This window comes from Streptococcus mitis (genome assembly GCF_001281025.1).
Lineage (GTDB): Bacteria > Bacillota > Bacilli > Lactobacillales > Streptococcaceae > Streptococcus > Streptococcus mitis_AK.
Genome location: NZ_CP012646.1, coordinates 1426100 through 1483770, shown reverse-complemented (window position 1 = coordinate 1483770; position 57671 = coordinate 1426100). Strand labels below are relative to the sequence as shown.

Below are 57671 nucleotides of genomic sequence, written 5' to 3'. Positions count from 1 at the left end.
ACGGTTCGTTTCACTCAAGAGAAAGATGAGTACCTTTATTATTCAGAGAACTTTGTCGATACCAGTGCTAGTTCACAGATGTTTAATGTGACAGACCGTGCTACCTTGAATGGTATTTTGGAGCGGACGGACGCCTATGCGACAGGTTCTGGATTTTTAGATAGTGACAGTGTTAATGGTATTACAGTTATTCGTCTCAAGGACGACCTGGATAATCACATGGTCTATGTTAAACGTGAAGAAGTGGAGCTTAGTCAGGCTGGAACTCTTTTCGTAGAAGTCATGCAAGAATATTTTGATCAGAAGAGGAAATCATGAAAAAAAGAGGAATAGTGGCAGTCATTGTACTGCTTTTGATTGGGCTGGATCAGTTGGTCAAATCCTATATCGTCCAGCAGATTCCACTGGGTGAAGTGCGCTCCTGGATTCCCAATTTCGTTAGCTTGACCTACCTGCAAAATCGAGGGGCAGCCTTTTCAATGCTACAAGACCAGCAGTGGTTATTTGCTATCATTACACTTGTCGTTATGGTAGGTGCCATTTGGTATCTACATAAGCACATGGAGGACTCACTCTGGATGGTCTTGGGTTTGACCTTGATTATCGCAGGTGGTCTTGGGAACTTTATTGACAGGATCAGTCAGGGCTTTGTTGTGGATATGTTTCACCTTGACTTTATCAACTTTGCAATTTTCAATGTGGCAGATAGCTATCTGACGGTTGGAGTGATTATTTTATTGATTGCAATGCTAAAAGAGGAAATAAATGGAAATTAAAATTGAAACTGGTGGCCTGCGTTTAGATAAGGCTTTGTCGGATTTGACAGAATTATCACGCAGTCTCGCGAATGAACAAATCAAATCAGGCCAGGTCTTGGTCAATGGCCAAGTCAAGAAAGCTAAATACACTGTCCAAGAGGGCGATATCGTCACTTACCATGTGCCAGAACCAGAGGTCTTAGAGTATGTGGCTGAGAATCTTCCACTAGAAATCATCTACCAAGATGAGGATGTGGCTGTCGTTAACAAACCTCAGGGGATGGTTGTGCATCCGAGTGCTGGTCATATTAGTGGAACTCTGGTAAATGCCCTTATGTATCATATTAAGGACTTGTCGGGTATCAATGGGGTTCTGCGTCCAGGCATTGTTCACCGTATTGATAAGGATACGTCAGGCCTTCTCATGATTGCTAAAAACGATGAGGCGCATCTAGCACTTGCCCAAGAACTCAAGGATAAAAAGTCTCTCCGCAAATATTGGGCGATTGTTCATGGAAATCTGCCTAATGATCGTGGTGTCATCGAAGCGCCGATTGGCCGGAGTGAAAAAGACCGTAAGAAACAGGCTGTGACTGCTAAAGGCAAGCCTGCAGTGACCCGTTTCCACGTCTTAGAACGCTTTGGTGATTATAGCTTAGTGGAGCTGCAGCTGGAAACAGGCCGCACCCATCAAATCCGTGTTCACATGGCTTATATCGGCCATCCAGTCGCTGGGGATGAGGTCTATGGTCCTCGCAAGACTTTGAAAGGACATGGACAATTTCTCCATGCCAAGACTCTAGGCTTTACCCATCCGAGAACAGGTGAGATTTTGGAATTTACAGCAGATATCCCAGAGATTTTTAAGAAAACATTGGAGAGATTGAGAAAGTAAGAATGAAAAAGAAATTAACTAGTTTAGCACTTGCAGGCGCTTTTTTAGGTTTGTCATGGTATGGAAATGTTCAAGCTCAAGAAAGTTCAGGAAATAAAATCCACTTTATAAATGTTCAAGAAGGTGGCAGTGATGCGATTATTCTTGAAAGCAATGGACATTTTGCCATGGTGGATACAGGAGAAGATTATGATTTCCCAGATGGAAGTGATTCTCGTTATCCATGGAGAGAAGGAATTGAAACGTCTTATAAGCATGTTCTGACAGACCGTGTCTTTCGTCGTTTGAAGGAATTGGGTGTCCAAAAACTTGATTTTATTTTAGTGACCCATACCCACAGTGATCATATTGGAAATGTTGATGAATTACTTTCTACCTACCCAGTTGACCGAGTCTATCTTAAAAAATATAGTGATAATCGTATTACTAATTCTGAACGTCTATGGGATAATCTGTATGGCTATGATAAGGTTTTACAGACTGCCGCTGAAAAAGGTGTTTCAGTTATTCAAAATATCACACAAGGGGATGCTCATTTTCAGTTTGGAGACATGGATATTCAACTCTATAACTATGAAAATGAAACTGATTCATCAGGTGAATTAAAGAAAATTTGGGATGACAATTCCAATTCCTTGATTAGCGTGGTGAAAGTCAATGGTAAGAAAATTTACCTTGGGGGCGACTTAGATAATGTTCATGGAGCAGAAGACAAGTATGGTCCTCTCATTGGAAAAGTTGATTTGATGAAGTTTAACCATCACCGTGATACCAATAAATCAAACACCAAGGATTTCATTAAACATTTGAGTCCGAGTTTGATTGTTCAAACCTCGGATAGTTTACCTTGGAAAAATGGTGTTGATAGTGAGTATGTTAATTGGCTCAAAGAACGAGGAATTGAGAGAATCAACGCAGCCAGCAAAGACTATGATGCAACAGTTTTTGATATTCGACAAGATGGTTTAGTAAACATTTCAACTTCCTACAAGCCGATTCCAAGTTTTCAAGATGGTTGGCATAAGAGTGCATATGGGAATTGGTGGTATCAAGCACCTGATTCTACAGGAGAGTATGCAGTAGGTTGGAATGAAATCGAAGGTGAATGGTATTACTTTAACCAAACGGGTATCTTGTTACAGAATCAATGGAAAAAATGGAACAATCATTGGTTCTATTTGACAGACTCTGGTGCTTCTGCTAAAAATTGGAAGAAAATTGATGGAATCTGGTATTATTTCAACAAAGAAAATCAGATGGAAATTGGTTGGGTAAATACTGGAAGTCAGAACTATTATTTATCAAACGATGGCTCTATGAAGACAGGTTGGCTTCAATATAAGGGGCAATGGTATTACTTTGCTCAATCAGGAGAAATGAAAACGGGTTGGGTAAAAGATAAAGAAACCTGGTACTATATGGATTCTACTGGTATCATGAAGACAGGCGAGATAGAAGTTGCTGGTCATCATTACTATCTAGAAGATTCAGGAGCTATGAAGCAAGGTTGGCTTAAAAAGGCAAATGCTTGGTATTTCTACAAGGAAGATGGTTCACGAGCTGTTGGTTGGATTAAAAACAAGGATAAATGGTACTTCTTGAAAGAAAATGGTCAATTGCTTGTGAACGGTAAGACACCAGAAGGCTATACTGTTGATTCAAGTGGTGCCTGGTTAGTGGATGTTCCGGTCGAGAAATCTGTTACAACTAAAGTCACAAGTCATTCAGAAATAAAAGAATCCAAAGAAGTAGTGAAAAAAGATCTTGAAAGTAAAGAAATTAGACAGAATGAAGGTGTTACAAGCGCTTCAACTAGTCAAGATTTGACTTCTTCAACTTCACAAAGCTCTGAGACGAGTACAAATAAATCGGAATCAGAACAGTAGTAAAAAAGAAGGTTTTAGGGCCTTCTTTTTCCTATCAACTCTTTTCTATTTTATGCTATTCATGTTATAATGGATAAATATGAAGAATCGGAGTGAGACTATGAAATACAAACGGATCGTCTTTAAGGTGGGGACTTCTTCTCTGACAAATGAGGATGGAAGTTTATCACGTAGTAAGGTAAAGGCTATTACCCAGCAGTTGGCTATGTTGCACGAGGCGGGTCATGAGTTGATTTTGGTGTCGTCGGGAGCCATTGCTGCCGGTTTTGGAGCCTTAGGATTTAAAAAGCGTCCGACTAAGATTGCTGATAAACAGGCTTCAGCAGCGGTAGGGCAAGGGCTTTTGTTGGAAGAATACACGACCAATCTTCTCTTGCGCCAAATCGTTTCTGCACAAATTTTGCTGACCCAGGATGACTTTGTGGATAAGCGCCGTTATAAAAATGCCCATCAGGCTTTGTCGGTTCTACTTAGCCGTGGAGCGATTCCTATCATAAACGAGAATGACAGTGTCGTCATTGATGAGCTCAAGGTCGGGGACAATGACACTCTAAGTGCCCAGGTAGCGGCCATGGTCCAAGCAGACCTTTTGGTCCTCTTGACAGATGTAGACGGTCTCTATACAGGAAATCCTAATTCAGATCCAACAGCCAAACGCTTGGAGAGAATTGAGACCATCAATCGTGAGATTATTGATATGGCCGGTGGAGCAGGTTCTTCAAACGGAACTGGGGGCATGTTAACCAAAATCAAAGCTGCAACTATCGCGACAGAATCAGGAGTTCCTGTTTATATCTGCTCATCCTTGAAGTCAGATGCCATGATTGAGGCAGCTGAGGAGACCAAGGATGGTTCCTACTTTGTTGCTCAAGAGAAGGGACTTCGTACCCAGAAACAATGGCTGGCCTTTTATGCTCAGAGTCAAGGTTCTATTTGGGTCGATAGAGGGGCTGCAGAAGCTCTCTCCCAACATGGAAAGAGTCTTCTTTTATCTGGTATTGTTGACGCAGAAGGAGCCTTTTCTTACGGTGATATCGTGACAGTATTTGACAAGGAAAGTGGAAAATCACTTGGAAAAGGACGCGTGCAATTTGGAGCATCTGCTTTGGAGGATATGTTGCGTTCTCAAAAAGCCAAGGGTATCTTGATTCACCGTGATGACTGGATTTCCATTACTCCTGAAATCCAACTACTCTTTACAGAATTTTAGAGGTAAACTATGGTAAGTACACAAGAACAATTTGAACAGGTACAGGCTGTTAAAAAATCAATCAACACAGCTAGTGAAGAGGTGAAAAACCAAGCCTTGCTAGCCATGGTTGATCACTTAGTGGCTGCTACAGAGGAAATTTTAGCAGCCAATGCCCTTGATATGGAAGCTGCTAAGGGTAAAATCTCAGATGTGATGCTGGATCGTCTTTATTTGGATGCAAGTCGTATAGAAGCGATGGCAACTGGGATTCGTGAAGTGGTTGCTTTACCAGATCCAATCGGTGAAGTCTTAGAAACCAATCAGCTTGAAAATGGTTTGGTTATCACAAAGAAACGTGTGGCTATGGGGGTTATTGGTATTATCTATGAAAGCCGTCCAAATGTGACGTCTGACGCGGCTGCTTTGGCTCTCAAGAGTGGGAATGCGGTTGTTCTTCGTAGTGGGAAGGATGCCTATCAAACAGCCCATGCTATTGTCACAGCCATCAAGAAGGGCTTGGAGACGACCACTATTCACCCAGATGTGATTCAACTGGTGGAAGATACCAGCCGTGAAAGCAGCTATGCTATGATGAAGGCCAAGGGCTATCTAGACCTTCTCATTCCTCGTGGAGGGGCTGGCTTGATTAATGCCGTGGTTGAAAATGCTATCGTACCTGTTATCGAGACAGGAACTGGGATTGTCCATGTCTATGTGGATAAGGATGCAGATGAAGACAAAGCTCTGTCTATCATCAACAATGCTAAAACCAGTCGTCCTTCTGTTTGTAATGCCATGGAGGTTCTGCTGGTTCATGAAGACAAGGTAGCAAGTTTCCTTCCTCGCTTGGAGCAAGTGCTGGTTGCGAATCGAAAAGAAGCTGGTCTGGAACCAATTCAATTCCGCTTGGATAGTAAAGCAAGTCAGTTTGTTTCAGGTCAAGTAGCTGAAGCTCAAGACTTTGACACCGAGTTTTTAGATTATGTCCTAGCTGTTAAGGTTGTGAGCAGTTTAGAAGAAGCGGTTGCCCATATTGAGGCTCACAGTACCCATCATTCGGATGCCATTGTGACGGAAAATGCTGAAGCAGCAGCTTACTTTACAGATCAAGTGGACTCTGCAGCGGTTTATGTCAATGCCTCAACTCGTTTCACAGATGGTGGCCAATTTGGTCTGGGTTGTGAAATGGGAATTTCTACTCAGAAATTGCACGCGCGTGGTCCAATGGGCTTGAAAGAGTTGACCAGCTACAAGTATGTGGTTGCTGGTGATGGGCAGATAAGGGAGTAAGAGATGAAGATTGGATTTATCGGTTTGGGGAATATGGGGGCTAGTCTGGCTAAGGCTGTTTTGCAGGCAAAGACGGGTGATGACCTTCTCCTTGCCAATCGTAGTCAAGGCAAGGTAGATGCTTTCATTGCAGACTTTGGCGGTCAGGCTTCTAGTAATGAAGAAATATTCGCAGAAGCAGATGTGATTTTTCTAGGTGTTAAGCCAGCTCAGTTTTCTGAACTGCTTTCTCAATACCAGACCATACTTGAAAAACGAGCAAGTCTTCTTTTGATTTCGATGGCAGCTGGATTGACTTTAGAAAAACTAGCAAGTCTTATCCCAAGTCAACACCGAATTATTCGTATGATGCCAAATACCCCTGCTTCTATTGGTCAAGGAGTGATTAGTTATGCCTTGTCTTCTAATTGCAGGGCTGAGGACAGTGAACTCTTTTGTCAGCTTTTAGCCAAGGCTGGTCTCTTGGTTGAACTAGGAGAAGGTTTAATAGACGCAGCGACAGGTCTTGCAGGCTGTGGACCGGCCTTTGTCTATCTCTTTATCGAAGCCTTGGCAGATGCAGGGGTTCAGACGGGATTGCCACGAGAAACGGCATTGAAAATGGCGGCTCAAACTGTGGTAGGTGCTGGACAATTGGTTCTAGAAGGCCAAGAGCATCCTGGGGTCTTGAAAGACCAAGTTTGTAGCCCGGGCGGTTCGACTATAGCTGGTGTAGCAAGCCTAGAAGCGCATGCTTTTCGAGGAACGGTCATGGATGCAGTTCATAAAGCCTACAAACGAACACAAGAATTAGGTAAATAAGAGGTGGCTTTGACTGCCTCTTTTATGGTGGTTGAAATGAGAAGACAAAAAGATTGTCACAAACCCCTATTTTTTTGATAGAATAGAAGTAGTAAAAAAGAAATGAGTTAGACATGTCAAAAGGATTTTTAGTCTCTCTTGAGGGACCAGAGGGAGCAGGAAAGACCAGTGTTTTAGAGGCTCTGCTACCAATTTTAGAGGAAAAAGGGGTAGAGGTGCTGACGACCCGTGAACCAGGAGGTGTCTTGATAGGAGAGAAGATTCGGGAAGTGATTTTGGACCCAAGTTATACTCAGATGGATGCGAAGACAGAGTTACTTCTTTATATTGCCAGTCGCAGACAGCATTTGGTGGAAAAAGTTCTTCCAGCCCTTGAAGCTGGTAAGTTGGTCATTATGGACCGTTTCATCGATAGTTCTCTTGCCTATCAGGGATTTGGTCGTGGCTTGGACATTGAAGCCATTGACTGGCTTAACCAGTTTGCGACAGATGGCCTCAAACCCGATTTGACACTCTATTTTGACATCGAGGTGGAAGAAGGGCTGGCTCGTATTGCTGCTAATAGCAATCGCGAGGTCAATCGTTTGGACTTAGAAGGGTTGGACTTGCACAAAAAAGTTCGTCAAGGTTACCTTTCTCTTCTGGACAAAGAAGGAAGTCGTATTGTTAAGATTGATGCTAGTTTTCCTTTGGAGCAAGTTTTGGAAACTACCAAGGCTGTCTTGTTTGATAGAATGGGATTAGCTAAATGAAACAAGATCAACTAAAGGCTTGGCAGCCAGATCAGTTTGACCGCTTTGTCCGTATCCTAGAACAAGACCAGCTCAATCATGCCTACCTCTTTTCAGGTTTCTTTGGAAGCTTGGAAATGGCGCAATTTTTAGCTAAGGGCCTCTTTTGTACAGATAAAGTAGGTGTTTTACCATGTGAGAAATGCCGAAATTGTAAGCTGATTGAGCAGGGAGAATTTCCCGATGTCACTTTGATTAAGCCAGTAAATCAGGTCATCAAGACAGAACGCATTCGAGAATTGGTGGGTCAGTTTTCCCAAGCAGGGATTGAAAGCCAGCAACAGGTTTTTATTATCGAGCAAGCGGAAAAGATGCATCCCAATGCAGCCAATTCTCTGCTCAAGGTCATCGAAGAACCCCAGAGTGAGGTTTACATTTTCTTCTTGACCAGCGATGAGGAGAAGATTTTACCTACAATCCGAAGTCGGACGCAAATTTTTCACTTTAAAAAGCAAGAAGAGAAGCTGATCTTGCTCTTAGAACAAATGGGACTGGTTAAGAAAAAAGCGACTCTCCTAGCTCAGTTTAGTCAATCGCGAGCTGAAGCAGAAAAGTTGGCTAATCAGGCAAGTTTTTGGACTTTGGTCGATGAAAGTGAACGCCTGCTGACTTGGTTAGTAGCTAAGAAAAAAGAAAGTTATCTGCAGGTTGCTAAATTAGCCAACTTGGCAGATGACAAGGAAAAACAAGATCAGGTTTTACGGATTCTTGAAGTTCTATGTGGACAAGATATCCTACAAGCAAGAGTTAGAGTGATTCTACAAGATTTGCTAGAAGCTAGAAAAATGTGGCAAGCTAATGTCAGCTTTCAAAATGCCATGGAATATTTGATCTTGAAAGAAATATAAACTCAAAAATGAATGATAAAGAAAGGAAAGGGCTGTTTTATGGACAAAAAAGAATTATTTGACGCGCTAGATGATTTTTCCCAACAGTTATTGGTAACCTTGGCCGATGTGGAAGCCATCAAGAAAAATCTCAAGAGCCTAGTAGAAGAAAATACAGCTCTTCGCTTGGAAAATAGTAAGTTGCGCGAACGCTTGGGTGAGGTGGAAGCAGACGCTCCCGTCAAGGCTAAACATGTTCGCGAAAGTGTCCGTCGCATTTACCGTGATGGATTTCACGTATGTAATGATTTTTATGGACAACGTCGAGAGCAGGACGAGGAATGTATGTTCTGTGATGAGTTGTTATACAGGGAGTAGGCATGCAAATTCAAAAAAGTTTTAAGGGGCAGTCTCCCTACGGCAAGCTGTACCTAGTGGCAACGCCGATTGGCAATCTAGATGATATGACCTTTCGAGCTATTCAGACCTTGAAAGAGGTGGCCTGGATTGCTGCTGAGGACACGCGTAATACAGGACTTCTGCTCAAGCATTTTGACATTTCTACAAAGCAGATCAGTTTTCATGAGCACAATGCCAAGGAAAAGATTCCTGATTTGATTAGTTTCCTGAAAGCAGGGCAAAGTATTGCTCAGGTATCGGATGCAGGTTTGCCAAGCATCTCAGACCCTGGTCATGATTTGGTTAAGGCAGCTATTGAGGAAGATATTGCTGTTGTCACAGTTCCAGGTGCCTCTGCAGGAATTTCTGCCTTGATCGCTAGTGGTTTAGCGCCACAGCCACATATCTTTTACGGCTTTTTACCGAGAAAATCAGGTCAGCAGAAGCAATTTTTTGACTCGAAAAAAGACTATCCAGAAACCCAGATTTTCTATGAATCGCCTCATCGTGTGGCAGATACGTTAGAAAATATGCTAGAAGTCTACGGTGATCGCTCGGTCGTCTTGGTTAGGGAATTGACCAAAATCTATGAAGAATACCAAAGAGGTACCATTTCTGAATTGCTGGAAAGCATTACTGAAACGCCACTCAAGGGAGAATGCCTTCTCATCGTTGAAGGTGCCAGTCAGGATGTGGAAGAAAAAGACGAGGAGGACTTGTTTTCAGAAATACAAGTACGCATCCAGCAAGGCATGAAGAAAAATCAAGCTATCAAGGAAGTCGCTAAGATTTACCAGTGGAATAAAAGCCAGCTCTACGCTGCTTACCACGACTGGGAAGAAAATCAAGAAAATGACTAAACAGGGAAGTTTGCCTTCTTCCCTTTTTTTGTTATACTAGTAGAAGAAAAAATAGAAAGATTTGTGGGAGTGAAAAAGTCCTGTGGACTTTTTCAGCCTGAGCCAGGAAATTCGAAAGCGAAGTAAGTCCTGTGGACTTTTTCAGCCTGAGCCAGGAAATTCGAAAGCGAAGTAAGTCCTGTGGACTTTTTCAGCCTGAGCCAAGAAACTCGAAAACTCTTAAGTTTGATTGGCTTTTTCAATGTGAACCTTGTCTTCACACTCCCAAAGAGGTATTAGTGTCGTGTCTCAATCTTATATCAATGTTATCGGTGCTGGTTTGGCAGGGTCAGAAGCAGCCTACCAAATCGCAGAGCGTGGTATTCCAGTTAAACTTTATGAAATGCGTGGTGTCAAGTCAACACCTCAACACAAAACAGATAATTTTGCTGAATTGGTTTGTTCCAATTCCTTACGTGGGGATGCCTTGACAAATGCAGTGGGTCTCCTCAAGGAAGAAATGCGTCGCTTGGGTTCTGTTATTTTGGAATCTGCTGAGGCTACACGTGTTCCAGCAGGAGGGGCGCTTGCGGTGGACCGTGATGGTTTCTCTCAGATGGTAACTGAGAAAGTAGCCAACCACCCCTTGATTGAAGTAGTGCGTGATGAAATTACAGAATTGCCGACAGATGTTATTACGGTTGTCGCTACTGGTCCTTTGACAAGCGATGCCTTGGCTGAAAAGATTCATGCCCTTAATGACGGCGATGGTTTCTATTTCTACGATGCGGCAGCGCCTATTATCGATGTCAACACCATCGATATGAGCAAGGTCTATCTCAAGTCTCGTTATGATAAGGGGGAAGCGGCCTACCTCAACGCTCCCATGACCAAACAAGAATTTATGAATTTCCACGAAGCCTTGGTCAATGCGGAAGAAGCGCCGCTGAATTCTTTTGAAAAAGAAAAGTATTTTGAGGGCTGTATGCCTATCGAAGTCATGGCCAAACGTGGTATTAAAACCATGCTTTATGGTCCGATGAAACCAGTTGGCCTTGAGTATCCGGACGACTACACAGGACCTCGTGATGGAGAATTTAAAACACCTTATGCGGTGGTTCAGCTGCGTCAGGACAATGCGGCTGGTAGCCTCTACAATATCGTTGGTTTCCAGACTCACCTCAAATGGGGAGAACAAAAGCGAGTCTTCCAAATGATTCCAGGTCTTGAAAATGCTGAGTTTGTTCGTTATGGTGTTATGCACCGCAATTCTTACATGGATTCACCGAATCTTCTTGAGCAGACCTACCGGTCTAAGAAACAACCAAATCTCTTCTTTGCTGGTCAGATGACGGGTGTGGAAGGCTATGTTGAGTCAGCGGCTTCAGGCTTGGTTGCGGGAATTAACGCGGCTCGTCTCTTCAAGGGAGAAAGTGAGGCTATTTTCCCAGAGACGACAGCGATTGGAAGTCTGGCTCATTACATCACTCATGCCGACAGCAAACATTTCCAACCAATGAATGTCAATTTTGGAATCATCAAGGAGTTGGAAGGCGAACGTATCCGTGATAAGAAGGCTCGTTATGAAAAAATTGCAGAGCGTGCTCTTAACGATTTAGAGGAATTTTTAACGGTCTAATTTTTTTGAAAGAATTGCTCATGATACTATAAAAATCTTAGAAATTGTGATAAAATAGGTAGGATAAAAGAAGGAGAGTGAAAATGGCGAATCCCAAGTATAAACGTATTTTAATCAAGTTATCAGGTGAAGCCCTTGCCGGTGAACGTGGCGTAGGGATTGATATCCAAACAGTTCAAACAATCGCAAAAGAGATTCAAGAAGTTCATAGCTTAGGTATCGAAATTGCCCTTGTTATTGGTGGAGGAAATCTCTGGCGTGGAGAACCTGCAGCAGAAGCAGGTATGGACCGCGTTCAGGCAGATTACACAGGAATGCTTGGGACTGTTATGAATGCTCTTGTGATGGCAGATTCATTGCAACAAGTTGGGGTTGATACACGTGTGCAAACAGCTATTGCTATGCAACAAGTGGCAGAGCCTTACGTACGTGGACGTGCCCTTCGTCATCTTGAAAAAGGCCGTATCGTTATCTTTGGTGCCGGAATTGGTTCACCTTACTTCTCAACAGATACAACAGCGGCCCTTCGTGCAGCTGAAATCGAAGCAGATGCTATTCTTATGGCTAAAAACGGTGTCGATGGTGTTTACAATGCCGATCCTAAGAAAGACAAGACAGCCGTTAAGTTTGAAGAATTGACCCACCGTGACGTTATCAATAAAGGTCTTCGTATCATGGACTCAACAGCTTCAACCCTCTCAATGGATAATGACATTGACTTGGTTGTCTTCAACATGAACCAATCAGGTAACATCAAACGTGTCGTATTTGGTGAAAATATCGGAACTACAGTTTCAAATAATATCGAAGAAAAGGAATAAGAAAGATTATGGCGAACGCAATTATTGAAAAAGCTAAAGAGAGAATGACCCAGTCTCACCAATCACTTGCTCGTGAATTTGGTGGTATCCGTGCCGGTCGTGCTAATGCAAGCTTGCTTGACCGTGTACATGTAGAATACTATGGAGTAGAAACACCTCTTAACCAAATCGCTTCAATTACCATTCCAGAAGCGCGTGTTTTGTTGGTAACACCATTTGACAAGTCTTCATTGAAAGACATCGAACGTGCTTTGAACGCTTCTGATCTTGGAATCACACCAGCTAACGACGGTTCTGTGATTCGCTTGGTTATCCCTGCTCTTACAGAAGAAACTCGTCGTGACCTTGCTAAAGAAGTGAAGAAGGTCGGAGAAAATGCTAAAGTGGCTGTCCGCAATATCCGTCGCGATGCTATGGATGAAGCTAAGAAACAAGAAAAAGCAAAAGAAATCACTGAAGACGAATTGAAGACTCTTGAAAAAGACATTCAAAAAGTAACAGACGATGCTGTTAAACACATTGACGACATGACTGCCAACAAAGAGAAAGAACTAGTGGAAGTCTAAAAATAAACAGAAAAACTCAGTTGGCATTGCTGGCTGAGTTTTATTCGAAAGAAGGAAATATGAATACAAATCTTGCAAGTTTTATCGTTGGACTGATCATCGATGAAAATGACCGTTTTTACTTTGTGCAAAAGGATGGTCAAACCTATGCTCTTGCTAAGGAAGAAGGTCAGCATACAGTAGGGGATACGGTTAAAGGTTTCGCCTATACAGATATGAAGCAAAAGCTCCGCTTGACCACTTTAGAAGTGATTGCCACACAGGATCAATTTGGTTGGGGAACTGTAACGGAAGTTCGTAAAGACTTGGGTGTCTTTGTGGATACAGGTCTGCCCGATAAGGAAGTCGTAGTATCGCTTGATATTCTCCCTGAGCTCAAGGAACTCTGGCCTAAGAAGGGTGACCAACTCTACATCCGTCTTGAAGTGGACAAGAAAGACCGTATCTGGGGACTCTTGGCTTATCAAGAAGACTTCCAACGTCTGGCTCGTCCTGCCTACAACAACATGCAGAACCAAAACTGGCCAGCCATTGTTTACCGCCTCAAGCTGTCAGGAACTTTTGTTTACCTACCAGAAAATAACATGCTTGGTTTTATCCATCCTAGCGAGCGTTACGCAGAGCCACGTTTGGGGCAAGTATTAGATGCGCGCGTTATTGGTTTCCGTGAAGTGGACCGTACCTTGAACCTCTCCCTCAAACCACGTTCCTTTGAAATGTTGGAAAATGATGCTCAGATGATTTTGACTTACTTGGAAAGCAATGGCGGTTTCATGACCTTAAATGATAAGTCATCTCCAGACGACATCAAAGCAACCTTTGGCATTTCTAAAGGTCAGTTCAAGAAAGCACTCGGTGGCTTGATGAAGGCTGGCAAAATCAAGCAGGACCAGTTTGGGACAGAGTTGATTTAGGTCTTATAGACATGAAAAAGAAACTTGAAGAAATGAGTTTAGAGGAACTCTGGCAACTTTTTCCTATTTTTCTAGTAGAGCACAAGTCAGAGTGGAAAGACTGGTATGAATCGGAAAAAACAAGTCTGAAAAAAATATTGGGTGCAAATGTTATTAAAAGAATAGAACATATCGGTAGCACTGCTATCCCTAATATTTGGGCCAAAAATATCGTTGATATTCTGCTAGAAGTAGGTAGAATAGAGGATTTGGCAAGAGTTAGGGATTTATTGGTGAAGAATGGTTGGCTAGTGATGTCAGAGAGTCCTAACAGGATTTCGCTAAATAAAGGATATACAGAGCAGGGATTTGCTGAGAAAGTTTTTCATTTACATTTGCGAATGACGGGAGATCATGACGAGATTTATTTTAGAGATTATCTCTGCCAGCATCCAGATATTGCCCAAGCGTATCAGGAATTAAAACTCAGTTTGTGGAAACAATTTGAACACAATCGAGACGCCTATACTGATGCGAAAACGGATTTTATAAATCACTATGTGTCAGAGGCTAAGTCCAGTAATTTTTAAAAATCAGAAAAGTTTCATCAAAAAAAGTCTTGATAGGAGAAAGAATTGAGAAAATCATTTTACACTTGGCTCATGACCGAGCGCAATCCTAAAAGTAACAGTCCCAAAGCTATCTTGGCAGACCTCGCTTTTGAAGAGTCAGCCTTTCCAAAACACACAGATGATTTTGATGAGGTGAGTCGCTTTTTGGAAGAACATGCCAGTTTCTCTTTCAACCTAGGAGACTTTGACGCCATCTGGCAAGAATACTTAGAACACTAGAGACAATGAGATGAGGCTAGTATTTTATTGTTCTCTTTGCTATAATAAAAAGAAATAAAAGGATTAGAGAGGTTCTTTATTTGAAGGAACATTCAATTGACATTCAACTGAGTCACCCAGATGACCTGTTTCATCTTTTTGGTTCCAATGAACGCCATCTTCGTTTGATGGAAGAAGAGCTTGATGTCGTGATTCATGCTCGTACGGAGATTGTCCAAGTTTTGGGAGAAGAGACTGCCTGTGAGGAAGCTCGTCAGGTTATTCAGGCTTTGATGGTCTTGGTAAATCGTGGGATGACCGTTGGTACGCCAGATGTGGTGACTGCGATTAGCATGGTCAAAAACGATGAAATCGACAAGTTTGTTGCCCTTTACGAAGAAGAAATCATCAAGGATAATACTGGGAAGCCTATTCGTGTCAAAACTCTAGGTCAAAAACTTTATGTTGACAGTGTCAAACAGCATGATGTGACCTTTGGAATTGGGCCAGCAGGGACAGGGAAGACCTTCTTGGCAGTGACCTTGGCAGTGACTGCCCTTAAACGTGGGCAAGTCAAGAGGATTATCCTGACTCGCCCAGCAGTGGAAGCAGGTGAGAGTCTTGGATTTCTTCCGGGCGACCTCAAGGAAAAGGTCGATCCTTACCTTCGTCCTGTTTATGATGCCTTGTATCAGATTTTGGGCAAAGACCAAACGACTCGACTCATGGAGCGTGAAATTATCGAGATTGCGCCCCTTGCCTATATGCGTGGACGAACCTTGGATGATGCCTTTGTCATTCTCGATGAGGCGCAAAATACGACCATCATGCAGATGAAGATGTTTTTGACTCGTTTAGGTTTTAATTCTAAGATGATTGTCAATGGAGATATCAGTCAGATTGACCTTCCGCGTAACGTCAAGTCCGGTTTGATTGATGCCCAAGAAAAGCTCAAGAGCATTCACCAGATTGACTTTGTTCATTTTTCAGCCAAGGATGTGGTTCGCCATCCAGTTGTCGCTCAGATTATCCGAGCTTATGAACCAGCTCCAATTAAAAATGAAGAGCATGAAGAATTAGAGTCTCAACCTCTGTCTGAAGGATAGTTCTTTTGTACTTAAAATTATCTCAATACCAAGTATAAGTTTGCTTTTTACATGTTTCATTCAATATCCTTATATTAGTTAGAAACTTTTCAAGTGGTGGAATCCTATGGAATCAATCTTTTTAAAACTATCTCAGTATCCCATAGTCGAGACTGAGCGTTTATTGCTTAGACCTGTAACCTTGGATGATTCAGAAGCAATGTTTGAGTATGCCTCGGATAAGGATAATACACGTTACACTTTTCTAACCAATCGAAATTTAGAAGAAACCAAAAATAATATTGCTCAGTTCTACTTGGCTAATCCCTTGGGACGTTGGGGAATAGAACTAAAAAGCAATGGCAAATTTATCGGAACCATTGATTTGCACAAGATTGATCCTGCTCTTAAGAAGGCGGCTATTGGCTACATTATCAATAAAAAGTATTGGAGTCAAGGATTGACGACAGAAGCCAATCGTGCCGTAATTGAGCTAGCTTTTGAGAAGATAGGAATGAATAAGTTAGTTGCTTTACACGATAAGGCTAATCCCGCGTCAGGAAAGGTCATGGAGAAATCAGGCATGCATTTTTCACATGCAGAACCATATGCTTGTATGGACCAGCATGAAGAAGGCCGAATCGTTACAAGAGTTCATTATGTCTTGACCAAGGAAGACTATTTTGCAAATAAATAAGCAGTTGAGAAGAAATTTTCAACTGTTTTTTCTTTCTCTTACGAATAATCTAAGAGAGGAGAAAATATGGAAGCAATTATCGAGAAAATCAAAGAGTATAAAATCATCGTCATCTGTACTGGTCTGGGCTTGCTTGTAGGAGGATTTTTCCTGCTAAAACCAGCTCCACAAACACCTGTAAAAGAAACAAATTTACAGGCAGAAGTTGCAGCTGTTTCCAAGGATTCATCGACCGAAAAGGAAGTGAAGGAAGAACCGGTTGAACAAGATCTAATCACAGTAGATGTCAAAGGTGCTGTAAAATCACCAGGGATTTATGATTTGTCTGTAGGTAGTCGGGTCAATGACGCTGTTCAAAAGGCGGGTGGCTTGACAGAGCAAGCAGACAGCAAGTCGCTCAATCTAGCTCAGAAAGTTAGTGATGAAGCTCTGGTTTACGTTCCCACTAAGGGAGAAGAATCAGCTAGTCAACATACTGGTTCTGGAGCGCCTTCTTCAACAAGCAAGGACAAGAAGATCAATCTCAACAAAGCCAGTCTGGAAGAACTCAAGCAGGTCAAAGGACTGGGTGGCAAACGAGCTCAGGACATTATCGATCATCGTGAGGCGAATGGGAAGTTCAAGTCGGTCGATGAACTCAAGAAGGTCTCTGGCATTGGCGCCAAAACGATAGAAAAGTTAAAAGACTATGTTACAGTGGACTAAGAATTTCCCCATTCCCCTAATTTACCTGAGTTTTCTATTACTTTGGCTTTACTACGCTATTTTCTCAGTATCCTATCTTGCTTTGTTGGGCTTTGTTTTTCTGCTAGTCTGTCTCTTTATCCAATTTCTTTGGAAATCTGCTGGAAAAGTTCTAGTAATTTGTGGAATCTTTGGATTTTGGTTTGTTTTTCAAAATTGGCAACAGAGTCAAGCGAGTCAAAATCTGTCAGATTCTGTTGAAATTGTACGGATTTTACCTGACACTATTAAGGTTAATGGTAATAGTCTATCCTTTCGGGGCAAGGCCGATGGCCGCATTTTTCAAGTCTATTATAAACTCCAGTCCGAGGAGGAGAAAGAAGTCTTTCAAGCTTTAACCGACCTTCATGAGATAGGACTAGAAGGGAAGCTTTCGGAGCCAGAAGGGCAGAGAAATTTTGGTGGCTTTGACTACCAAGCCTATCTGAAGACTCAGGGAATTTACCAGATTCTTAATATTAAAAGAATCCAGTCACTTCAAAAGGTTGGCAGTTGGGATATAGGAGAAAATCTATCCAGTTTACGCCGAAAGGCTGTGGTTTGGATAAAGACACATTTTCCAGACCCTATGCGCAATTACATGACAGGGCTCTTGCTAGGACATCTGGACACGGACTTTGAGGAGATGAATGAGCTTTATTCTAGTTTAGGAATTATCCACCTTTTTGCCTTGTCGGGGATGCAGGTAGGCTTTTTTATGGATGGCTTTAAGAAACTTCTCTTGCGATTAGGCTTGACCCAAGAAAAGTTGAAATGGCTGACTTATCCCTTTTCCCTTATCTATGCAGGGCTGACAGGATTTTCAGCTTCGGTCATTCGCAGTCTTTTGCAAAAGTTACTGGCTCAACATGGTGTTAAGGTCTTGGATAATTTTGCCTTGACGGTCCTTGTCCTCTTTATCGTCATGCCCAACTTTTTCCTGACTGCAGGAGGAGTTTTGTCCTGCGCTTATGCTTTTATCTTGACCATGACCAGCAAAGAAGAGGAGGGGCTCAAGGCTGTTGCTAGAGAAAGTCTAGTCATTTCTTTGGGAATATTGCCCATTCTATCCTTCTATTTTGCGGAATTTCAACCTTGGTCCATCCTTTTGACCTTTGTCTTTTCCTTTCTTTTTGACTTGGTCTTCTTACCGCTCTTGTCTATCTTATTTGCCCTTTCCTTTCTCTATCCAGTCATTCAGCTTAATTTTATTTTTGAATGGTTGGAGGGCATTATTCGCTTGGTCTCACAGGTGGCAAGTAGACCTCTAGTCTTTGGACAACCCAATGCATGGCTTTTAATCTTATTGTTAATTTCCTTGGCTTTTGTCTATGATTTGAGGAAAAATATCAAAAGAGTAGCTGGCTTCAGCTTACTTATTGTGGGTCTCTTTTTCCTGACCAAGTATCCACTGGAAAATGAAATTACCATGCTGGATGTGGGGCAAGGAGAAAGTATTTTCCTACGGGATGTAAATGGGAAGACCATTCTCATAGATGTGGGCGGTAAGGCAAAATCTGATAAGAAAATCGAAAAATGGCAAGAAAAGGCGACGACCAGCAATGCCCAGCGAACCTTGATTCCCTATCTCAAAAGTCGAGGAGTAGATAAGATTGACCAGCTAATTTTGACAAATACGGACAAGGAACGTGTTGGTGATTTGTTGGAGGTGACCAAGGCTTTCCATGTAGGGGAGATTTTAGTGTCAAAAGGCCGTCTGAAACAGAAGGAATTTGTGGCAGAACTAGAGGCAACTCAAACCAAGGTGCGCAGTGTGACAGCAGGAGAGAACTTGCCAATTTTTGGAAGTCAGTTAGAAGTCCTAGCTCCAAGGAAAATAGGAGATGGAGGTTATGATGATTCCCTGGTTCTGTATGGAAAACTTTTGGATAAGTACTTTCTCTTCACAGGAAATTTGGAGGAAAAAGGAGAGAAGGAATTGCTGAAGCACTATCCAGACTTGAAAGTGGATGTTTTAAAAGCTGGCCAACATGGCTCTAAAAAATCATCAAGTTCAGCATTTCTAGAACAGCTCAAGCCAGAGTTTACTCTCATTTCAGTTGGAAAGAGCAATCGAACGAAATTGCCACATCAAGAAACCTTGACTCGACTGGAAGGTATCAATAGTAAAGTTTACCGAACTGACCAGCAGGGAGCTATATGCTTTAAAGGGTGGAATAGTTGGAAAATCGAAAGCGTTCGATAGGAAGGATAAATACTATATATTAGTAAAATAAACTAAAAATCTGTTGCATAATAATGATAAAAACGATATAATGAAAGCGTCTTCAATATTGATGATATAAAATCATTAAAAATTAGTAAAAATCGTTTAATTAGTTAGTTTATGATTATTGGTCTTTTTCAGTCCAGTATATCTGCTGTGAGCGTTCTTAAAACTTATAGGTATGATTGGAATACCTACTATAAGTCTAGTATGAATTGCTAGAGATATAACTATATTAATCCCCTGTTATGGTATCGTTATGACAGCTATTCTGAATATAAAATTGGTTCTGGTTGGAATTACAATCGTTATGAGGTAATAAACTACTCCAGCGGATGCTATTAATCCTTAAAGAGTGATAAAAAGGAGGGCTAGATATGTTGCATCTTACTCATGTGACCTTAAAAACGCGACAAGTCATCTTACAAGATGTTGATTTTACATTTGAAAAGGGTAGGATTTATGGTATTCTTGCTATCAATGGCTCTGGAAAGACGACACTGTTCCGCGCCATTAGCAATTTAATTCCTATAAGTAGTGGAAATATTGTAGCCCCTCCTTCTTTATTTTATTATGAAAGCATTGAATGGCTGGATGGAAACTTAAGTGGGATGGACTATCTTCGCCTGATCAAGAACATCTGGAAGTCAGGGCTGAACTTGGGGGATGAAATTACCTATTGGGAAATGTCTGACTATATCAGCCTTCCCATTCGCAAGTATTCCTTAGGCATGAAGCAACGCTTGGTTATTGCCATGTATTTCCTCAGTCAGGCGAAATGCTGGCTTATGGATGAAATTACAAATGGCTTAGATGAGTATTATCGACAGAAGTTTTTTGATAGGCTGGCACAAATCGATAGACAAGAACAGCTGGTTCTTTTAAGTTCCCACTATAAGGAAGAGTTGCTTGATGTCTGCGATAGAGTAGTAACCATTCATCAGGGGCAAATAGAAGAGGTTTAGTTTATGAAAGATGTTAGTCTATTTTTATTGAAAAAAGTTTTCAAAAGTCGCTTAAACTGGATTATCTTAGCTTTATTTGTATCTGGACTCGGTGTTACCTTTTATTTAAATAGTCGGACTGCAAACTCACACAGCTTGGAGAGCGAGTTGGAAACCAGTCTTGTAAAAGATGAGAGAATCATCAATGAATATGAAGAGAAACTCTCCCAAATATCTGATACCAGCTCGGAGGAATACCAGATTGCTAAAAATACTTTAGACGGGCAAAAAAATCTTTCGACTCAAAAGACAGAAATTCTGACTTTATTAAAAGAAGGGCGATGGAAAGAAGCCTACTATTTGCAGTGGCAAGATGAAGAGAAGAATTATGAAATGATATCAAATAACCCGACTATTAGCTCTGACTTTAAAATGGCGGTTGACCGCCAACGAAAGATTTACCAAGCCCTGTATCCCTTGAACATAAAAGCACATACTTTGGAGTTTCCGACCCACGGGATTGATCAGATTATCTGGATTTTAGAGGCTATCATCCCAACCTTGTTTGTGATTGCTATTATTTTTATGCTAACGCAACTATTTGCAGAAAGATATCAAAATCATCTGGACACAGCTCAGTTATATCCTTTTTCAAAAGTGGCATTTGCCATGTCCTCCCTTGGAGTTGGAGTGGGCTATGTAACTGTGCTGTTTATCGGAATCAGCGGATTTTCTTTTCTAGTGGGAAGTCTGATAAGTGGTTTTGGACAGTTAGATTATCCCTACCCGATTTATAGCTTAGTGAATCAAGAGGTAACTATTGGAAAGATACAAGATATGTTATTTCCTGGCTTGTTATTAGCTTTCTTAGCCTTTATCGTCATTGTGGAAGTAGTGTACTTGATTGCTTACTTTTTCAAGCAAAAAATGCCTGTCCTCTTTCTTTCACTCATTGGAATTGTTGGCTTATTGTTTGGCATCCAAACAATTCAGCCTCTTCAAAGGATTGCACATCTGATTCCCTTTACTTACTTGCGTTCAGTAGATATTTTGTCTGGAAGATTACCTAAGCAGATTGATAATGTCAATCTGAATTGGGGTATGGGGCTAGTCTTACTTCCTTGCCTGATTATCCTTTTGTTAGTGGGGATTCTATTTATCGAAAGATGGGGAAGTTCACGTAAAAAGGAAGTTTTTAATAGGTTTTAGCATTCCCATAGGGAAGGTGTGGAAAAACTAATACAGAGAGGGAATCAACTTGATTCTCTCTTTTTGATTCGAAAACCAAGTCAAAATATAAACACAAACTTTTCAAAAAATTAACTTTTTTTCTTGACAAGGGCTAGAAAACTTGGTATCATATAAAAGTTGAGAAAAGCAGAAGTGAGAGCTTCTCGCCTTGTGACATTGAGTTGCCTGGCCCTACGGATGAAAAGTTTCTAAGAAACGCTATCATAACGTGCGGGCTTGTATATTTACGAGTCCGCTATTGTTTTTCTCTAATAAAACAAAAGAGGTGAAAACCATAGCAAAGCAAGACTTATTCATCAATGATGAGATTCGTGTACGTGAAGTTCGCTTGATTGGTCTTGAAGGAGAACAGCTAGGCATCAAGCCACTCAGTGAAGCGCAAGCTTTAGCTGATAACGCTAATGTTGACCTAGTATTGATTCAACCCCAAGCCAAACCGCCTGTTGCAAAAATTATGGACTACGGTAAGTTCAAATTTGAGTACCAGAAGAAGCAAAAAGAACAACGTAAAAAACAAAGTGTTGTTACTGTGAAAGAAGTTCGTCTAAGTCCAACTATTGACAAAGGTGACTTTGATACAAAACTTCGCAATGCACGCAAATTCCTTGAAAAAGGAAATAAAGTTAAGGTATCTATTCGCTTTAAGGGTCGTATGATTACCCATAAAGAGATTGGTGCAAAAGTTTTAGCCGAGTTTGCTGAAGCAACTCAAGATATTGCCATCATCGAACAACGTGCTAAAATGGATGGACGTCAAATGTTCATGCAATTGGCGCCAGCGACTGACAAAAAATAATTGTCAGAAAGTTAAATAAAGGAGAAAAAATCATGCCAAAACAAAAAACACACCGCGCATCAGCTAAACGTTTCAAACGTACAGGTTCTGGTGGACTTAAACGTTTCCGTGCTTACACTTCTCACCGTTTCCACGGAAAAACTAAGAAACAACGTCGTCATCTTCGTAAAGCATCTATGGTGCATTCAGGAGATTACAAACGTATCAAAGCAATGCTTACTCGCTTGAAATAATAGCTTGACTGTAAGTAAACAATTCTAGGAAATATTTGGAGGAAATAAAACATGGCACGTGTTAAAGGTGGCGTTGTATCACGCAAACGTCGTAAACGTATTCTTAAATTAGCAAAAGGTTACTATGGAGCTAAACACATCTTGTTCCGTACTGCAAAAGAACAAGTAATGAACTCTTACTACTATGCATACCGTGACCGTCGTCAGAAAAAACGTGACTTCCGCAAATTGTGGATCACTCGTATCAACGCGGCAGCTCGTATGAACGGACTTTCATACTCACAATTGATGCATGGTTTGAAATTGGCTGAGATCGAAGTTAACCGTAAAATGCTTGCTGACTTGGCTGTTAACGATGCAGCAGCTTTCACAGCTCTTGCAGATGCAGCTAAAGCAAAACTTGGTAAATAATAACAGATAAGACTGGAACAGGATTGTCCCAGTCTTTTTAAAAATAAAGGAGAAAAATATGGCTTCAAAAATGCTACATACTTGCTTGCGAGTAGAAAATCTTGAAAAATCAATCGCATTTTATCAAGATGCTTTTGGATTTAAAGAATTGCGTCGCAGAGATTTTCCAGACCATGCCTTCACGATTGTCTATCTAGGTCTTGAGGGTGATGACTATGAGTTGGAGTTGACTTATAACTACGATCATGGTCCTTATGTGGTTGGAGATGGATTTGCCCATATCGCCCTAAGTACACCTGATCTTGAGGCGCTTCATCAAGAGCACAGTGCCAAAGGTTATGAAGTTACTGAGCCAAATGGCCTACCAGGAACTGCGCCTAACTATTACTTTGTCAAAGACCCTGATGGCTACAAGGTCGAAGTCATTCGTGAAAAATAATCTCGTGAGGTTAAGTAGAATGTTCGTTTTCTACTTGACTTTTTTTAGCTGAAAGAGTATACTAGTAAAAATTTAACCTTTAAGGGGAGTCCAGAGAGACTCACAAGGTGTCAGATAAAAGAATAGTACAATTTTCTAGAGGAGACTTTTTGAGTGTGCTCTCTTCTGTTGTACAATTTTAACTGAGGCCTTGCACTAGCAAGGTCTTTTCTTTATCTGGTCCCCTTAAAATTTAAGGAGGAGAAGTCATGAATCCCACATGTAAGAAACGTTTGGGTGCAATTCGTTTGGAAACCATGAAGGTGGTAGCACAGGAGGAAATCGCGCCAGCAATCTTTGAATTAGTCCTAGAAGGGGAAATGGTTGAAGCTATGCGAGCAGGCCAATTCCTTCATCTGCGTGTGCCTGATGATGCCCATCTTTTGCGTCGTCCTATTTCAATTTCGTCTATTGATAAGGCAAATAAGCAGTGTCATCTTATTTATCGGATTGAGGGAACTGGGACAGCTATTTTTTCAACCTTAAGTCAGGGAGATACTCTTGATGTGATGGGTCCTCAGGGAAATGGTTTTGACTTGTCTGACCTAGATGAGCAGAGCCAGGTTCTCTTAGTTGGAGGTGGGATTGGTGTACCTCCTTTGCTTGAGGTGGCCAAGGAATTACATGCGCGTGGTGTGAAAGTAGTGACAGTCCTTGGTTTTGCTAACAAGGATGCTGTTATCCTTGAAAAGGAATTGGCCCAATATGGTCAGGTTTTTGTAACGACAGATGATGGTTCATATGGCATTAAAGGAAATGTGTCTGTTGTCATCAATGACTTAGACAGTCAGTTTGATGCTGTTTATTCATGTGGGGCGCCTGGCATGATGAAGTATATCAATCAAAACTTTTATGACCACCCAAGAGCCTATCTATCTCTGGAATCTCGTATGGCTTGTGGGATGGGGGCTTGCTATGCCTGTGTCCTAAAAGTGCCAGAAAGCGAGACGGTCAGCCAACGCGTCTGTGAAGATGGTCCTGTTTTCCGAACAGGAACTGTTGTATTATAAGGAGAAAATCATGACTACAAATCGTTTACAAGTTTCTCTACCTGGTTTGGATTTGAAAAATCCGATCATTCCAGCATCAGGCTGTTTTGGTTTTGGACAAGAGTATGCCAAGTACTATGATTTAGACCTTTTAGGTTCTATTATGATCAAGGCGACAACACTTGAACCACGTTTTGGCAATCCAACTCCAAGGGTGGCAGAAACTCCCGCTGGTATGCTCAATGCAATCGGTTTGCAAAATCCGGGTTTGGAAGTTGTTTTGGCCGAAAAGCTAACTTGGCTGGAAAGAGAATATCCAAATCTTCCTATTATTGCCAATGTAGCTGGTTTTTCAAAACAAGAGTATGCTGCTGTTTCTCGAGGAATTTCCAAGGCAGCTAATGTAAAGGCTATTGAGCTCAATATTTCTTGCCCCAATGTTGACCACTGTAATCACGGTCTTTTGATTGGTCAAGATCCAGATTTAGCTTATGATGTGGTGAAAGCGGCTGTGGAAGCCTCTGATGTGCCAGTTTATGTCAAACTGACTCCTAGTGTGACGGATATTGTCACAGTCGCAAAAGCTGCAGAAGATGCGGGGGCAAGTGGCTTGACCATGATCAATACTCTAGTTGGTATGCGCTTTGACCTAAAAACCAGAAAACCAATCTTGGCCAATGGAACAGGTGGAATGTCTGGTCCAGCAGTCTTTCCAGTAGCCCTCAAACTCATCCGCCAAGTAGCCCAAACAACAGACCTGCCTATTATTGGAATGGGAGGAGTGGATTCGGCAGAAACTGCCCTAGAAATGTACCTGGCTGGAGCCTCTGCTATCGGAGTTGGAACAGCCAACTTTACCAATCCTTATGCCTGTCCTGATATCATCGAAAATCTACCAAAGGTTATGGACAAATACGGCATTAGTAGTCTGGAAAATCTCCGCAAGGAAGTAAAAGAGTCTCTGAGATAAACTGCAATCAATCTGTTCTTGATTTTTCATCAGTTTGTAATATTGATTATAGAGAATTTTGATACAATAAAATGGAAAGAACAGAGGAAGAAAGTTTATGAAGAAATTGAGATTTGTTTTTTTAGCTTTGCTATTTTTCTTAGCCAGACCAGAAGGTGCAATGGCAAGCGATGGTACTTGGCAAGGAAAACAATACCTGAAAGCAGATGGCAGTCCAGCAGCGAATGAGTGGGTTTTTGATGCTCACTATCAATCTTGGTTTTATATAAAAGAAGATGCCAACTATTCTGAAAATGAATGGCTGAAACAAGGTGACGACTATTTTTACCTCAAATCTGGTGGCTATATGGCCCAGTCAGAATGGGTAGAAGATAAGGGAGCCTTCTATTATCTTGATCAAAATGGAAAGATGAAAAGAAATGCTTGGGTAGGTACTTCCTATGTCGGTTCATCAGGTGCCAAAGTAATAGAAGACTGGGTATTTGATTCTCAATACGACGCTTGGTTTTATATCAAAGCAGATGGACAACACACAGAGAAAGAATGGCTCCAAATTAAGGGTAAGGACTATTATTTTAAATCTGGTGGTTATTTACTGACAAGTCAGTGGATTGACCAGGCTTATGTGAATGCCAGTGGCGCTAAAGTACAGCAAGGTTGGCTTTATGACAAACAATACCAATCTTGGTTTTACATCAAAGCAAATGGAAATCATGCTGATAAAGAATGGATTTTCGAAAATGGTCACTATTATTATCTAAAATCCGGTGGCTATATGGCAGTTAATGAATGGATTTTGGATAAGGAGTCATGGTTTTATCTCAAGTCTGATGGCAAAATGGCTGAGAAAGAATGGGTATACGATTCTAAAAGTCAAGCCTGGTACTACTTCAAATCCGGTGGCTACATGGCAAAAAATGAGACTATTGATGGTCATCAGCTAGGAAACGATGGAAAGTGGCATAAGGAATCCAAGACTAGCTCTGATTATTATCAGGTTCTTCCAGTTACTGCAAATATCTATAATGCAGATGGTGAAAAACTGTCCTATATATCGCAAGGTAGTGTTGTTTGGCTGGATAAGGATAGAAAAAGTGATGACAAGCGCCTGGCTATTACTATTTCTGGCTTGTCAGGTTATATGAAAACAGAAGATTTACAAGCACTAGATGCCAGCAAGGATTTTATCCCTTATTATGAGAGTGATGGACACCGTTTTTATCACTATGTGGCTCAGAATGCTAGTATCCCAGTAGCTGCTCATCTTTCTGATATGGAAGTAGGCAAGAAATATTATTCGGCAGATGGCCTGCATTTTGATGGTTTTAACCTTGAAAATCCCTTCCTTTTCAAAGATTTGACAGAGGCTACAAACTACAGTGCTGAAGACTTGGATAAGGTATTTAGTTTGTTAAATATTAATAATAGCCTCTTAGAATATAAGGGAGCTACCTTTAAGGAAGCCGAAGAACATTACCATATCAATGCCCTCTATCTCCTTGCCCATAGTGCCTTAGAAAGCGACTGGGGACGTAGCAAGATTGCCAAAGATAAGAATAATTTCTTTGGAATTACAGCCTATGATACGACCCCTTACCTTTCTGCCAAGACATTTGATGATGTGGATAAGGGAATTTTAGGTGCAAGCAAGTGGATTAAGGAAAATTATATCGATAGGGGTAGAACTTTCCTTGGAAACAAGGCATCTGGTATGAATGTAGAATATGCCTCAGACCCTTATTGGGGCGAAAAAATTGCTAGTGTGATGATGAAAATCAATGAGAAACTAGGTGGTAAAGATTAGTCCTATAATTGGATATGATTTGAGTGAATAGTATGTTAAAAATCCTGATTTCAAGTAAAATCAGGATTTTTTCATGGATGTGATTTTTTCGGGGTCTGGTGTAACTCGGAGGGTCTTTTGTCCTGTGTAGGTTACAAAGCCAGGTTTTCCACCAGTTGGTTTGTTGAGTTTCTTGACTTCAATCATATCTACCTGCACCAAATTTGACAAGCGACCTTGAGAGAAGTAGGCGGCCAGCTCTGCTGCGTCTGTTTTGACTTCATCGGATGGGTCAAGATTGCCTGATATGACGACGTGGCTTCCAGGAATATCCTTGGCATGGAACCAAAGTTCCTCCTTGCGGGCCATTTTAAAGGTTAGTTCCTCGTTTTGTAGGTTGTTTCGGCCGACATAGATGATGGTTTTGCCATCGCTTGCCAGATATTGTTCTGGCTTTTTGCGTTTCTGGATTTTCTCCCGTTGTCTTCTACGGATAAAGCCAGTTTGAATCAATTCTTCACGAATTTCAGCGATTTCTTCCAGCCCAGCTTGGTTGAGAACAGTTTCCACACTTTCCAGATAGAGAATGGTTGCCTTTGTTTCTTCAATCAGATCAGTCAAGTATTTGACAGCTTCTTTGAGTTTCTGATACCGTTTAAAATAGCGTTGGGCATTCTGGTTGGGAGTCAAGGCCTTATCAAGCGCAATCGTGATAGGTAGGTTGGTATAGTAGTTGTCTAGGATAACCTTGTCTTGGTCGTTAGGCACTTGATGGAGGAAGGTTGTTAGCAATTCCCCTTTTTGGCGAAATTCTTCAGCATTGTCTGTCGCTAGTAACTCTTTTTCTTGTTTTTTTAGCTTATGTCGATTTTTCTGAAGTTCATTTTCAACACGACGAATCAGTTCGCTGGCTTGCTGTTTGACACGGTCGCGCTCAGCCTTGTCCTTATAGTAGGTGTCCAACAAATCCGAAAGGTTGGCAAAAGGCTCTTCCACTTGATTTGCAAAAGGAACTGGACTGAAGGAAGTCTCAGTCAAGAATGGCTTGGTTTCTTGATGGAAAAAGTTTCGGAAAGTGGCTAGTTTATCACTAACCAGAATCTTTTCCAATTCATTTGCCGTATCACGTCCCAGACCTTGAAAGAGGCTTTGAAGATTTTTAGCTGTCGTTTCCTGTGTTTGCAGGATTTCAAAGAGTTTCTCGTCCTTGATTGTAAAAGGATTGAGAGATTCCGTACTTGGCGGAGCGATATAGGTCGATCCAGGAAGTAAGGTACGGTAGCTATTTTGTGAAAAGCCGACGTGTTTGATAACTTCGAGGATTTTATGACTGCTTTTATCAACCAGTAGAATATTACTGTGTTTCCCCATAATTTCGATAATCAAGGTAGCCTGGATATGGTCTCCAATCTCGTTTTTATTGGAAACTGTCATTTCCACAATACGGTCATTTTCCACTTGCTCAATCGACTCAATTAGGGCGCCCTGCAAATACTTTCTCAAAACCATGATAAAGGTAGAAGGTTGGGCTGGATTTTCAAAAGTCGTTTGGGTCAGCTGAATGCGTCCAAAAACTGGATGGGCTGAAAGGAGCAGGCGATGACTTTGGCGATTGCTGCGGATTTGCAAGATTAACTCTTGTTCAAAAGGCTGATTGATTTTCTGGATGCGACCGTTCACTAACTCTCTTCGCAATTCCTCAACCATGTGGTGTAAAAAAAATCCGTCAAATGACATCGTTCTCTCCTTGTGATTGTATTCCATAGTATTATATCAAAAAGGTAGAATAAAATCATGGAAATGTGGTATAATAAAGCCAAGTAAAGAGAAACGAGAAGCACATGTATATTGAAATGGTAGATGAAACTGGTCAAGTTTCAAAAGAAATGTTGCAACAAACCCAAGAAATTTTGGAATTTGCAGCCCAAAAATTAGGCAAAGAAGACAAAGAGATGGCAGTTACCTTTGTGACTAATGAACGTAGTCATGAACTCAATCTGGAGTACCGTGACACAGACCGTCCGACAGATGTTATCAGCCTTGAATATAAGCCAGAGTTGGAAATTGCCTTTGACGAGGAAGATTTGCTTGAAAATCCGGAATTGGCAGAGATGATGTCTGAGTTTGATGCCTATATTGGGGAACTGTTCATCTCTATTGATAAGGCTCATGAGCAGGCCGAGGAATATGGCCACAGCTTTGAGCGTGAGATGGGCTTCTTGGCAGTACACGGCTTTTTACATATCAACGGCTATGATCACTACACTCCGGAAGAAGAAGCGGAGATGTTCGGTTTACAAGAAGAAATTTTGACAGCCTATGGACTCACAAGACAATAAACGAAAATGGAAAAATCGTGACCTGATATCCAGTTTAGAATTTGCTCTCACAGGAATTTTTACTGCCATCAAGGAAGAACGCAATATGCGAAAACATGCAGTGACGGCTCTTGTAGTCATTCTTGCAGGTTTTGTTTTTCAGGTGTCACGAATCGAATGGCTCTTTCTCCTATTGAGCATTTTCTTGGTAGTAGCTTTTGAAATTATCAATTCTGCTATTGAAAATGTAGTGGATTTGGCCAGTCACTATCACTTTTCCATGCTGGCAAAAAATGCCAAGGATATGGCGGCTGGCGCGGTATTAGTAGCTTCTCTTTTTGCAGCCTTAACAGGCGCATTGATTTTTCTCCCACGAATCTGGGATTTATTATTTTAAACAGTAAGAGGAAATTATGACTTTTAAATCAGGCTTTGTAGCCATTTTAGGACGTCCCAATGTTGGGAAGTCAACCTTTTTAAATCACGTTATGGGGCAAAAGATTGCCATCATGAGTGACAAGGCGCAGACAACGCGCAACAAAATCATGGGAATTTACACGACCGATAAGGAGCAAATTGTCTTTATCGACACACCAGGGATTCATAAGCCTAAAACGGCCCTTGGAGATTTCATGGTGGAGTCTGCCTACAGTACCCTTCGTGAAGTGGACACCGTTCTTTTTATGGTACCTGCTGATGAAGCGCGTGGTAAGGGGGACGATATGATTATCGAGCGTCTCAAGGCTGCCAAGGTCCCTGTGATTTTGGTGGTGAACAAGATCGATAAGGTTCACCCAGACCAGCTTTTGTCTCAGATTGATGATTTCCGTAATCAGATGGACTTTAAGGAAATTGTACCCATTTCAGCCCTTCAGGGAAATAACGTCTCTCGTCTAGTGGATATTTTGAGTGAAAATTTGGACGAAGGGTTCCAGTATTTCCCGTCTGATCAAATCACAGACCATCCAGAACGTTTCTTGGTTTCAGAAATGGTTCGCGAGAAAGTCTTGCATCTAACTCGTGAAGAGATTCCGCATTCGGTAGCAGTAGTTGTGGATTCTATGAAACGAGACGAAGAGACAGACAAGGTGCACATCCGTGCAACCATCATGGTGGAGCGCGATAGTCAGAAAGGGATTATCATCGGTAAAGGTGGCGCTATGCTTAAGAAAATTGGTAGCATGGCCCGTCGTGATATCGAGCTCATGCTAGGAGACAAGGTCTTCCTAGAAACTTGGGTCAAGGTTAAGAAAAACTGGCGTGATAAAAAACTAGATTTGGCTGACTTTGGCTATAATGAAAAAGAATACTAAGTAGAGGTGGGCTCATGCCTGCTTCTTGTTTTTACAGAAGGAGGACTTATGCCTGAATTACCAGAGGTTGAAACTGTTCGCCGTGGCTTAGAAAAATTGATTTTGGGTAAGAAGATTTCGAGTATGGAAATTCGTTATCCCAAGATGATTAAGACGGATTTGGACGAGTTTCAAAAGGAAGTGCCTGGTCAGATTGTTGAGTCAATGGGACGTCGTGGTAAATATTTGCTTTTCTACCTGACAGACAAGATCTTGATTTCCCATTTGCGGATGGAGGGCAAGTATTTTTACTATCCAGACCAAGTGCCTGAACGCAAGCATGCTCATATTTTCTTCCAGTTTGCGGATGGTGGCACGCTTGTTTATGAGGATGTTCGCAAGTTTGGTACTATGGAACTCTTGGCGCCTGACCTTTTGGAAGTCTACTTTCTTTCTAAAAAACTAGGACCTGAACCAAGCGAACAAGACTTTGATTTGCAGGTCTTTCAAACTGCCCTAGCTAAGTCCAAAAAACCTATCAAATCCCATCTTCTAGACCAGACCTTGGTAGCTGGACTTGGCAATATCTATGTGGATGAGGTTCTTTGGCGAGCTCAGGTTCATCCAGCTAGACCTTCCCAGACTCTGACAGCAGAAGAAGCGACTGCCATTCATGACCAGACCATCGCTGTTTTGGGACAGGCTGTTGAAAAAGGTGGTTCTACCATTCGGACCTATACCAATGCCTTTGGGGAAGATGGAACCATGCAGGATTTTCATCAAGTCTATGACAAGGCTGGTCAAGAATGTTCACGTTGTGGTACTATCATTGAGAAAATCCAACTAGGCGGACGAGGAACTCACTTTTGTCCTCAGTGCCAAAGGAGGGGCTGATGGGAAAAATCATCGGAATCACTGGGGGAATTGCCTCTGGTAAGTCAACCGTGACAAATTTTCTAAGAAAGCAAGGCTTTCAAGTGGTGGATGCTGATGCAGTCGTCCACCAACTACAGGAACCTAGTGGTCGTCTGTTTGAAGCTCTAGTCCAGCACTTTGGTCAAGAAATTGTATTAGAAAATGGAGAACTCAATCGCCCTCTCCTAGCTAGTCTTATCTTTTCAAATCCTGAAGAACGAGAATGGTCTAAGCAAATCCAAGGAGAGATTATCCGTGAGGAACTAGCTACGTTGAGAGACCAGTTGGCTCAGACAGAAGAGATTTTCTTCATGGATATTCCCCTACTTTTTGAGCAGGCCTACAGCGCTTGGTTTGATGAGACTTGGTTGGTCTATGTGGACCGAGATGTCCAAGTAGAACGCTTAATGAAAAGGGACCAGTTGTCTAAAGATGAAGCTGAATCTCGTCTGGCAGCCCAGTGGCCTTTAGAGAAAAAGAAAGATTTGGCCAGCCATGTTCTAGACAACAATGGAAATCAGGACCAGCTTCTTACTCAGGTGTTCTCCCTGCTTGAGGGAGGTAAGCAAGATGACAGAGATTAACTGGAAGGATAATCTGCGCATTGCCTGGTTTGGTAATTTTCTGACAGGAGCCAGTATTTCTTTGGTTGTGCCTTTTATGCCCATCTTTGTGGAAAATCTAGGTGTAGGGAGTGAGCAAGTCGCTTTTTATGCAGGCTTAGCTATTTCTGTCTCTGCTATTTCCGCAGCACTCTTTTCTCCTATCTGGGGTATCCTTGCTGATAAATACGGTCGAAAACCCATGATGGTTCGAGCCGGGATGGCCATGACCATTACTATGGGAGGCTTGGCCTTTGTGCCAAATATCTATTGGTTAATCTTTCTTCGTTTACTGAATGGTGTATTTGCGGGTTTTGTTCCCAATGCAACGGCCTTGATAGCCAGTCAGGTTCCAAAGGAGAAATCAGGAACTGCCTTAGGTACTTTGTCTACAGGCGTAGTTGCAGGTACTCTAACGGGTCCCTTTATTGGTGGCTTTATCGCAGAATTATTTGGCATTCGTACTGTTTTCTTACTGGTTGGTAGTTTTCTATTCTTAGCTGCTGTTTTAACTATTTGCTTTATCAAGGAAGATTTTCAACCAGTAGCCAAGGAAAAGGCTATTCCAACAAAGGAATTGTTTACATCAGTTAAATATCCCTATCTTTTGGTCAACCTCTTTCTGACCAGTTTTGTCATCCAATTTTCAGCCCAATCAATCGGCCCTATCTTAGCTCTTTATGTACGCGACTTAGGCCAGACAGAGAATCTTCTTTTTGTCTCTGGTTTGATTGTATCCAGTATGGGCTTTTCCAGTATGATGAGTGCAGGAGTTATGGGAAAGCTAGGTGACAAGGTGGGCAACCATCGCCTCTTGGTTGTCGCCCAGTTTTATTCAGTCATCATCTATCTCCTCTGTGCCAATGCCTCTAGCCCCCTTCAACTAGGACTTTATCGTTTCCTCTTTGGACTTGGAACCGGTGCCTTGATTCCCGGGGTTAATGCCCTACTCAGCAAAATGACTCCCAAAGCCGGCATTTCGAGGGTCTTTGCCTTCAATCAGGTATTCTTTTATCTGGGAGGTGTCGTTGGTCCCATGGCAGGTTCTGCAGTAGCAGGTCAATTTGGCTACCATGCAGTCTTTTATGCGACAAGCCTTTGTGTTGCCTTTAGTTGTCTCTTTAACCTGCTTCAATTTCGAACATTATTAAAAGTAAAGGAAATCTAGTGCGAGTAAAAATTAATCTCAAATGCTCCTCTTGTGGCAGTATCAATTACCTAACCAGTAAAAATTCAAAAACCCATCCAGACAAGATCGAGGTTTTAAAGTATTGTCCCAAGGAAAGAAAAGTAACCCTACATCTTGAATCTAAGTAGATTTTATGGTAAAATAATAAGGATTTTAAGGAGTTTGATATGTATAACCTATTATTAACCATTTTATTAGTATTATCTGTTGTGATTGTGATTGCGATTTTCATGCAACCAACTAAAAACCAATCCAGCAATGTATTTGATGCCAGCTCAGGTGATTTGTTTGAACGCAGTAAAGCACGCGGTTTTGAAGCTGTAATGCAGCGTTTGACAGGGATTTTAGTCTTTTTCTGGCTAGCCATTGCCTTAGCATTGACGGTATTATCAAGTAGATAAGAAAATAATGGGCAGGACTAGGTCTTTGCCTCTTTTTATTTTTAAAAGATATGTTAGAAGGTTTTACAGTAAAAGAAAATAAAAAATCTAGAAAGAAAATATGAAAGATAGAATAAAAGAATATTTACAAGACAAGGGAAAGGTGACTGTCAATGACTTGGCTCAGGCTTTGGGAAAAGACGGGTCCAAGGATTTTCGTGAGTTGATTAAAACCTTGTCCCTAATGGAAAGAAAGCACCAGATTCGCTTTGAAGAAGATGGAAGTCTGACCTTGGAAGTCAAGAAAAAACATGAGATTACTCTCAAGGGGATTTTTCATGCTCATAAAAATGGATTTGGCTTTGTTAGTCTGGAAGGCGAGGAGGACGACCTTTTTGTAGGAAAAAACGATGTCAATTATGCTATTGATGGTGATACCGTTGAGGTCGTGATTAAGAAAGTAGCTGACCGCAATAAGGGAACAGCAGCAGAAGCCAAAATTATTGATATATTAGAACACAGCTTGACAACAGTTGTCGGCCAAATCGTTCTCGATCAGGAAAAACCTAAGTATGCTGGTTACATCCGTTCGAAAAATCAGAAAATCAGTCAACCCATCTATGTTAAGAAACCAGCTCTTAAACTCGAGGGAACCGAAGTTCTTAAGGTCTTTATCGACAAATACCCAAGCAAGAAACATGATTTCTTTGTCGCTAGTGTCCTCGATGTGGTGGGACATTCAACGGATGTCGGAATTGATGTCCTTGAGGTTTTGGAATCAATGGACATTGTCTCAGAATTTCCAGAAGCCGTTGTCAAGGAAGCAGAAAAAGTACCGGATGCTCCATCTGAAAAAGATATGGAAGGTCGTCTTGATCTACGAGATGAGATTATCTTTACCATTGATGGTGCAGATGCTAAGGATTTGGATGACGCAGTTCATATTAAACCATTGAAAAATGGAAATATCGAACTTGGAGTTCACATCGCAGACGTTTCTTACTATGTGACGGAAGGCTCTGCCCTTGATAAAGAAGCCCTTAACCGTGCGACTTCTGTCTATGTGACGGACCGTGTGGTCCCAATGCTTCCAGAACGCCTATCAAATGGAATTTGCTCACTTAACCCGCAAGTGGACCGCTTGACCCAATCTGCTATTATGGAGATTGATAAACATGGTCGTGTAGTCAACTACACTATCACACAAACGGTTATCAAGACAAGTTTCCGTATGACTTATAGTGATGTCAATGATATCTTAGCTGGAGACAAGGAAAAGAGACAAGAATATCAGAAAATTGTCCCTAGTATCGAACTCATGGCCAAGCTTCATGAAACTTTAGAAAATATGCGTGTGAAACGTGGAGCCCTCAATTTTGATACCAATGAAGCTAAGATTTTAGTGGATAAACAAGGTAAGCCTGTTGATATCGTTCTTCGTCAGCGTGGTGTTGCCGAGCGCATGATTGAGTCCTTCATGTTGATGGCCAATGAAACAGTTGCCGAACATTTCAGCAAGTTGGATTTGCCTTTTATCTATCGAATTCACGAGGAGCCTAAGGCAGAAAAAGTTCAGAAGTTTATTGATTATGCTTCAAGCTTTGGCTTGCGCATTTATGGGACTGCTAGTGAGATTAGCCAGGAGGCTCTCCAAGACATCATGAGTGCTGTTGAGGGAGAACCTTATGCAGATGTATTATCCATGATGCTTCTCCGTTCCATGCAGCAGGCTCGCTATTCGGAGCACAATCACGGCCACTATGGATTAGCAGCTGACTATTACACTCACTTTACCAGTCCGATTCGTCGTTATCCAGACCTTCTTGTTCATCGTATGATTCGTGATTACGGCCGTTCTAAGGAAATAGCAGAGCATTTTGAACAAGTGATTCCAGAGATTGCGACCCAGTCTTCCAACCGTGAGCGTCGAGCTATCGAGGCCGAGCGTGAAGTCGAAGCCATGAAAAAGGCTGAGTACATGGAAGAATACGTGGGTGAAGAGTACGATGCGGTTGTGTCCAGCATTGTCAAGTTTGGTCTCTTTGTCGAATTGCCAAACACAGTTGAAGGCTTGATTCACATCACTAATTTACCTGAATTTTATCATTTCAACGAACGTGATTTGACTCTTCGTGGAGAAAAATCAGGAACAACCTTCCGTGTAGGGCAACAGATTCGTATCCGAGTTGAAAGAGCCGACAAGATGACGGGTGAAATTGACTTCTCATATATCCCAAGTGAGTTTGATGTGATTGAAAAAGGCTTAAAACAGTCTAATCGCAGTGACAGGGGGCGTGGTTCAAGTCGTCGTTCAGATAAGAAGGAAGATAAGAGAAAATCAGGACGCTCAAATGATAAGCGCAAGCATTCACAAAAAGACAAGAAGAAAAAAGGAAAGAATCCTTTTTATAAGGAAGTAGCTAAGAAAGGAGCTAAGCATGGCAAAGGGCGAGGGAAAGGTCGTCGCACAAAATAAAAAGGCGCGCCACGACTATACAATCGTAGATACGCTAGAGGCAGGGATGGTCCTGACAGGAACTGAAATCAAGAGTGTACGAGCTGCTCGAATCAATCTCAAGGATGGCTTTGCCCAAGTAAAAAATGGGGAGGTCTGGTTGAGCAATGTTCATATTGCTCCTTACGAAGAGGGCAATATCTGGAACCAAGAACCAGAACGTCGTCGTAAACTCCTGCTCCATAAGAAACAAATCCAAAAATTAGAACAAGAGACTAAAGGAACAGGAATGACCCTGGTTCCCCTTAAGGTCTATATCAAAGATGGTTACGCTAAACTCCTTTTAGGTTTAGCTAAAGGGAAGCATGACTATGATAAACGGGAGTCTATCAAACGACGTGAGCAAAACCGCGACATCGCGCGTGTTATGAAAGCTGTTAATCAGCGATAAAAAGAGGAAATGAAGATGGAAAAACTAGTTGCCTATAAACGTATGCCTTTGTGGACTAAAGAAACCATGCCAGAGGCTGTTCAGCAGAAACACAATACCAAGGTTGGGACTTGGGGGAAAATTACTGTTTTGAAGGGAACTCTCAAGTTTATTGAATTGACAGAATATGGTGAGGTTTTAGCTGAGCACCTCTTTGAAGCAGGGGCTGAGAATCCCATGGCACAACCACAAGCCTGGCACCGAGTGGAGGCTGTAACAGACGATGTGGAATGGTATTTGGAATTTTATTGTAAACCTGAGGATTATTTCCCTAAAAAATACAATACCAATCGGGTTCATTCAGAGGTCTTAGAGGCTATGCAGACAGTAAAACCAGGGAAAGCCTTAGATTTGGGCTGTGGTCAAGGCCGTAATGCACTCTTTCTAGCCCAGCAAGGTTTTGATGTGACAGCTGTAGATCAAAATGAATTATCTCTTGAAATCTTGCAAAGCATTGTGGAGCAAGAAGATTTGGACATGCCTGTTGGTCTCTACGATATCAATTCAGCCAGCATTGGGCAAGAATATGATTTTATCGTATCAACTGTTGTTCTCATGTTTCTACAAGCGGACCGCATTCCAGCTATTATTCAAAATATGCAGGAGAAAACCAGTGTTGGTGGTTACAATCTTATCGTTTGTGCTATGGACACGGAGGATTATCCTTGCTCTGTGAACTTCCCATTCACCTTTAAAGAAGGAGAATTGGCAAACTATTACAAGGACTGGGAATTGGTTAAGTACAATGAAAATCCTGGCCATCTTCACCGTCGCGATGAGAATGGCAATCGTATTCAACTACGCTTTGCGACCATGCTAGCTAAGAAAATCAAATAAACATGAATGAAGATTAGGAAATTTCCTGGTCTTTTTTCTTTTTTACGAATAGTATAGAAAAGGAGGGAAATCATGTTTGTTGCGAGAGATTCTAGGGGAGAATTGGTAAATGTGTTAGAGGATAAACTTGAGAAGCAAGCATACACCTGCCCAGCTTGTGGATGTCAGCTCCGTTTGCGTCAAGGACCAAGTGTCCGGACTCATTTTGCCCACAAAACCTTAAAAGACTGTGATTTTTCCTCTGAAAATGAAAGTCCAGAACACCTAGAAAATAAAAAATCACTTTATCACTGGTTGAAAAAAGATGCAGAGGTGCAATTAGAATACCCTCTTCCAGAGCTTAAACAGATTGCGGATGTATTTGTAAATGGCAATCTAGCTTTAGAGGTTCAATGTAGTCCCTTGCCTCAAAAAGTTCTTAAAGAGCGTAGTGAGGGCTATCGTGGTCAGGGTTACCAAGTACTGTGGTTGTTGGGAGAAAAACTGTGGCTCAAGGAGCGTTTGACTCGTCTGCAAGAAGGTTTTCTCTATTTCAGTCAAAACATGGGCTTTTATGTTTGGGAAGTAGACAAGGAAAAACAGGTTTTAAGACTCAAATACCTGATTCACCAGGATCTCCGACGTAAACTCCATTATCAAATCAAGGAATTTCCTTATGGACAAGATAGTCTACTGGAGATATTACGTCTTCCCTATAAGAAACAAAAAATATCTAGTTTTAGTGTTTCTCAGGATAAGGACATCTGTCGTTATATCCGGCAACAACTCTATTATCAAAATCCTATTTGGATGAAAGAACAAGCAGAAGCCTATAAAAAGGGAGAAAATCTCCTGACTTATGGACTAAAAGAATGGTATCCACAAATTCGACCTCTAGTAGGTGAGTTTTGCCAAATTGAGCAAGATTTGACTCGCTATTATCAGTATTTTCAAACCTATTACCAAGAAAATTCTCAAAATGGTTGGCAAAAGCTCTATCCACCAGCCTTTTATCAGCAATATTTCTTGAAAAATATGGTAGAATAGAAAGGATGGAGGAATCTAATGGTATTACAAAGACATGAAATAAATGAAAAAGATACATGGGATCTATCAACGATCTACCCAACTGACCAGGCTTGGGAAGAAGCCTTAAAAGATTTAACAGAACAATTGGAGACAGTAGCCCAGTATGAAGGCCATCTCCTGGATAGTGCGGATAGCCTACTCGAAATTACTGAATTTTCTCTTGAAATGGAACGCCAAATGGAAAAGCTTTACGTTTATGCTCATATGAAGAATGACCAAGACACACGTGAAGCCAAGTACCAAGAGTACTATGCCAAGGCCATGACTCTCTATAGCCAGCTAGACCAAGCCTTTTCATTCTATGAACCTGAATTTATGGAAATCAGTGAAAAGCAGTATGCTGACTTTTTAGAAGCTCAGCCAAAATTGCAGGTTTATCAACACTATTTTGACAAGTTATTGCAAGGCAAGGACCACGTTCTTTCACAACGCGAAGAAGAGCTATTGGCTGGAGCTGGAGAAATCTTTGGTTCGGCAAGTGAAACCTTCGCTATCTTGGACAATGCGGATATTGTTTTCCCTTATGTTCTTGACGATGATGGTAAGGAAGTTCAGCTATCTCATGGAACTTACACACGTTTGATGGAGTCTAAAAATCGTGAGGTGCGTCGTGGTGCTTATCAAGCTCTTTATGCGACTTATCAACAATTCCAACATACCTATGCCAAAACCTTGCAAACCAATGTTAAGGTTCAAAACTACCGTGCCAAAGTTCGCAACTACAAGAGTGCTCGTCATGCAGCCCTAGCGGCTAATTTTGTTCCAGAAAGTGTTTATGACAATTTGGTAGCAGCAGTTCGCAAGCATTTGCCACTCTTGCATCGTTACCTTGAACTTCGTTCAAAAATCTTGGGGATTTCAGACCTTAAGATGTACGATGTCTACACACCGCTTTCATCTGTTGAATATAGTTTTACCTACAAAGAAGCCTTGAAAAAGGCAGAAGATGCCTTGGCAGTCTTGGGTGAGGATTACTTGAGCCGTGTTAAACGTGCCTTCAGTGATCGTTGGATTGATGTTTACGAAAATCAAGGCAAGCGTTCAGGGGCTTACTCTGGTGGTTCTTACGATACAAATGCCTTTATGCTTCTTAACTGGCAGGACAATCTAGACAATCTCTTTACCCTTGTTCATGAAACAGGTCACAGTATGCATTCAAGCTATACTCGTGAAACGCAGCCTTATGTTTACGGAGATTATTCTATCTTCTTGGCTGAGATTGCATCAACTACCAATGAAAATATCTTGACGGAGAAATTATTGGAAGAAGTGGAAGATGATGCAACGCGCTTTGCTATTCTCAATAACTTCCTAGATGGTTTCCGTGGGACAGTTTTCCGTCAAACTCAATTTGCTGAGTTTGAACACGCTATCCACCAAGCGGACCAAAATGGAGAAGTCTTGACAAGTGATTTCCTAAATAAACTCTACGCAGACTTGAACCAAGAGTATTATGGTTTGAGTAAGGAAGACAATCCTGAAATCCAATACGAGTGGGCTCGCATTCCACACTTCTACTATAACTACTATGTATACCAATATTCAACTGGCTTTGCAGCAGCCTCAGCCTTGGCTGAAAAGATTGTCCATGGTAATCAAGAAGACCGTGACCGCTATATCGACTATCTCAAGGCAGGTAAGTCTGACTATCCACTTAATGTCATGAGAAAAGCTGGAGTTGATATGGAGAAGGAAGACTACCTCAACGATGCCTTTGCAGTCTTTGAACGTCGTTTAAATGAGTTTGAAGCACTTGTTGAAAAATTGGGAATGGCATAAGATGGTTGAATCATATAGTAAAAATGCCAACCATAACATGCGTCGCCCTGTCGTCAAGGAAGAAATTGTAGACTTGATGCGTCAGCGCCAAAAGCAGGTCACAGGATCTTTGAAAGAATTGGAAGACTTTGCCCGCAAGGAAAATATTCCCATTATTCCCCATGAAACGGTTGCTTATTTCCGTTTTCTCATGGAAACCATACAACCTAAAAACATTCTGGAAATTGGGACGGCTATCGGTTTTTCAGCCCTCTTGATGGCGGAACATGCGCCAAAGGCCAAGATTACAACCATTGACCGCAATCCAGAAATGATTGGTTTTGCCAAGGAAAATTTTGCCCAGTTTGACAGTCGCAAGCAAATCACGCTCCTAGAAGGAGATGCGGTAGATATCTTATCTACCTTGACAGAGTCCTATGATTTCGTCTTTATGGATTCAGCCAAGTCTAAATACATCGTCTTTTTGCCAGAAATCCTCAAACATTTGGAAATTGGTGGTGTGGTTGTCTTGGATGATATTTTCCAAGGTGGTGATGTTGCTAAGGATATTATGGAAGTCCGTCGTGGCCAGCGAACTATATACAGAGGACTTCAAAGACTATTTGATGCAACCTTAGACAATCCAGGGCTTACTGCAACATTAGTACCTCTGGGGGACGGTATTCTCATGCTTCGTAAAAATGTAGCAGATGTTCAATTGCCTGACAGCGAATGATTTTCAGAAAAATTTAAGAAAATATAGTAAAATAGATAGGGTAACACTTATCTCAAAGGAGTAGACATGAAGAAAAAATTATTGGCAGGTGCCATTACATTATTATCAGTAGCAACTTTAGCAGCTTGTTCGAAAGGTTCAGAAGGAGCAGATCTTATCAGCATGAAAGGAGATGTTATCACAGAACATCAATTTTATGAGCAAGTGAAAAGCAATCCTTCAGCCCAACAAGTGTTGTTGAACTTGACTATCCAAAAAGTATTTGAGAAACAATACGGTTCAGAAGTAGATGACAAAGAAGTCAACGACACTATTGCCGAAGAAGAAAAACAATATGGTGAAAACTACCAACGTGTCTTGTCACAAGCAGGAATGACTCTTGAAACACGTAAAGCTCAAATTCGTACAAGTAAATTGGTTGAGTTGGCAGTTAAGAAAGCAGCAGAAGCTGAATTGACAGATGATGCTTACAAGAAGGCCTTTGACGAATACACTCCTGATGTGACTGCTCAAATTATCCGTTTGGACAATGAAGACAAAGCTAAAGAAATTCTTGAAAAAGCTAAAGCTAGTGATGCAGACTTTGCTCAATTAGCCAAAGATAATTCAACAGATGAGAAAACTAAAGCGAATGGTGGAGAAATCACTTTTGATTCTGCTTCAACAGAAGTACCAGAACAAGTTAAAAAAGCTGCTTTTGCTTTAGATGTAAACGGTGTTTCTGATGTGATTAGCGTTACTGGAACACAAGCCTACAGCAGTCAATATTACATTGTTAAACTGATTAAGAAAACAGAAAAATCATCTAATATTGACGATTACAAAGAAAAATTAAAAACTGTTATCTTAACTCAAAAACAAAACGACGCATCATTTGTTCAAAGTATTATCGGAAAAGAATTGCAAGCAGCCAATATCAAGGTTAAAGATCAAGCCTTCCAAAATATCTTCACTCAATACATCGGTGGTGGAGATTCAAGCTCAAGCAGTTCTTCAAAAGAATAAAACAGAAAAGAGCCAAGTGCTCTTTTTCTTATGAGAAAATCTTCTATCTTAAGGGTAAGAGTTTTTTTCTTTCGGAAAAAATGGTATAATAGCAATCAAAACTAGAAAATAAACGGAATTTGGGAATAATTTCTTTTGTTCTCATTAGATTGGTGATACTATGAAGATTAGTAAGAGGCACCTGTTAAACTATTCTATTCTAGTTCCTTACTTACTTTTATCTATTTTGGGTTTGATTGTAGTCTATTCTACAACCAGTGCCATTCTTATCGAAGAAGGTAAAAGTGCCCTCCAATTGGTTCGAAGTCAGGGAATGTTTTGGATATTTAGTTTAATATTGATTGTCTTGATATATAAGCTGAAACTGAATTTTTTAAGAAAAGAACGACTTTTATTTATTGTTATGTTTGTTGAGCTGATTCTCTTAGCTCTGGCTCGCTTAATTGGTACGCCAGTCAATGGAGCCTATGGTTGGATTTCAGTAGGACCTTTGACCATTCAGCCAGCGGAGTATTTGAAGATTATCATCGTCTGGTACTTGGCCCAACGTTTTTCAAAACAACAGGATGAAATTGGTATTTACGATTTTCAAGTTTTAACTCAAAATCAATGGATTCCTCGAGCTTTTAATGATTGGCGTTTTGTCCTCTTGGTAATGATAGGAAGTTTGGCTATTTTCCCAGATTTGGGGAATGCTACAATCCTAGCGCTGGTCGCCTTGATTATGTATACAGTTAGTGGGATTGCTCATCGTTGGTTTATAGTCTTTATCGGTGTATTGTTTGGAGTTTCAGCCCTATCTCTATCAGCTATTTCTGTAATTGGGGTTGATAAGTTTTCAAAAGTTCCAGTATTTGGTTACGTGGCCAAGCGTTTCAGTGCCTACTTTAATCCCTTTGCTGATTTGGCAGGAGCTGGTCACCAACTTGCAAATTCCTACTTTGCTATGGTAAATGGTGGATGGTTTGGTTTAGGCTTAGGAAATTCAATAGAAAAACGTGGTTATTTACCAGAGGCCCATACAGACTTTGTATTTTCAATTGTCATTGAAGAGTTTGGATTTGTGGGAGCCAGTTTGATTTTGGCACTTGTCTTTTTCCTGATTTTGCGAATTATCCTAGTAGGAATTCGTGCTAAGAATCCCTTTAATTCTATGATGGCGATTGGGGTTGGGGGGATGATGTTGGTACAGGTCTTTGTCAATATCGGTGGAATTTCTGGTATTATTCCCTCGACAGGAGTAACCTTCCCCTTCTTATCGCAAGGAGGGAACAGTCTCCTAGTCTTGTCTGTAGCCATCGCCTTTGTCTTAAATATTGATGCAAGTGAAAAACGTGCCCAATTATATGAGGAGTTAGAAGCTCACTCATCAAACTATATGTAGAGCTGAGAGTGGAAAGGATTACCTATGTCTCTTCAAAAATTAGAAAACTATAGTAATAAAGCTGTTATACAAGAAGAAGTATTGATTTTAACAGAATTGTTAGAAGATATTACTAAAAACATGCTTGCCCCAGAGACTTTTGAAAAAATCATACAGTTGAAGGAATTGTCAACTCAAGAAGATTATCAAGGTTTGAATCAATTAGTTACCAGTTTGACAAATGATGAAATGGCTTATATTTCACGCTATTTCTCTATCTTGCCTCTTTTGATTAATATTTCAGAAGACGTGGATTTGGCCTATGAAATCAACCATCAAAATAATATCGATCAAGATTATCTTGGTAAATTATCAGCAACGATCAAAATGGTTGCAGAAAAAGAAAATGCGGTTGAAATTCTAGAACACTTGAATGTTGTCCCTGTTTTGACAGCCCATCCAACACAAGTGCAACGTAAGAGTATGTTGGATTTGACTAACCATATCCATACCCTCTTGCGTAAGTACCGTGATGTGAAATTAGGTTTGATTAATAAGGAAAAATGGCATAATGATCTCCGTCGTTACATTGAGATTATCATGCAGACAGATATGATTCGTGAAAAGAAATTGAAAGTAACCAATGAAATCACGAATGTCATGGAATACTACAATAGTTCATTTCTGAAGGCAGTTCCTCATTTGACTGCTGAGTACAAGCGTCTGGCTAAAAAACATGGACTGGAGTTGAAACATCCTAAACCAATTACCATGGGAATGTGGATTGGTGGAGACCGTGATGGTAATCCTTTTGTTACAGCAGATACCTTGAAACAATCTGCTATGACTCAGTGTGAAGTCATCATGAACTACTATGATGAAAAAATTTACCAACTTTATCGTGAATTCTCCCTCTCAACTAGTATTGTCAATGTCAGCAAGCAAGTCAGAGAAATGGCTCGTCAATCCAAGGATAACTCGATTTATCGTGAAAAAGAACTTTACCGCCGTGCCTTATTTGATATTCAATCAAAAATCCAAGCAACAAAAACCTATCTGATTGAGGATAAGGAAGTTGGGGCTCGCTATGAAACGGCCAATGATTTTTATAAGGACTTAATTACCATCTGTGATTCCCTCTTGGAAAACAAGGGTGAAGCACTGATTTCTGGTGATTTTGTTGAATTGATTCAAGCAGTTGAAATTTTTGGTTTCTATTTGGCATCTATTGACATGCGTCAAGATTCTAGTGTTCATGAAGCTTGTGTAGCCGAACTCTTGAAATCAGCAGGTATTCATTCTCATTATAGTGAATTAAGTGAAGAAGAAAAATGCCAGCTTCTCTTGAAAGAATTGGAAGAAGATCCACGCATTCTTTCTGCCACTCATGTTGAAAAATCAGAGTTACTTGAAAAAGAATTAGCAATCTTTAAGGCTGCTCGTAAGTTGAAAGATAAGTTGGGAGATGATGTCATTCGTCAGACCATCATTTCACATGCAACCAGCGTATCAGACATGCTGGAATTGGCTATCTTGCTAAAAGAAGTAGGGTTAGTTGATAAAGAAAGAGCCCGTGTCCAAATCGTTCCTCTCTTTGAAACAATCGAGGACTTGGACCACTCAGAAGAAACTATGAGAGAATACCTTTCTCTTCCTCTTGCTAAGAAATGGATTGCTTCGCGTAATAACTACCAAGAAATCATGCTTGGTTACTCTGATAGTAATAAAGATGGTGGCTACCTATCATCATGTTGGACTCTCTACAAGGCCCAACAACAACTGACTGCCATTGGAGATGAATTTGGTGTTAAGGTTACCTTCTTCCACGGCCGTGGTGGGACTGTTGGTCGTGGTGGTGGACCAACCTATGAAGCTATTACCTCCCAACCGCTCAAGTCTATCAAGGATCGTATCCGCTTGACGGAGCAGGGTGAAGTAATTGGCAATAAATATGGTAACAAAGATGCTGCCTATTATAACCTTGAAATGTTAGTATCTGCAGCCATTAACCGTATGATTACGCAGAAGAAGAGCGATACCAATACATCCAATCGTTATGAAGCTATTATGGACCAAGTAGTGGACCGTAGTTACGATATCTACCGTGATTTGGTCTTTGGTAATGATCATTTCTATGATTATTTCTTCGAGTCAAGTCCAATCAAGGCTATTTCAAGCTTTAACATTGGTTCTCGTCCAGCCGCTCGTAAGACTATTACTGAAATCGGTGGTTTGAGAGCCATCCCTTGGGTCTTCTCATGGTCGCAAAGTCGCGTCATGTTCCCTGGCTGGTATGGGGTTGGTTCAAGCTTCAAGGAATTTATCGATAAAAATCCAGAGAATATCGCTATCCTACGAGATATGTATCAAAATTGGCCTTTCTTCCAATCGCTTCTTTCAAATGTCGACATGGTCTTGTCAAAATCAAATATGAACATTGCTTTTGAATATGCCAAACTGTGTGAGGATGAAGAAGTAAAAGCAATCTATGAGACTATTCTAAATGAATGGCAAGTTACCAAGGAAGTCATCTTGGCTATTGAAGGTTATGATGAACTTTTGGCTGAGAATCCATATCTAAAAGCAAGTTTGGATTACCGTATGCCTTACTTTAATATTCTTAACTATATCCAGTTGGAGTTGATTAAACGTCAACGTCGTGGAGAATTATCAAGCGATCAAGAAAAATTAATCCATACAACCATCAACGGAATTGCGACAGGATTGCGTAATTCAGGCTGATACCTTTCAAACTTCCTCTTTTCAATAGGGGAAGTTTTTGAATAGTTCAAAAAAATGCTAAAAGAGTCTTGACAAGTAGTTGAAAAATGATATAATTTAACCATTCAGAAAAGTAATCATATAAACTTTTTAGAGAGTCTGTGGTAGCTGAAAACAGATAAGTGATGATGATGAAAATTGGGCTGAATGTTATTTAGAATTTGAAATCATAAAAATTCGGTGAGCACACCTTACAGTGCATCTCGTTATTGCGAGACAGAGCGATAGGGAAATTCCCTATAATTGAGGTGGTACCGCGCATCGACGTCCTCACACAAGTTTTTTGTGTGAGGACTTTTTTGATGGAGGTTAGTATGGAAAGAAAACGATGGCGTCGCTTGTTTAGATAAGTGAAGTATTTTAAAGGAATAAAAAGGAGAAATAGAATGAAAAATAAACGTTTAATTGGAATTATCGTTGCGTTAGCAGTCTTAGTAGCAGGAAGCTTGATTTACTCTTCAATGAATAAACCAGAAGCTAAAAATGAAAAGAAAGTTGCCAAAGTTGGTGTCCTTCAGTTTGTGAGCCATCCCTCTCTTGATTTGATTTATAAAGGGATACAAGATGGACTTTCAGAAGAAGGTTATAAAGATGATCAGTTGAAGATTGACTTTATGAACTCAGAAGGCGACCAAAGTAAGGTTGCAACAATGAGTAAACAATTGGTTGCAAATGGGAATGACCTTGTGGTTGGTATTGCAACACCAGCTGCTCAAGGTTTGGCTAGTGCCACAAAAGATCTACCGGTTATCATGGCTGCTATTACAGACCCAATCGGAGCTAACTTGGTCAAAGATTTGAAAAAACCAGGTGGCAACATTACAGGGGTATCTGACCACAACCCAGCTCAACAACAAGTTGAACTCATTAAGGCTCTCACACCAAGTGTGAAGACAATCGGAGCTCTTTACTCAAGTAGCGAAGATAATTCAAAAACACAGGTAGAAGAATTTAAGGCTTATGCTGAAAAAGCAGGTTTGACAGTCGAAACATTTGCGGTTCCTTCAACAAATGAAATTGCTTCAACAGTTAACGTTATGACTAGCAAGGTTGATGCTATCTGGGTTCCAATCGATAACACAATCGCATCTGCATTTTCAACTGTTGTATCAAGTAACCAATCAGCTAAAAAACCAATCTACCCAAGTGCTACTGCCATGGTAGAAGCTGGTGGTTTGGCATCAGTTGTAGTTGACCAACATGACCTTGGTGTGGCAACAGGTAAAATGATTGCGCAAGTCTTGAAAGGTGCAAAACCAGCTGATACTCCAGTCAATGTCTTTTCAACTGGTAAATCAGTAATCAACAAAAAATTGGCACAAGAACTAGGTATTACGATTCCTGAATCTGTTCTAAAAGAAGCAGGACAAGTGATCGAATAATCTGTAATGGAGGAGTTGGGGACATCTCCTCCCATTTTTTACAATAGAAATCGTATAGAAAAGGTTAAGAAACAGATGATATTATCTATTATTTCTCAAGGATTTGTCTGGGCTATTCTAGGTCTGGGAATCTTTATGACATTTAGGATTTTAAACTTTCCAGATATGACGACAGAGGGTTCCTTCCCTCTTGGGGGAGCTGTTGCTGTCACTTTGATAACCAAAGGTGTAAATCCCTTTTTAGCGACACTTGTTGCTGTAGGAGCAGGTTGTTTGGCAGGAATGGCAGCAGGTCTTCTTTATACAAAAGGGAAGATTCCAACCTTGCTCTCAGGAATTTTGGTGATGACTTCCTGTCACTCTATCATGCTCTTGATTATGGGACGTGCGAATTTAGGCTTGCTTGGGACTAAGCAAATTCAGGATGTTTTACCTTTTGATTCGGATTTGAACCAACTCTTGACAGGTCTTATCTTTGTCAGTCTTGTCATTGTTCTCATGCTCTTTTTCTTGGACACCAAACTTGGACAAGCCTATATTGCTACAGGTGACAATCCTGATATGGCTAGAAGTTTCGGGATTCATACTGGACGCATGGAGCTCATGGGCTTGGTATTATCAAATGGTGTGATTGCCCTTGCAGGTGCCCTCATTGCCCAGCAAGAAGGGTATGCCGATGTATCTCGAGGAATCGGGGTTATCGTTGTGGGGCTTGCAAGCTTGATTATTGGAGAAGTTATTTTCAAAAGTTTGAGCTTGGCAGAACGTTTGATTACCATTGTTGTCGGTTCTATTGCCTATCAATTTTTAGTATGGGCAGTTATCGCGCTTGGATTTAACACAAGTTACCTTCGTCTATACAGTGCCGTGATTTTAGCAGTCTGCCTCATGATTCCGACATTTAAGCAAACCATCTTGAAAGGAGCCAAGTTAAGCAAATGACAGCAATTGTAGAATTAAAAAATGCAACCAAAGTCGTTAAAAATGGCTTTGATGAAGAAAAGATTATTTTAAATGATGTTTCCTTAGAAATTTTTGAACAGGATTTTATCACGATTTTGGGTGGAAATGGTGCTGGTAAATCGACCCTCTTTAACACCATTGCAGGAACCTTGTCATTAACCAGTGGAACCATTCGTATTTTGGGCGAAGATGTAACCAAGTTTTCACCAGAGAAGCGAGCTAAGTATCTGTCTCGTGTTTTCCAAGATCCCAAGATGGGGACAGCTCCTCGTATGACAGTGGCTGAAAATCTTTTGATTGCCAAGTTTCGTGGTGAAAAGCGTGGATTGTTACCAAGACGTCTGGCTAGCTATAAGGATGAATTTCAGGCAACTATTGAAAAAGTAGGAAACGGTCTTGAGAAACATTTGAATACACCGATTGAGTTCTTATCAGGTGGACAAAGACAGGCCTTGAGTCTCTTGATGGCAACCTTGAAGCGTCCTGAATTACTCTTGCTAGACGAGCATACTGCGGCCTTGGATCCAAAGACCAGTGTGGCACTCATGGAATTGACAGACGAATTTGTCAAGAAAGATCAATTGACAGCGCTTATGATTACTCATCATATGGAAGATGCTCTCAAATATGGCAATCGTTTGATTGTCATGAAAGAAGGACGAATTATCCAAGATTTGAACCAAGAAGAAAAAGCAAAAATGAAAATCTCTGATTATTATCAACTCTTTGAATAAAGTAGGGAAAACGAGTGAAATGGTTTACTTTTTTTCTGAAATAAAGTATACTATATAAAGTAAACTATGATAACATGGAGGTATTGTGTATGGTTGACAAACAAGTCATTGAAGAAATCAAAAACAATGCCAACATTGTGGAAGTCATAGGAGATGTGATTTCTTTACAAAAGGCAGGACGGAACTATCTAGGGCTCTGTCCTTTTCATGGTGAAAAAACACCTTCTTTCAACGTTGTAGAGGACAAGCAGTTTTACCACTGTTTTGGTTGTGGGCGCTCAGGTGATGTCTTTAAATTCATCGAGGAGTATCAAGGAGTTCCCTTTATGGAGGCTGTCCAAATCTTAGGTCAGCGTGTCGGGATAGAGGTGGAAAAACCGCTTTATAGTGAACAGAAGCCAGCTTCAGCCCACCAAGCTCTTTATGATATGCACGAAGATGCAGCCAAATTTTACCATGCTATTCTCATGACAACGACCATGGGGGAGGAGGCCAGAAACTACCTTTATCAGCGTGGTTTGACAGATGAAGTGCTCAAACATTTTCGGATTGGTTTAGCACCTCCAGAACGAAACTATCTCTATCAACGTTTGTCTGGTCAGTATCGTGATGAGGATTTCCTAGATTCAGGATTGTTTTATCTCTCGGATGCTAATCAATTTGTAGATACATTTCACAATCGGATCATGTTTCCCCTGACAAATGACCAGGGAAAGGTTATTGCCTTCTCAGGTCGTATCTGGCAGAAAACGGATTCACAAACTTCTAAGTATAAAAATAGCCGATCGACTGTAATTTTTAACAAAAGTTACGAATTATATCATATGGATAGGGCAAAAAAATCTTCTGGAAAAGCCAGTGAGATTTATCTGATGGAAGGATTCATGGATGTCATTGCAGCCTATCGGGCTGGAATCGAAAATGCTGTGGCGTCCATGGGAACGGCCTTGAGTCGTGAGCATGTTGAGCATCTGAAAAGGCTAACTAAGAAGTTAGTACTTGTTTACGATGGCGATAAGGCTGGGCAAGCTGCGACATTGAAAGCGCTGGACGAAATTGGTGACATGCCTGTGCAGATTATCAGCATGCCTGATAACTTGGATCCAGATGAATATCTACAAAAAAATGGACCAGAAGACTTGGCCTATCTATTAACAAAAACTCGTATTAGTCCGATTGAGTTCTACATTCACCAGTACAAACCTGAAAATAGTGAAAATCTGCAGGCTCAGATTGAGTTTATTGAAAAAATAGCTCCCTTGATTGTTCAAGAAAAGTCTATCACTGCTCAAAACAGTTATATTCATATTTTAGCTGACAGTCTGGCATCCTTTGATTATGCCCAGATTGAGCAGATTGTTAATGAAAGCCGTCAGGCACAAAGGCAGAATCGCATGGAAGGAATTTCCAGACCGACGCAAATCACTATGCCTGTCACCAAGCAGTTATCAGCTATTATGAGGGCAGAAGCTCATCTACTTTATCGAATGGTGGAATCTCCTCTTGTTTTGAACGATTACCGTTTGCGAGAAGATTTTGCATTTGACACACCTGAATTTCAGGTCTTATATGACTTGCTTGGTCAGTATGGCAATCTTCCTCCAGAAGTTCTAGCAGAACAGACAGAGGAAGTTGAAAGAGCTTGGTACCAAGTCTTAGCTCAGGATTTGCCTGCTGAGATGTCACCTCAGGAACTTAGTGAAGTAGAAATGACTCGAAACAAGGCACTCTTGAATCAGGACAATATGAGAATCAAAAAGAAGGTGCAGGAAGCGAGCCATGTAGGAGATACCGACACAGCCCTAGAAGAATTGGAACGTTTAATTTCCCAAAAGAGAAGAATGGAGTAATAATGGCAACAAAACAAAAAGAAGTAACAACATTTGATGTACAAGTAGCAGAATTTATCCGTAATCATAAACAAAAAGGGACAGCAACGGATGATGAAATTAATGCAAGTCTGGTGATTCCTTTTACCTTGGATGCTGATGGGATTGAAGATCTCTTGCAACGAATTCAGGATGCAGGGATTTCTATCACAGATAACGAAGGAAATCCGAGTGCGCGTGTTCTTAGCACTGAAGAAGAGCCAGAACTCAGTGATGAGGATTTGATTGGTTCAACTTCGGCTAAGGTTAATGACCCTGTCCGTATGTACTTGAAAGAAATTGGGGTCGTTCCTCTCTTGACCAATGAAGAGGAAAAAGAATTAGCACTAGCAGTGGAAGCTGGCGATATCGAAGCCAAACAACGTCTTGCGGAAGCCAACCTTCGTTTGGTTGTTTCTATTGCCAAACGCTATGTCGGGCGTGGTATGCAGTTCCTTGATTTGATTCAAGAAGGAAATATGGGCTTGATGAAGGCTGTTGACAAGTTTGACTATTCTAAAGGGTTCAAGTTTTCAACTTACGCAACTTGGTGGATTCGTCAGGCTATCACTCGTGCTATTGCGGATCAAGCTCGTACTATCCGTATCCCAGTTCACATGGTTGAAACCATCAATAAATTGGTTCGTGAACAGCGTAACCTTCTTCAAGAATTGGGACAAGATCCGACACCAGAACAAATCGCTGAACGTATGGATATGACACCTGATAAGGTTCGTGAAATCTTGAAGATTGCCCAAGAACCAGTATCTCTTGAAACTCCTATTGGTGAAGAGGATGATAGCCACCTTGGAGACTTTATCGAAGATGAAGTGATTGAAAATCCAGTGGACTATACAACTCGTATCGTCTTGCGTGAGCAGTTGGATGAGGTCTTGGATACTCTTACAGACCGTGAAGAAAATGTTTTGCGTCTACGTTTTGGGCTAGATGATGGGAAAATGCGTACCCTTGAAGATGTGGGTAAAGTCTTTAACGTAACCCGTGAGCGAATCCGTCAAATCGAGGCTAAGGCTTTGAGAAAACTACGCCAACCAAGTCGCAGCAAACCGCTTCGTGATTTTATTGAAGACTAAGAGTGAGGATGAATATGGCTTATACAGAAGAGCAAATTGAAAACATCAAAACACGAATTTTATCAGCCTTGGAAGAAGTTATTGACCCTGAGTTGGGAATCGATATTGTCAATCTTGGTTTGATCTATGAAATTCGTTTTGACGGTGACACAGGACAAACAGAGATTGATATGACGTTGACAACCATGGGGTGTCCCCTGGCAGATCTTTTGACAGACCAGATTTATGATGCCATGACAGAGGTGCCAGAAGTAACGGATACTGAGGTTAAATTAGTCTGGTATCCAGCCTGGACAGTTGAAAAAATGAGTCGCTATGCACGCATTGCCCTAGGCATTAAGTAAACAAATAAAAGCATGTGAGAGACCATTGGAAAAGCGAGGAAATTTCCCTTCTTTTCCTCTAGTCTCTCCTTTCTTTTGCTGATTTTATTCAAAGAAAATGATATAATAGTAGTTATGGAAAAAAAGAAATTACGCATCAATATGTTGAGTTCAAGTGAGAAAGTAGCAGGACAAGGAGTTTCAGGTGCTTACCGTGAATTAGTTCGTCTTCTTCACCGTGATGCCAAGGACCAATTGATTGTTACAGAAAATCTTCCAATCGAAGCCGATGTGACTCACTTTCATACAATTGATTTCCCCTATTATTTATCAACATTTCAAAAGAAACGCTCAGGAAGGAAAATTGGCTATGTGCACTTCTTGCCTGATACACTTGAGGGGAGTTTGAAAATTCCATTTTTCTTAAAGGGAATTGTGAAACGCTATGTATTTTCTTTTTACAACCGAATGGAGCACTTGGTGGTGGTCAATCCTATGTTTATCGAGGATTTGGTGGCAGCTGGTATTCCACGTGAAAAAGTGACTTATATTCCTAACTTTGTAAACAAGGAAAAATGGCATCCTCTTCCACAGGAAGAGGTAGCGAAACTGCGTACAGAGCTAGGTCTTAGTTACAATCAGTTTATCGTAGTAGGTGCTGGTCAAGTTCAGAAGCGCAAAGGGATTGACGATTTTATCCGTCTGGCTGAGGAATTGCCACAAATTACCTTTATCTGGGCAGGTGGTTTCTCTTTTGGTGGCATGACAGATGGTTATGAGCGCTACAAGAAAATTATGGAGAATCCCCCTAAAAATTTGATTTTTCCAGGAATTGTCTCACCAGAGCGGATGCGCGAGTTGTATGCCCTAGCGGATCTTTTCTTGCTTCCTAGTTATAATGAGCTCTTTCCGATGACGATTTTAGAGGCTGCCAGTTGTGAAGCTCCTATTATGTTGCGTGATTTAGATCTTTATAAGGTAATTTTGGAGGGAAATTATCGGGCGACAGCAGATAGAGAAGAGATGAAAGAAGCTATTCTGGAATATCAAGCGAATCCTGCTGCTTTAAAAGATTTGAAAGAAAAAGCTAAGAATATTTCTAGAGAGTATTCAGAAGAGCATCTGTTGCAAATCTGGTTGGACTTTTATGAGAAACAAGCGGCTTTAGGGAGAAAATAAAAAGTGAGGTAATCTATGCGAATTGGTTTATTTACAGATACTTATTTTCCTCAGGTTTCTGGTGTTGCGACCAGTATTCGAACCTTGAAAACAGAACTTGAAAAACAAGGACATGATGTTTTCATATTTACAACGACAGATAAGGATGTCAATCGCTATGAAGATTGGCAAATTATTCGTATTCCAAGTGTTCCTTTCTTTGCTTTTAAGGATCGTCGCTTTGCCTATCGAGGATTCAGCAAGGCGCTTGAAATTGCTAAACAATATCAACTGGATATTATCCATACTCAGACAGAATTTTCTCTAGGCTTGTTGGGGATTTGGATTGCGCGTGAATTGAAGATTCCAGTCATCCATACCTATCACACCCAATACGAAGACTACGTGCATTATATTGCTAAGGGAATGTTGATTCGTCCTAGTATGGTCAAGTATTTGGTTAGAGGTTTTTTACATGATGTAGATGGAGTCATTTGTCCTAGTGAGATTGTCCGTGACTTGCTATCTGACTATAAGGTCAAGGTCGAAAAACGTGTCATTCCTACTGGGATTGAATTAGCCAAGTTTGAACGTCCAGAAATCAAGCAAGAAAATCTGAAAGAACTACGTAGTAAACTAGGGATTCAAGCTGATGAACAGATGTTACTTAGTCTTTCGAGAATTTCCTATGAAAAAAATATTCAAGCAGTATTAGTAGCTTTTGCAGATGTTCTGAAAGAAGAAGACAAGGTTAAACTGGTAGTTGCTGGGGATGGCCCTTATCTGGATAACCTCAAAGAGCAAGCCCAGAAACTAGAGATTCAAGACTCCGTCATCTTTACAGGCATGATTGCTCCTAGTGAGACAGCTCTTTACTATAAGGCGGCGGATTTCTTTATCTCGGCATCGACAAGTGAAACGCAAGGTTTGACATACTTGGAAAGCTTAGCCAGTGGAACACCTGTCATTGCTCACGGAAATCCTTATCTGGACAATCTTATCAGTGATAAAATGTTTGGAACCTTGTATTACGGTGAACATGATTTGGCTGGAGCTATTCTGGAGGCCCTGATTGCAACGCCAGATATGGATGAGTATACCTTATCAGAGAAATTGTACGAGATTTCAGCTGAGAACTTTGGAAAACGAGTGCATGAGTTTTATTTGGATGCCATTATTTCAAATAACTTCCAGAAAGATTTAGCAAAAGATGATACGGTCAGCCAGCGTATCTTTAAGACAGTTTTGTATTTACCGCAACAGGTGGTTGCTGTGCCTGTAAAAGGCTCTAGACGAATGCTGAGGGCTTCAAAAACACAGTTAATCAGCATCAGAGATTATTGGAAAGACAGTGAAGAATAGAAAGAGGAATAGCTATGAAAAAACAATTGATGAGAAGTGGTAGTGATCAAAAAATTGCTGGAGTATGTGCTGGGGTCGCAAATTATTTTGATATTGATCCGACTATTGTTCGTGTAATATGGGGTGTTCTTGCATTTTGTTATGGGGCAGGAATTGTAGCTTATATCATTTTATGGATTATTGCACCTGTAGCAACTGACTATTGAAAACTAGCTCAATTCATGCTAAGATAATAGAAAATAGAATGTAACGAAGGAGATAAAAATGGCATTTGGAGATAATGGAAATCGTAAAAAAACTATGTTTGAGAAAATAACCTTGTTTATCGTGATTATCATGCTAGTAGCAAGTTTATTGGGAATTTTTGCAACTGCAATTGGTGCCCTCAGTAATCTATAAAATAGATACAAGAAAATTTAGTGACTGGGATTTCCCAGCCCTTTTTTAAAGTGAGAAGAAAAAATGAGTATGTTTTTAGATACAGCCAAGATTAAGGTCAAGGCTGGTAATGGTGGCGATGGTATGGTTGCCTTTCGCCGTGAAAAATATGTCCCTAATGGGGGTCCTTGGGGTGGTGACGGTGGTCGTGGAGGAAATGTGGTCTTCGTTGTAGACGAAGGTTTGCGTACCTTGATGGATTTCCGCTACAATCGTCATTTCAAGGCTGATTCTGGTGAAAAAGGGATGACCAAAGGGATGCATGGTCGTGGTGCTGAGGACCTTAGAGTTCGAGTGCCACAAGGTACGACTGTTCGTGATGCAGAGACTGGCAAGGTTTTGACAGATTTGATAGAACACGGGCAAGAATTTATCGTTGCTCACGGAGGTCGCGGTGGACGTGGAAATATCCGCTTTGCGACACCAAAAAATCCTGCACCTGAAATCTCTGAAAATGGAGAACCAGGTCAGGAACGTGAGTTACAATTGGAACTAAAAATCTTGGCAGATGTTGGTTTAGTAGGTTTCCCATCTGTAGGGAAATCAACTCTTTTAAGTGTTATTACATCTGCTAAACCAAAAATCGGTGCCTACCACTTTACGACCATTGTACCAAATCTAGGTATGGTTCGCACCCAATCAGGTGAATCCTTTGCAGTAGCCGATCTGCCAGGTTTGATTGAAGGGGCTAGTCAAGGTGTCGGTCTGGGAACCCAGTTCCTCCGTCATATCGAACGTACACGTGTCATCCTCCATATCATTGATATGTCAGCTAGCGAAGGCCGTGATCCATATGAGGATTATCTTGCCATCAATAAAGAGCTGGAGTCATACAATCTTCGTCTCATGGAGCGTCCACAGATTATTGTAGCCAATAAGATGGATATGCCTGAGAGTCAGGAAAATCTTGAAGAATTCAAGAAAAAATTAGCTGAAAACTATGATGAATTTGAAGAGTTACCAGCTATCTTCCCAATATCTGGTTTGACCAAGCAAGGTCTGGCTACACTTTTGGATGCTACAGCTGAATTGTTAGACAAGACACCAGAATTCTTGCTCTACGACGAGTCAGATATGGAAGAAGAAGCTTACTATGGATTTGATGAGGAAGAAAAAGCCTTTGAAATTAGTCGTGATGACGATGCGACATGGGTACTTTCTGGTGAAAAACTCATGAAACTCTTTAATATGACCAACTTTGATCGTGACGAATCAGTCATGAAATTTGCCCGTCAATTACGTGGTATGGGGGTTGATGAAGCCCTTCGTGCGCGTGGTGCTAAAGATGGTGACTTGGTCCGAATTGGTAAATTTGAGTTTGAATTTGTAGACTAGGAGATTGATATGGGAGATAAACCGATATCTTTCCGAGATGCGGATGGCAATTTTGTTTCTGCCGCAGACGTTTGGAATGAAAAGAAATTGGAAGAACTGTTTAATCGTCTCAATCCAAATCGTGCCCTGAGATTAGCACGAACTAAAAAAGAGAATCCATCTCAGTAAAGAATATTACAAAATTCCGTGCCACATGAGACACGGAATTTTGTTATTCTTCAAAGAAAAATGGTGGAGCGAATTTTTTCAGTTCTTCAAAGCATTTTTGAGCAGCTTCTGCATCTTCGCAGATGACGAGACAGACATCATCTCCACAGAGAGTAGCGATAGCGTCAGGGAAGCTCAAAGCATCAATGATAGAACCAAAGGATTGAGCAAGTCCAGGAAGGGTTTTTAGCAGGACTTGGTGTTGAACTGGGCGCATCAAGACAAGAGCATCTTCCATATAAATTTCGAGACGTTTCTCCCATTTTGAGATAGAACCTGTATTGAGCACGTAGTAAGAGTTATCTTCTTCACGTACTTTTGAGAGGTTCATACTTTTAATATCTCTCGAAAGTGTAGCTTGTGTAACTTGAATATCATTATCAGCAAGAAGAGCTTGTAGCTCAGCTTGAGTATGAATCTTGTTTTTAGTTACAAGAGCTCGTATGAGTTGGTGTCGGTGTTCAGATTTATTCATAAAATATTACTCCTTGTACAAGGTACAGAAAGCGTGGACTGAACGAGAACGTCAGTCGAGTGGTAAGCGATATTGTCACGTATGATGATTTCAAAGTCAGTAGTATAGAGAACTATACGGAGGAAATCT

At 41.0% G+C, this 57671-nt stretch carries 61 protein-coding genes, 1 pseudogene and 2 other annotated features (2 of these 64 running past the window's edge); of the genes and pseudogenes, 59 read left to right on the top strand and 3 right to left on the bottom strand.

All coding sequences use genetic code 11. The features are described 5' to 3' along the window. The 30 genes from RN80_RS07240 to RN80_RS07090 all read left to right on the top strand — a co-directional run. Nucleotides 1–318, top strand: the 3' portion of a protein-coding gene (locus RN80_RS07240; protein ID WP_001025692.1) for a LysR family transcriptional regulator. It extends 591 nt beyond the left edge of the window; the window shows 318 of its 909 coding nt (coding positions 592–909); the start codon falls outside the window, past its left edge; its stop codon occupies nucleotides 316–318. After that, a complete protein-coding gene (lspA, locus tag RN80_RS07235) occupies nucleotides 315–776 on the top strand; it encodes a signal peptidase II (RefSeq protein ID WP_000745688.1) in 462 nt (153 codons plus the stop codon). Before RN80_RS07240 ends, lspA begins: the two co-directional genes overlap by 4 nt. Beyond that, nucleotides 766–1653: an RluA family pseudouridine synthase gene (locus RN80_RS07230; RefSeq protein WP_060628487.1), complete on the top strand. Its 888-nt coding sequence runs from the start codon at nucleotides 766–768 to the stop codon at nucleotides 1651–1653. The genes lspA and RN80_RS07230 overlap by 11 nt, the downstream gene beginning before the upstream one ends. A gap of 2 nt (nucleotides 1654–1655) precedes the next feature. Next, complete coding sequence (gene cbpE, locus RN80_RS07225; RefSeq protein WP_060628486.1) at nucleotides 1656–3539, top strand: phosphorylcholine esterase CbpE; 1884 nt, start codon at nucleotides 1656–1658, stop codon at nucleotides 3537–3539. Nucleotides 3540–3639: 100 nt separating this feature from the next. Next, on the top strand, nucleotides 3640–4749 hold the full coding sequence (gene proB, locus RN80_RS07220) for a glutamate 5-kinase (RefSeq protein ID WP_060628485.1): 1110 nt from the start codon (nucleotides 3640–3642) through the stop codon (nucleotides 4747–4749). Nucleotides 4750–4758: 9 nt separating this feature from the next. Next, nucleotides 4759–6021: a glutamate-5-semialdehyde dehydrogenase gene (locus RN80_RS07215; protein WP_060628484.1), complete on the top strand. Its 1263-nt coding sequence runs from the start codon at nucleotides 4759–4761 to the stop codon at nucleotides 6019–6021. Nucleotides 6022–6024: 3 nt separating this feature from the next. Then, the gene (gene proC, locus RN80_RS07210) at nucleotides 6025–6822 is read left to right on the top strand and encodes a pyrroline-5-carboxylate reductase (protein ID WP_045611449.1); all 798 of its coding nucleotides are present in this window, start codon (nucleotides 6025–6027) and stop codon (nucleotides 6820–6822) included. Nucleotides 6823–6935: 113 nt separating this feature from the next. Continuing rightward, nucleotides 6936–7574 (top strand): dTMP kinase, encoded by a 639-nt coding sequence (gene tmk / locus RN80_RS07205; protein WP_060628483.1) that lies wholly within the window; start codon nucleotides 6936–6938, stop codon nucleotides 7572–7574. Beyond that, nucleotides 7571–8461 carry a DNA polymerase III subunit delta' gene (locus tag RN80_RS07200; RefSeq protein ID WP_060628482.1) on the top strand — a complete coding sequence of 297 codons (891 nt, stop codon included), beginning with the start codon at nucleotides 7571–7573 and terminating at the stop codon, nucleotides 8459–8461. Before tmk ends, RN80_RS07200 begins: the two co-directional genes overlap by 4 nt. Before the next feature lie 39 nt (nucleotides 8462–8500). Beyond that, nucleotides 8501–8818, top strand: a complete 318-nt coding sequence (gene yabA / locus RN80_RS07195) for a DNA replication initiation control protein YabA (RefSeq protein ID WP_000358228.1) — start codon at nucleotides 8501–8503, stop codon at nucleotides 8816–8818. A 2-nt stretch (nucleotides 8819–8820) separates the two neighbouring features. Next, entirely contained in the window at nucleotides 8821–9699 is an 879-nt protein-coding gene (gene rsmI / locus RN80_RS07190) for a 16S rRNA (cytidine(1402)-2'-O)-methyltransferase (RefSeq protein ID WP_060628481.1), read from the top strand. A 283-nt stretch (nucleotides 9700–9982) separates the two neighbouring features. Further along, the gene (gene trmFO, locus RN80_RS07185) at nucleotides 9983–11317 is read left to right on the top strand and encodes a methylenetetrahydrofolate--tRNA-(uracil(54)-C(5))-methyltransferase (FADH(2)-oxidizing) TrmFO (RefSeq protein WP_000083714.1); all 1335 of its coding nucleotides are present in this window, start codon (nucleotides 9983–9985) and stop codon (nucleotides 11315–11317) included. An 83-nt stretch (nucleotides 11318–11400) separates the two neighbouring features. Beyond that, nucleotides 11401–12138, top strand: coding sequence for a UMP kinase (gene pyrH, locus RN80_RS07180; protein ID WP_000002997.1), 738 nt, complete (start codon nucleotides 11401–11403; stop codon nucleotides 12136–12138). Between the two features lie 8 nt (nucleotides 12139–12146). Then, entirely contained in the window at nucleotides 12147–12704 is a 558-nt protein-coding gene (gene frr, locus RN80_RS07175) for a ribosome recycling factor (RefSeq protein WP_060628480.1), read from the top strand. Between the two features lie 59 nt (nucleotides 12705–12763). Further along, nucleotides 12764–13618 (top strand): RNA-binding virulence regulatory protein CvfB, encoded by an 855-nt coding sequence (gene cvfB, locus RN80_RS07170; RefSeq protein ID WP_060628479.1) that lies wholly within the window; start codon nucleotides 12764–12766, stop codon nucleotides 13616–13618. Between the two features lie 11 nt (nucleotides 13619–13629). Continuing rightward, nucleotides 13630–14187 carry a GrpB family protein gene (locus RN80_RS07165; protein ID WP_004234343.1) on the top strand — a complete coding sequence of 186 codons (558 nt, stop codon included), beginning with the start codon at nucleotides 13630–13632 and terminating at the stop codon, nucleotides 14185–14187. A gap of 45 nt (nucleotides 14188–14232) precedes the next feature. Continuing rightward, entirely contained in the window at nucleotides 14233–14448 is a 216-nt protein-coding gene (locus tag RN80_RS07160; protein ID WP_001232084.1) for a YozE family protein, read from the top strand. 80 nt (nucleotides 14449–14528) lie between these two features. Continuing rightward, nucleotides 14529–15533, top strand: a complete 1005-nt coding sequence (locus tag RN80_RS07155) for a PhoH family protein (protein WP_060628478.1) — start codon at nucleotides 14529–14531, stop codon at nucleotides 15531–15533. A 106-nt stretch (nucleotides 15534–15639) separates the two neighbouring features. Further along, nucleotides 15640–16209: a GNAT family N-acetyltransferase gene (locus RN80_RS07150; RefSeq protein WP_060628477.1), complete on the top strand. Its 570-nt coding sequence runs from the start codon at nucleotides 15640–15642 to the stop codon at nucleotides 16207–16209. A 66-nt stretch (nucleotides 16210–16275) separates the two neighbouring features. Then, nucleotides 16276–16914 (top strand): helix-hairpin-helix domain-containing protein, encoded by a 639-nt coding sequence (locus RN80_RS07145; RefSeq protein ID WP_060628475.1) that lies wholly within the window; start codon nucleotides 16276–16278, stop codon nucleotides 16912–16914. After that, the gene (locus RN80_RS07140; RefSeq protein ID WP_060628473.1) at nucleotides 16898–19138 is read left to right on the top strand and encodes a DNA internalization-related competence protein ComEC/Rec2; all 2241 of its coding nucleotides are present in this window, start codon (nucleotides 16898–16900) and stop codon (nucleotides 19136–19138) included. The genes RN80_RS07145 and RN80_RS07140 overlap by 17 nt, the downstream gene beginning before the upstream one ends. Before the next feature lie 398 nt (nucleotides 19139–19536). Next, nucleotides 19537–20124 (top strand): ABC transporter ATP-binding protein, encoded by a 588-nt coding sequence (locus RN80_RS07130; RefSeq protein ID WP_060628471.1) that lies wholly within the window; start codon nucleotides 19537–19539, stop codon nucleotides 20122–20124. Nucleotides 20125–20127: 3 nt separating this feature from the next. Beyond that, on the top strand, nucleotides 20128–21312 hold the full coding sequence (locus RN80_RS07125) for a hypothetical protein (protein ID WP_060628469.1): 1185 nt from the start codon (nucleotides 20128–20130) through the stop codon (nucleotides 21310–21312). Between the two features lie 160 nt (nucleotides 21313–21472). After that, nucleotides 21473–21604: a sequence feature (ribosomal protein L20 leader region), on the top strand. Between the two features lie 15 nt (nucleotides 21605–21619). Beyond that, nucleotides 21620–22150, top strand: a complete 531-nt coding sequence (infC, locus tag RN80_RS07120; RefSeq protein WP_000848180.1) for a translation initiation factor IF-3 — start codon at nucleotides 21620–21622, stop codon at nucleotides 22148–22150. Between the two features lie 32 nt (nucleotides 22151–22182). Continuing rightward, entirely contained in the window at nucleotides 22183–22383 is a 201-nt protein-coding gene (rpmI, locus tag RN80_RS07115; RefSeq protein ID WP_001125943.1) for a 50S ribosomal protein L35, read from the top strand. Nucleotides 22384–22434: 51 nt separating this feature from the next. Beyond that, complete coding sequence (gene rplT, locus RN80_RS07110) at nucleotides 22435–22794, top strand: 50S ribosomal protein L20 (protein WP_000124834.1); 360 nt, start codon at nucleotides 22435–22437, stop codon at nucleotides 22792–22794. A gap of 58 nt (nucleotides 22795–22852) precedes the next feature. Continuing rightward, nucleotides 22853–23233, top strand: coding sequence for a lactoylglutathione lyase (gene gloA / locus RN80_RS07105; protein WP_000157153.1), 381 nt, complete (start codon nucleotides 22853–22855; stop codon nucleotides 23231–23233). A 248-nt stretch (nucleotides 23234–23481) separates the two neighbouring features. Next, on the top strand, nucleotides 23482–24282 hold the full coding sequence (locus RN80_RS07100) for a dihydroorotate dehydrogenase electron transfer subunit (protein ID WP_060628467.1): 801 nt from the start codon (nucleotides 23482–23484) through the stop codon (nucleotides 24280–24282). Continuing rightward, nucleotides 24245–25231, top strand: coding sequence for a dihydroorotate dehydrogenase (locus RN80_RS07095; protein WP_172672632.1), 987 nt, complete (start codon nucleotides 24245–24247; stop codon nucleotides 25229–25231). The genes RN80_RS07100 and RN80_RS07095 overlap by 38 nt, the downstream gene beginning before the upstream one ends. 97 nt (nucleotides 25232–25328) lie before the next feature. Beyond that, nucleotides 25329–27035 carry a glucosaminidase domain-containing protein gene (locus RN80_RS07090; RefSeq protein ID WP_060628463.1) on the top strand — a complete coding sequence of 569 codons (1707 nt, stop codon included), beginning with the start codon at nucleotides 25329–25331 and terminating at the stop codon, nucleotides 27033–27035. 60 nt (nucleotides 27036–27095) lie between these two features. Here the strand turns inward: RN80_RS07090 and pavA are convergent, their stop codons facing one another. Further along, nucleotides 27096–28751 (bottom strand): Rqc2 family fibronectin-binding protein PavA, encoded by a 1656-nt coding sequence (pavA, locus tag RN80_RS07085; protein WP_060628461.1) that lies wholly within the window; start codon nucleotides 28749–28751, stop codon nucleotides 27096–27098. A gap of 104 nt (nucleotides 28752–28855) precedes the next feature. Here pavA and ybeY point away from each other — a divergent pair, with 104 nt between their 5' ends. From ybeY to RN80_RS06940, 29 genes are all read left to right on the top strand, one after another. After that, nucleotides 28856–29353 (top strand): rRNA maturation RNase YbeY, encoded by a 498-nt coding sequence (ybeY, locus tag RN80_RS07080; protein WP_000275156.1) that lies wholly within the window; start codon nucleotides 28856–28858, stop codon nucleotides 29351–29353. Further along, a complete protein-coding gene (locus tag RN80_RS07075; RefSeq protein ID WP_060628459.1) occupies nucleotides 29334–29729 on the top strand; it encodes a diacylglycerol kinase family protein in 396 nt (131 codons plus the stop codon). The genes ybeY and RN80_RS07075 overlap by 20 nt, the downstream gene beginning before the upstream one ends. Nucleotides 29730–29745: 16 nt before the next feature. Then, on the top strand, nucleotides 29746–30645 hold the full coding sequence (era, locus tag RN80_RS07070) for a GTPase Era (RefSeq protein WP_000143264.1): 900 nt from the start codon (nucleotides 29746–29748) through the stop codon (nucleotides 30643–30645). Nucleotides 30646–30693: 48 nt separating this feature from the next. Then, nucleotides 30694–31518 carry a DNA-formamidopyrimidine glycosylase gene (mutM, locus tag RN80_RS07065; RefSeq protein ID WP_060628458.1) on the top strand — a complete coding sequence of 275 codons (825 nt, stop codon included), beginning with the start codon at nucleotides 30694–30696 and terminating at the stop codon, nucleotides 31516–31518. Further along, nucleotides 31518–32123: a dephospho-CoA kinase gene (coaE, locus tag RN80_RS07060; protein ID WP_060628456.1), complete on the top strand. Its 606-nt coding sequence runs from the start codon at nucleotides 31518–31520 to the stop codon at nucleotides 32121–32123. The genes mutM and coaE overlap by 1 nt, the downstream gene beginning before the upstream one ends. After that, entirely contained in the window at nucleotides 32110–33309 is a 1200-nt protein-coding gene (locus RN80_RS07055) for a multidrug efflux MFS transporter PmrA (protein ID WP_060628454.1), read from the top strand. The genes coaE and RN80_RS07055 overlap by 14 nt, the downstream gene beginning before the upstream one ends. Then, nucleotides 33309–33458 (top strand): 50S ribosomal protein L33, encoded by a 150-nt coding sequence (gene rpmG, locus RN80_RS07050; protein ID WP_001809104.1) that lies wholly within the window; start codon nucleotides 33309–33311, stop codon nucleotides 33456–33458. The genes RN80_RS07055 and rpmG overlap by 1 nt, the downstream gene beginning before the upstream one ends. A gap of 39 nt (nucleotides 33459–33497) precedes the next feature. Then, nucleotides 33498–33731 (top strand): preprotein translocase subunit SecG, encoded by a 234-nt coding sequence (gene secG, locus RN80_RS07045; RefSeq protein ID WP_000282517.1) that lies wholly within the window; start codon nucleotides 33498–33500, stop codon nucleotides 33729–33731. Between the two features lie 100 nt (nucleotides 33732–33831). After that, complete coding sequence (gene rnr / locus RN80_RS07040) at nucleotides 33832–36186, top strand: ribonuclease R (protein WP_060628451.1); 2355 nt, start codon at nucleotides 33832–33834, stop codon at nucleotides 36184–36186. After that, nucleotides 36149–36616 (top strand): SsrA-binding protein SmpB, encoded by a 468-nt coding sequence (gene smpB, locus RN80_RS07035; RefSeq protein WP_001051750.1) that lies wholly within the window; start codon nucleotides 36149–36151, stop codon nucleotides 36614–36616. The genes rnr and smpB overlap by 38 nt, the downstream gene beginning before the upstream one ends. 15 nt (nucleotides 36617–36631) lie before the next feature. Further along, entirely contained in the window at nucleotides 36632–37492 is an 861-nt protein-coding gene (tehB, locus tag RN80_RS07030) for an SAM-dependent methyltransferase TehB (RefSeq protein ID WP_000413779.1), read from the top strand. Nucleotides 37493–37564: 72 nt separating this feature from the next. Further along, nucleotides 37565–38518 (top strand): competence protein CoiA, encoded by a 954-nt coding sequence (locus RN80_RS07025; protein WP_060628449.1) that lies wholly within the window; start codon nucleotides 37565–37567, stop codon nucleotides 38516–38518. 18 nt (nucleotides 38519–38536) lie between these two features. Then, nucleotides 38537–40339 carry an oligoendopeptidase F gene (gene pepF, locus RN80_RS07020; protein ID WP_060628447.1) on the top strand — a complete coding sequence of 601 codons (1803 nt, stop codon included), beginning with the start codon at nucleotides 38537–38539 and terminating at the stop codon, nucleotides 40337–40339. Between the two features lies 1 nt (nucleotide 40340). Then, the gene (locus RN80_RS07015; RefSeq protein WP_004241675.1) at nucleotides 40341–41054 is read left to right on the top strand and encodes an O-methyltransferase; all 714 of its coding nucleotides are present in this window, start codon (nucleotides 40341–40343) and stop codon (nucleotides 41052–41054) included. A 66-nt stretch (nucleotides 41055–41120) separates the two neighbouring features. Continuing rightward, nucleotides 41121–42059, top strand: coding sequence for a peptidylprolyl isomerase PrsA (gene prsA, locus RN80_RS07010; RefSeq protein ID WP_000727943.1), 939 nt, complete (start codon nucleotides 41121–41123; stop codon nucleotides 42057–42059). A gap of 160 nt (nucleotides 42060–42219) precedes the next feature. Further along, nucleotides 42220–43443, top strand: a complete 1224-nt coding sequence (gene ftsW, locus RN80_RS07005) for a cell division peptidoglycan polymerase FtsW (RefSeq protein ID WP_024057920.1) — start codon at nucleotides 42220–42222, stop codon at nucleotides 43441–43443. 24 nt (nucleotides 43444–43467) lie between these two features. Beyond that, nucleotides 43468–46164: a phosphoenolpyruvate carboxylase gene (gene ppc / locus RN80_RS07000; protein ID WP_060628446.1), complete on the top strand. Its 2697-nt coding sequence runs from the start codon at nucleotides 43468–43470 to the stop codon at nucleotides 46162–46164. Nucleotides 46165–46260: 96 nt separating this feature from the next. Next, nucleotides 46261–46478 (top strand) — a binding site (T-box leader). 111 nt (nucleotides 46479–46589) lie between these two features. Further along, nucleotides 46590–47585 (top strand): tryptophan ABC transporter substrate-binding protein, encoded by a 996-nt coding sequence (gene trpX, locus RN80_RS06995; protein WP_060628444.1) that lies wholly within the window; start codon nucleotides 46590–46592, stop codon nucleotides 47583–47585. A gap of 75 nt (nucleotides 47586–47660) precedes the next feature. Beyond that, nucleotides 47661–48527 carry an ABC transporter permease gene (locus tag RN80_RS06990; protein WP_060628767.1) on the top strand — a complete coding sequence of 289 codons (867 nt, stop codon included), beginning with the start codon at nucleotides 47661–47663 and terminating at the stop codon, nucleotides 48525–48527. Continuing rightward, entirely contained in the window at nucleotides 48524–49282 is a 759-nt protein-coding gene (locus RN80_RS06985) for an ABC transporter ATP-binding protein (protein WP_000125441.1), read from the top strand. Before RN80_RS06990 ends, RN80_RS06985 begins: the two co-directional genes overlap by 4 nt. 89 nt (nucleotides 49283–49371) lie before the next feature. After that, entirely contained in the window at nucleotides 49372–51132 is a 1761-nt protein-coding gene (gene dnaG, locus RN80_RS06980; RefSeq protein WP_060628442.1) for a DNA primase, read from the top strand. 2 nt (nucleotides 51133–51134) lie between these two features. Next, nucleotides 51135–52244 (top strand): RNA polymerase sigma factor RpoD, encoded by a 1110-nt coding sequence (rpoD, locus tag RN80_RS06975; RefSeq protein WP_000201903.1) that lies wholly within the window; start codon nucleotides 51135–51137, stop codon nucleotides 52242–52244. A 14-nt stretch (nucleotides 52245–52258) separates the two neighbouring features. Then, a complete protein-coding gene (locus RN80_RS06970; RefSeq protein WP_000331925.1) occupies nucleotides 52259–52588 on the top strand; it encodes a metal-sulfur cluster assembly factor in 330 nt (109 codons plus the stop codon). Between the two features lie 114 nt (nucleotides 52589–52702). Further along, nucleotides 52703–53746: an alpha-galactosylglucosyldiacylglycerol synthase gene (gene cpoA, locus RN80_RS06965; RefSeq protein ID WP_060628440.1), complete on the top strand. Its 1044-nt coding sequence runs from the start codon at nucleotides 52703–52705 to the stop codon at nucleotides 53744–53746. A gap of 15 nt (nucleotides 53747–53761) precedes the next feature. After that, on the top strand, nucleotides 53762–55087 hold the full coding sequence (locus RN80_RS06960; protein WP_060628438.1) for a glycosyltransferase family 4 protein: 1326 nt from the start codon (nucleotides 53762–53764) through the stop codon (nucleotides 55085–55087). A gap of 14 nt (nucleotides 55088–55101) precedes the next feature. Continuing rightward, nucleotides 55102–55293, top strand: coding sequence for a PspC domain-containing protein (locus tag RN80_RS06955; RefSeq protein WP_162489588.1), 192 nt, complete (start codon nucleotides 55102–55104; stop codon nucleotides 55291–55293). Nucleotides 55294–55351: 58 nt separating this feature from the next. Then, a complete protein-coding gene (locus tag RN80_RS06950) occupies nucleotides 55352–55486 on the top strand; it encodes a DUF4044 domain-containing protein (protein WP_000863859.1) in 135 nt (44 codons plus the stop codon). A 63-nt stretch (nucleotides 55487–55549) separates the two neighbouring features. After that, entirely contained in the window at nucleotides 55550–56860 is a 1311-nt protein-coding gene (obgE, locus tag RN80_RS06945; RefSeq protein WP_000061642.1) for a GTPase ObgE, read from the top strand. A 9-nt stretch (nucleotides 56861–56869) separates the two neighbouring features. Then, entirely contained in the window at nucleotides 56870–57028 is a 159-nt protein-coding gene (locus tag RN80_RS06940) for a hypothetical protein (RefSeq protein WP_001808548.1), read from the top strand. A gap of 43 nt (nucleotides 57029–57071) precedes the next feature. On the opposite strand, the gene RN80_RS06935 is transcribed toward RN80_RS06940, so the two are convergent. Together RN80_RS06935 and RN80_RS10210 are read right to left on the bottom strand one after the other, a co-directional pair. Next, nucleotides 57072–57542: an arginine repressor gene (locus tag RN80_RS06935; RefSeq protein ID WP_001043026.1), complete on the bottom strand. Its 471-nt coding sequence runs from the start codon at nucleotides 57540–57542 to the stop codon at nucleotides 57072–57074. After that, nucleotides 57539–57671 (bottom strand): annotated as a pseudogene (locus RN80_RS10210) (Xaa-Pro dipeptidyl-peptidase) (its annotated part continues 168 nt past the right edge of the window); the annotation flags it as partial. The gene RN80_RS06935 and the pseudogene RN80_RS10210, both read right to left, overlap by 4 nt.

Bases quoted from the DNA above. Each gene is read 5' to 3' on its own strand.
- lspA (WP_000745688.1), top strand. From the start codon at position 315: ATGAAAAAAAGAGGAATAGTGGCAGTCATTGTACTGCTTTTGATTGGG.
- RN80_RS07230 (WP_060628487.1), top strand. From the start codon at position 766: ATGGAAATTAAAATTGAAACTGGTGGCCTGCGTTTAGATAAGGCTTTG.
- cbpE (WP_060628486.1), top strand. From the start codon at position 1,656: ATGAAAAAGAAATTAACTAGTTTAGCACTTGCAGGCGCTTTTTTAGGT.
- proB (WP_060628485.1), top strand. From the start codon at position 3,640: ATGAAATACAAACGGATCGTCTTTAAGGTGGGGACTTCTTCTCTGACA.
- RN80_RS07215 (WP_060628484.1), top strand. From the start codon at position 4,759: ATGGTAAGTACACAAGAACAATTTGAACAGGTACAGGCTGTTAAAAAA.
- proC (WP_045611449.1), top strand. From the start codon at position 6,025: ATGAAGATTGGATTTATCGGTTTGGGGAATATGGGGGCTAGTCTGGCT.
- tmk (WP_060628483.1), top strand. From the start codon at position 6,936: ATGTCAAAAGGATTTTTAGTCTCTCTTGAGGGACCAGAGGGAGCAGGA.
- RN80_RS07200 (WP_060628482.1), top strand. From the start codon at position 7,571: ATGAAACAAGATCAACTAAAGGCTTGGCAGCCAGATCAGTTTGACCGC.
- yabA (WP_000358228.1), top strand. From the start codon at position 8,501: ATGGACAAAAAAGAATTATTTGACGCGCTAGATGATTTTTCCCAACAG.
- rsmI (WP_060628481.1), top strand. From the start codon at position 8,821: ATGCAAATTCAAAAAAGTTTTAAGGGGCAGTCTCCCTACGGCAAGCTG.
- pyrH (WP_000002997.1), top strand. From the start codon at position 11,401: ATGGCGAATCCCAAGTATAAACGTATTTTAATCAAGTTATCAGGTGAA.
- frr (WP_060628480.1), top strand. From the start codon at position 12,147: ATGGCGAACGCAATTATTGAAAAAGCTAAAGAGAGAATGACCCAGTCT.
- cvfB (WP_060628479.1), top strand. From the start codon at position 12,764: ATGAATACAAATCTTGCAAGTTTTATCGTTGGACTGATCATCGATGAA.
- RN80_RS07165 (WP_004234343.1), top strand. From the start codon at position 13,630: ATGAAAAAGAAACTTGAAGAAATGAGTTTAGAGGAACTCTGGCAACTT.
- RN80_RS07150 (WP_060628477.1), top strand. From the start codon at position 15,640: ATGGAATCAATCTTTTTAAAACTATCTCAGTATCCCATAGTCGAGACT.
- RN80_RS07145 (WP_060628475.1), top strand. From the start codon at position 16,276: ATGGAAGCAATTATCGAGAAAATCAAAGAGTATAAAATCATCGTCATC.
- RN80_RS07140 (WP_060628473.1), top strand. From the start codon at position 16,898: ATGTTACAGTGGACTAAGAATTTCCCCATTCCCCTAATTTACCTGAGT.
- RN80_RS07130 (WP_060628471.1), top strand. From the start codon at position 19,537: ATGTTGCATCTTACTCATGTGACCTTAAAAACGCGACAAGTCATCTTA.
- RN80_RS07125 (WP_060628469.1), top strand. From the start codon at position 20,128: ATGAAAGATGTTAGTCTATTTTTATTGAAAAAAGTTTTCAAAAGTCGC.
- rpmI (WP_001125943.1), top strand. From the start codon at position 22,183: ATGCCAAAACAAAAAACACACCGCGCATCAGCTAAACGTTTCAAACGT.
- rplT (WP_000124834.1), top strand. From the start codon at position 22,435: ATGGCACGTGTTAAAGGTGGCGTTGTATCACGCAAACGTCGTAAACGT.
- gloA (WP_000157153.1), top strand. From the start codon at position 22,853: ATGGCTTCAAAAATGCTACATACTTGCTTGCGAGTAGAAAATCTTGAA.
- RN80_RS07100 (WP_060628467.1), top strand. From the start codon at position 23,482: ATGAATCCCACATGTAAGAAACGTTTGGGTGCAATTCGTTTGGAAACC.
- RN80_RS07095 (WP_172672632.1), top strand. From the start codon at position 24,245: ATGGTCCTGTTTTCCGAACAGGAACTGTTGTATTATAAGGAGAAAATC.
- RN80_RS07090 (WP_060628463.1), top strand. From the start codon at position 25,329: ATGAAGAAATTGAGATTTGTTTTTTTAGCTTTGCTATTTTTCTTAGCC.
- pavA (WP_060628461.1), bottom strand. From the start codon at position 28,751: ATGTCATTTGACGGATTTTTTTTACACCACATGGTTGAGGAATTGCGA.
- ybeY (WP_000275156.1), top strand. From the start codon at position 28,856: ATGTATATTGAAATGGTAGATGAAACTGGTCAAGTTTCAAAAGAAATG.
- RN80_RS07075 (WP_060628459.1), top strand. From the start codon at position 29,334: ATGGACTCACAAGACAATAAACGAAAATGGAAAAATCGTGACCTGATA.
- era (WP_000143264.1), top strand. From the start codon at position 29,746: ATGACTTTTAAATCAGGCTTTGTAGCCATTTTAGGACGTCCCAATGTT.
- mutM (WP_060628458.1), top strand. From the start codon at position 30,694: ATGCCTGAATTACCAGAGGTTGAAACTGTTCGCCGTGGCTTAGAAAAA.
- coaE (WP_060628456.1), top strand. From the start codon at position 31,518: ATGGGAAAAATCATCGGAATCACTGGGGGAATTGCCTCTGGTAAGTCA.
- RN80_RS07055 (WP_060628454.1), top strand. From the start codon at position 32,110: ATGACAGAGATTAACTGGAAGGATAATCTGCGCATTGCCTGGTTTGGT.
- secG (WP_000282517.1), top strand. From the start codon at position 33,498: ATGTATAACCTATTATTAACCATTTTATTAGTATTATCTGTTGTGATT.
- rnr (WP_060628451.1), top strand. From the start codon at position 33,832: ATGAAAGATAGAATAAAAGAATATTTACAAGACAAGGGAAAGGTGACT.
- smpB (WP_001051750.1), top strand. From the start codon at position 36,149: ATGGCAAAGGGCGAGGGAAAGGTCGTCGCACAAAATAAAAAGGCGCGC.
- tehB (WP_000413779.1), top strand. From the start codon at position 36,632: ATGGAAAAACTAGTTGCCTATAAACGTATGCCTTTGTGGACTAAAGAA.
- RN80_RS07025 (WP_060628449.1), top strand. From the start codon at position 37,565: ATGTTTGTTGCGAGAGATTCTAGGGGAGAATTGGTAAATGTGTTAGAG.
- pepF (WP_060628447.1), top strand. From the start codon at position 38,537: ATGGTATTACAAAGACATGAAATAAATGAAAAAGATACATGGGATCTA.
- RN80_RS07015 (WP_004241675.1), top strand. From the start codon at position 40,341: ATGGTTGAATCATATAGTAAAAATGCCAACCATAACATGCGTCGCCCT.
- prsA (WP_000727943.1), top strand. From the start codon at position 41,121: ATGAAGAAAAAATTATTGGCAGGTGCCATTACATTATTATCAGTAGCA.
- ftsW (WP_024057920.1), top strand. From the start codon at position 42,220: ATGAAGATTAGTAAGAGGCACCTGTTAAACTATTCTATTCTAGTTCCT.
- ppc (WP_060628446.1), top strand. From the start codon at position 43,468: ATGTCTCTTCAAAAATTAGAAAACTATAGTAATAAAGCTGTTATACAA.
- trpX (WP_060628444.1), top strand. From the start codon at position 46,590: ATGAAAAATAAACGTTTAATTGGAATTATCGTTGCGTTAGCAGTCTTA.
- RN80_RS06990 (WP_060628767.1), top strand. From the start codon at position 47,661: ATGATATTATCTATTATTTCTCAAGGATTTGTCTGGGCTATTCTAGGT.
- RN80_RS06985 (WP_000125441.1), top strand. From the start codon at position 48,524: ATGACAGCAATTGTAGAATTAAAAAATGCAACCAAAGTCGTTAAAAAT.
- dnaG (WP_060628442.1), top strand. From the start codon at position 49,372: ATGGTTGACAAACAAGTCATTGAAGAAATCAAAAACAATGCCAACATT.
- rpoD (WP_000201903.1), top strand. From the start codon at position 51,135: ATGGCAACAAAACAAAAAGAAGTAACAACATTTGATGTACAAGTAGCA.
- RN80_RS06970 (WP_000331925.1), top strand. From the start codon at position 52,259: ATGGCTTATACAGAAGAGCAAATTGAAAACATCAAAACACGAATTTTA.
- cpoA (WP_060628440.1), top strand. From the start codon at position 52,703: ATGGAAAAAAAGAAATTACGCATCAATATGTTGAGTTCAAGTGAGAAA.
- RN80_RS06960 (WP_060628438.1), top strand. From the start codon at position 53,762: ATGCGAATTGGTTTATTTACAGATACTTATTTTCCTCAGGTTTCTGGT.
- RN80_RS06955 (WP_162489588.1), top strand. From the start codon at position 55,102: ATGAAAAAACAATTGATGAGAAGTGGTAGTGATCAAAAAATTGCTGGA.
- RN80_RS06950 (WP_000863859.1), top strand. From the start codon at position 55,352: ATGGCATTTGGAGATAATGGAAATCGTAAAAAAACTATGTTTGAGAAA.
- obgE (WP_000061642.1), top strand. From the start codon at position 55,550: ATGAGTATGTTTTTAGATACAGCCAAGATTAAGGTCAAGGCTGGTAAT.
- RN80_RS06940 (WP_001808548.1), top strand. From the start codon at position 56,870: ATGGGAGATAAACCGATATCTTTCCGAGATGCGGATGGCAATTTTGTT.
- RN80_RS06935 (WP_001043026.1), bottom strand. From the start codon at position 57,542: ATGAATAAATCTGAACACCGACACCAACTCATACGAGCTCTTGTAACT.